General features: G+C 70.7%; 51 protein-coding genes and 1 tRNA gene (2 of these 52 cut by a window edge). 34 read left to right on the top strand and 18 right to left on the bottom strand.

Annotated features, from left to right (window positions below):
• From mmsA to ABGB18_RS29570, 11 genes are all read left to right on the top strand, one after another.
• On the top strand, positions 1 to 1,255 hold the 3' portion of the coding sequence (mmsA, locus tag ABGB18_RS29520) for a multiple monosaccharide ABC transporter ATP-binding protein (protein ID WP_347698887.1). 275 nt of this gene lie to the left of the window's left edge; the window shows 1,255 of its 1,530 coding nt (coding positions 276–1,530); its start codon lies off the left edge, out of view; the stop codon is at positions 1,253 to 1,255.
• Complete coding sequence (gene mmsB, locus ABGB18_RS29525) at positions 1,252 to 2,514, top strand: multiple monosaccharide ABC transporter permease (protein WP_347698888.1); 1,263 nt, start codon at positions 1,252 to 1,254, stop codon at positions 2,512 to 2,514. The genes mmsA and mmsB overlap by 4 nt, the downstream gene beginning before the upstream one ends.
• 34 nt (positions 2,515 to 2,548) lie before the next feature.
• Entirely contained in the window at positions 2,549 to 3,562 is a 1,014-nt protein-coding gene (locus ABGB18_RS29530) for a LacI family DNA-binding transcriptional regulator (RefSeq protein WP_347698889.1), read from the top strand.
• 43 nt (positions 3,563 to 3,605) lie between these two features.
• Positions 3,606 to 5,243: a ribulokinase gene (araB, locus tag ABGB18_RS29535; protein WP_347698890.1), complete on the top strand. Its 1,638-nt coding sequence runs from the start codon at positions 3,606 to 3,608 to the stop codon at positions 5,241 to 5,243.
• The gene (locus tag ABGB18_RS29540) at positions 5,240 to 5,887 is read left to right on the top strand and encodes an L-ribulose-5-phosphate 4-epimerase (RefSeq protein WP_347698891.1); all 648 of its coding nucleotides are present in this window, start codon (positions 5,240 to 5,242) and stop codon (positions 5,885 to 5,887) included. The genes araB and ABGB18_RS29540 overlap by 4 nt, the downstream gene beginning before the upstream one ends.
• A complete protein-coding gene (gene araA, locus ABGB18_RS29545) occupies positions 5,884 to 7,338 on the top strand; it encodes an L-arabinose isomerase (RefSeq protein ID WP_347698892.1) in 1,455 nt (484 codons plus the stop codon). Before ABGB18_RS29540 ends, araA begins: the two co-directional genes overlap by 4 nt.
• Positions 7,339 to 7,400: 62 nt before the next feature.
• Complete coding sequence (locus ABGB18_RS29550; protein WP_347698893.1) at positions 7,401 to 8,621, top strand: FAD-binding protein; 1,221 nt, start codon at positions 7,401 to 7,403, stop codon at positions 8,619 to 8,621.
• 90 nt (positions 8,622 to 8,711) lie between these two features.
• On the top strand, positions 8,712 to 9,503 hold the full coding sequence (locus tag ABGB18_RS29555) for an LLM class flavin-dependent oxidoreductase (RefSeq protein WP_347698894.1): 792 nt from the start codon (positions 8,712 to 8,714) through the stop codon (positions 9,501 to 9,503).
• A 538-nt stretch (positions 9,504 to 10,041) separates the two neighbouring features.
• Positions 10,042 to 10,114, top strand: a tRNA-Ala gene (locus ABGB18_RS29560).
• A 296-nt stretch (positions 10,115 to 10,410) separates the two neighbouring features.
• A complete protein-coding gene (locus ABGB18_RS29565; protein WP_347698895.1) occupies positions 10,411 to 10,650 on the top strand; it encodes a ribbon-helix-helix protein, CopG family in 240 nt (79 codons plus the stop codon).
• Positions 10,651 to 10,657: 7 nt separating this feature from the next.
• Positions 10,658 to 11,098 carry a PIN domain-containing protein gene (locus ABGB18_RS29570; RefSeq protein WP_347698896.1) on the top strand — a complete coding sequence of 147 codons (441 nt, stop codon included), beginning with the start codon at positions 10,658 to 10,660 and terminating at the stop codon, positions 11,096 to 11,098.
• Positions 11,099 to 11,461: 363 nt separating this feature from the next.
• Here the strand turns inward: ABGB18_RS29570 and ABGB18_RS29575 are convergent, their stop codons facing one another.
• Positions 11,462 to 12,058: a YfbK domain-containing protein gene (locus ABGB18_RS29575; protein ID WP_347698897.1), complete on the bottom strand. Its 597-nt coding sequence runs from the start codon at positions 12,056 to 12,058 to the stop codon at positions 11,462 to 11,464.
• A gap of 149 nt (positions 12,059 to 12,207) precedes the next feature.
• Positions 12,208 to 13,263, bottom strand: coding sequence for a 3-oxoacyl-[acyl-carrier-protein] synthase III C-terminal domain-containing protein (locus ABGB18_RS29580; protein WP_347698898.1), 1,056 nt, complete (start codon positions 13,261 to 13,263; stop codon positions 12,208 to 12,210).
• Positions 13,264 to 13,269: 6 nt separating this feature from the next.
• Here ABGB18_RS29580 and ABGB18_RS29585 point away from each other — a divergent pair, with 6 nt between their 5' ends.
• Positions 13,270 to 14,241: a helix-turn-helix domain-containing protein gene (locus ABGB18_RS29585; protein WP_347698899.1), complete on the top strand. Its 972-nt coding sequence runs from the start codon at positions 13,270 to 13,272 to the stop codon at positions 14,239 to 14,241.
• A gap of 9 nt (positions 14,242 to 14,250) precedes the next feature.
• Here the strand turns inward: ABGB18_RS29585 and ABGB18_RS29590 are convergent, their stop codons facing one another.
• Positions 14,251 to 15,339 carry a class I SAM-dependent methyltransferase gene (locus tag ABGB18_RS29590; RefSeq protein WP_347698900.1) on the bottom strand — a complete coding sequence of 363 codons (1,089 nt, stop codon included), beginning with the start codon at positions 15,337 to 15,339 and terminating at the stop codon, positions 14,251 to 14,253.
• Between the two features lie 125 nt (positions 15,340 to 15,464).
• Here ABGB18_RS29590 and ABGB18_RS29595 point away from each other — a divergent pair, with 125 nt between their 5' ends.
• Both ABGB18_RS29595 and ABGB18_RS29600 read left to right on the top strand, forming a co-directional pair.
• On the top strand, positions 15,465 to 15,722 hold the full coding sequence (locus tag ABGB18_RS29595; protein ID WP_347698901.1) for a hypothetical protein: 258 nt from the start codon (positions 15,465 to 15,467) through the stop codon (positions 15,720 to 15,722).
• Positions 15,723 to 15,810: 88 nt separating this feature from the next.
• Entirely contained in the window at positions 15,811 to 16,575 is a 765-nt protein-coding gene (locus ABGB18_RS29600; protein WP_347698902.1) for a class II aldolase/adducin family protein, read from the top strand.
• A gap of 21 nt (positions 16,576 to 16,596) precedes the next feature.
• On the opposite strand, the gene ABGB18_RS29605 is transcribed toward ABGB18_RS29600, so the two are convergent.
• Positions 16,597 to 17,544 carry a helix-turn-helix domain-containing protein gene (locus ABGB18_RS29605; protein ID WP_347698903.1) on the bottom strand — a complete coding sequence of 316 codons (948 nt, stop codon included), beginning with the start codon at positions 17,542 to 17,544 and terminating at the stop codon, positions 16,597 to 16,599.
• A gap of 70 nt (positions 17,545 to 17,614) precedes the next feature.
• On the opposite strand from ABGB18_RS29605, the gene ABGB18_RS29610 reads away from it, so the two are divergent.
• Together ABGB18_RS29610 and ABGB18_RS29615 are read left to right on the top strand one after the other, a co-directional pair.
• Positions 17,615 to 18,994: an MFS transporter gene (locus ABGB18_RS29610; RefSeq protein ID WP_347698904.1), complete on the top strand. Its 1,380-nt coding sequence runs from the start codon at positions 17,615 to 17,617 to the stop codon at positions 18,992 to 18,994.
• The gene (locus ABGB18_RS29615; RefSeq protein WP_347698905.1) at positions 18,991 to 19,662 is read left to right on the top strand and encodes a peptidyl-tRNA hydrolase; all 672 of its coding nucleotides are present in this window, start codon (positions 18,991 to 18,993) and stop codon (positions 19,660 to 19,662) included. The genes ABGB18_RS29610 and ABGB18_RS29615 overlap by 4 nt, the downstream gene beginning before the upstream one ends.
• Here the strand turns inward: ABGB18_RS29615 and ABGB18_RS29620 are convergent.
• The gene (locus tag ABGB18_RS29620) at positions 19,652 to 20,626 is read right to left on the bottom strand and encodes a DUF3616 domain-containing protein (protein WP_347698906.1); all 975 of its coding nucleotides are present in this window, start codon (positions 20,624 to 20,626) and stop codon (positions 19,652 to 19,654) included. The genes ABGB18_RS29615 and ABGB18_RS29620 overlap by 11 nt on opposite strands.
• 168 nt (positions 20,627 to 20,794) lie before the next feature.
• On the opposite strand from ABGB18_RS29620, the gene ABGB18_RS29625 reads away from it, so the two are divergent.
• From ABGB18_RS29625 to ABGB18_RS29650, 6 genes are all read left to right on the top strand, one after another.
• Positions 20,795 to 21,589 carry a hypothetical protein gene (locus ABGB18_RS29625; RefSeq protein WP_347698907.1) on the top strand — a complete coding sequence of 265 codons (795 nt, stop codon included), beginning with the start codon at positions 20,795 to 20,797 and terminating at the stop codon, positions 21,587 to 21,589.
• 35 nt (positions 21,590 to 21,624) lie between these two features.
• Complete coding sequence (ftsH, locus tag ABGB18_RS29630; protein ID WP_347698908.1) at positions 21,625 to 23,547, top strand: ATP-dependent zinc metalloprotease FtsH; 1,923 nt, start codon at positions 21,625 to 21,627, stop codon at positions 23,545 to 23,547.
• 89 nt (positions 23,548 to 23,636) lie between these two features.
• Positions 23,637 to 24,218, top strand: a complete 582-nt coding sequence (locus tag ABGB18_RS29635) for a DUF937 domain-containing protein (RefSeq protein WP_347698909.1) — start codon at positions 23,637 to 23,639, stop codon at positions 24,216 to 24,218.
• Positions 24,219 to 24,234: 16 nt separating this feature from the next.
• Entirely contained in the window at positions 24,235 to 24,816 is a 582-nt protein-coding gene (locus ABGB18_RS29640) for a nucleoside triphosphate pyrophosphatase (RefSeq protein ID WP_347698910.1), read from the top strand.
• 10 nt (positions 24,817 to 24,826) lie between these two features.
• Positions 24,827 to 25,588 (top strand): EI24 domain-containing protein, encoded by a 762-nt coding sequence (locus ABGB18_RS29645; RefSeq protein ID WP_347698911.1) that lies wholly within the window; start codon positions 24,827 to 24,829, stop codon positions 25,586 to 25,588.
• A gap of 540 nt (positions 25,589 to 26,128) precedes the next feature.
• Positions 26,129 to 27,316: a DUF4192 family protein gene (locus ABGB18_RS29650; protein WP_347698912.1), complete on the top strand. Its 1,188-nt coding sequence runs from the start codon at positions 26,129 to 26,131 to the stop codon at positions 27,314 to 27,316.
• A 752-nt stretch (positions 27,317 to 28,068) separates the two neighbouring features.
• On the opposite strand, the gene ABGB18_RS29655 is transcribed toward ABGB18_RS29650, so the two are convergent.
• Positions 28,069 to 28,413 carry a hypothetical protein gene (locus ABGB18_RS29655; RefSeq protein WP_347698913.1) on the bottom strand — a complete coding sequence of 115 codons (345 nt, stop codon included), beginning with the start codon at positions 28,411 to 28,413 and terminating at the stop codon, positions 28,069 to 28,071.
• A 133-nt stretch (positions 28,414 to 28,546) separates the two neighbouring features.
• Between ABGB18_RS29655 and ABGB18_RS29660 the strand changes: the two genes are divergently transcribed.
• Entirely contained in the window at positions 28,547 to 29,146 is a 600-nt protein-coding gene (locus tag ABGB18_RS29660) for a DUF1707 and DUF4870 domain-containing protein (protein WP_347698914.1), read from the top strand.
• A gap of 66 nt (positions 29,147 to 29,212) precedes the next feature.
• On the top strand, positions 29,213 to 29,491 hold the full coding sequence (locus ABGB18_RS29665; protein ID WP_347698915.1) for a transposase: 279 nt from the start codon (positions 29,213 to 29,215) through the stop codon (positions 29,489 to 29,491).
• A gap of 58 nt (positions 29,492 to 29,549) precedes the next feature.
• On the opposite strand, the gene ABGB18_RS29670 is transcribed toward ABGB18_RS29665, so the two are convergent.
• The 3 genes from ABGB18_RS29670 to ABGB18_RS29680 form a co-directional block, all read right to left on the bottom strand.
• The gene (locus tag ABGB18_RS29670; protein WP_347698916.1) at positions 29,550 to 30,272 is read right to left on the bottom strand and encodes a septal ring lytic transglycosylase RlpA family protein; all 723 of its coding nucleotides are present in this window, start codon (positions 30,270 to 30,272) and stop codon (positions 29,550 to 29,552) included.
• 969 nt (positions 30,273 to 31,241) lie between these two features.
• On the bottom strand, positions 31,242 to 32,765 hold the full coding sequence (locus ABGB18_RS29675; protein WP_347698917.1) for an ATP-dependent DNA ligase: 1,524 nt from the start codon (positions 32,763 to 32,765) through the stop codon (positions 31,242 to 31,244).
• A gap of 138 nt (positions 32,766 to 32,903) precedes the next feature.
• Entirely contained in the window at positions 32,904 to 33,278 is a 375-nt protein-coding gene (locus tag ABGB18_RS29680) for an FKBP-type peptidyl-prolyl cis-trans isomerase (protein WP_347698918.1), read from the bottom strand.
• A gap of 67 nt (positions 33,279 to 33,345) precedes the next feature.
• Between ABGB18_RS29680 and ABGB18_RS29685 the strand changes: the two genes are divergently transcribed.
• Complete coding sequence (locus tag ABGB18_RS29685; protein WP_347698919.1) at positions 33,346 to 34,104, top strand: SDR family oxidoreductase; 759 nt, start codon at positions 33,346 to 33,348, stop codon at positions 34,102 to 34,104.
• A gap of 9 nt (positions 34,105 to 34,113) precedes the next feature.
• On the opposite strand, the gene ABGB18_RS29690 is transcribed toward ABGB18_RS29685, so the two are convergent.
• A complete protein-coding gene (locus ABGB18_RS29690) occupies positions 34,114 to 35,553 on the bottom strand; it encodes a GuaB1 family IMP dehydrogenase-related protein (protein WP_347698920.1) in 1,440 nt (479 codons plus the stop codon).
• 97 nt (positions 35,554 to 35,650) lie between these two features.
• Here ABGB18_RS29690 and ABGB18_RS29695 point away from each other — a divergent pair, with 97 nt between their 5' ends.
• Entirely contained in the window at positions 35,651 to 36,103 is a 453-nt protein-coding gene (locus ABGB18_RS29695; protein WP_347698921.1) for an effector binding domain-containing protein, read from the top strand.
• Positions 36,104 to 36,229: 126 nt separating this feature from the next.
• Here the strand turns inward: ABGB18_RS29695 and ABGB18_RS29700 are convergent, their stop codons facing one another.
• Positions 36,230 to 37,351, bottom strand: a complete 1,122-nt coding sequence (locus ABGB18_RS29700; RefSeq protein ID WP_347698922.1) for a CaiB/BaiF CoA-transferase family protein — start codon at positions 37,349 to 37,351, stop codon at positions 36,230 to 36,232.
• Between the two features lie 121 nt (positions 37,352 to 37,472).
• On the opposite strand from ABGB18_RS29700, the gene ABGB18_RS29705 reads away from it, so the two are divergent.
• The 4 genes from ABGB18_RS29705 (at position 37,473) to ABGB18_RS29720 (ending at position 42,801) form a co-directional block, all read left to right on the top strand.
• Positions 37,473 to 39,002 carry a serine/threonine-protein kinase gene (locus tag ABGB18_RS29705; RefSeq protein ID WP_347698923.1) on the top strand — a complete coding sequence of 510 codons (1,530 nt, stop codon included), beginning with the start codon at positions 37,473 to 37,475 and terminating at the stop codon, positions 39,000 to 39,002.
• Complete coding sequence (locus tag ABGB18_RS29710) at positions 38,999 to 39,970, top strand: NAD(P)-dependent oxidoreductase (protein WP_347698924.1); 972 nt, start codon at positions 38,999 to 39,001, stop codon at positions 39,968 to 39,970. Before ABGB18_RS29705 ends, ABGB18_RS29710 begins: the two co-directional genes overlap by 4 nt.
• A gap of 215 nt (positions 39,971 to 40,185) precedes the next feature.
• Complete coding sequence (locus ABGB18_RS29715) at positions 40,186 to 41,535, top strand: FAD-binding oxidoreductase (RefSeq protein ID WP_347699035.1); 1,350 nt, start codon at positions 40,186 to 40,188, stop codon at positions 41,533 to 41,535.
• A 6-nt stretch (positions 41,536 to 41,541) separates the two neighbouring features.
• The gene (locus ABGB18_RS29720) at positions 41,542 to 42,801 is read left to right on the top strand and encodes a cyclopropane-fatty-acyl-phospholipid synthase family protein (protein WP_347698925.1); all 1,260 of its coding nucleotides are present in this window, start codon (positions 41,542 to 41,544) and stop codon (positions 42,799 to 42,801) included.
• Between the two features lie 326 nt (positions 42,802 to 43,127).
• On the opposite strand, the gene ABGB18_RS29725 is transcribed toward ABGB18_RS29720, so the two are convergent.
• From ABGB18_RS29725 to ABGB18_RS29735, 3 genes are all read right to left on the bottom strand, one after another.
• The gene (locus ABGB18_RS29725; protein ID WP_347698926.1) at positions 43,128 to 43,370 is read right to left on the bottom strand and encodes a hypothetical protein; all 243 of its coding nucleotides are present in this window, start codon (positions 43,368 to 43,370) and stop codon (positions 43,128 to 43,130) included.
• On the bottom strand, positions 43,370 to 43,819 hold the full coding sequence (locus ABGB18_RS29730) for a MarR family transcriptional regulator (RefSeq protein WP_347698927.1): 450 nt from the start codon (positions 43,817 to 43,819) through the stop codon (positions 43,370 to 43,372). The genes ABGB18_RS29725 and ABGB18_RS29730 overlap by 1 nt, the downstream gene beginning before the upstream one ends.
• Before the next feature lie 254 nt (positions 43,820 to 44,073).
• The gene (locus tag ABGB18_RS29735) at positions 44,074 to 45,609 is read right to left on the bottom strand and encodes a long-chain fatty acid--CoA ligase (RefSeq protein WP_347698928.1); all 1,536 of its coding nucleotides are present in this window, start codon (positions 45,607 to 45,609) and stop codon (positions 44,074 to 44,076) included.
• 147 nt (positions 45,610 to 45,756) lie between these two features.
• Here ABGB18_RS29735 and ABGB18_RS29740 point away from each other — a divergent pair, with 147 nt between their 5' ends.
• Both ABGB18_RS29740 and ABGB18_RS29745 read left to right on the top strand, forming a co-directional pair.
• Entirely contained in the window at positions 45,757 to 47,301 is a 1,545-nt protein-coding gene (locus tag ABGB18_RS29740) for a GMC family oxidoreductase N-terminal domain-containing protein (RefSeq protein WP_347698929.1), read from the top strand.
• A 94-nt stretch (positions 47,302 to 47,395) separates the two neighbouring features.
• Positions 47,396 to 48,271, top strand: a complete 876-nt coding sequence (locus tag ABGB18_RS29745) for an alpha/beta hydrolase (protein ID WP_347698930.1) — start codon at positions 47,396 to 47,398, stop codon at positions 48,269 to 48,271.
• Here the strand turns inward: ABGB18_RS29745 and ABGB18_RS29750 are convergent.
• Positions 48,252 to 49,400, bottom strand: a complete 1,149-nt coding sequence (locus ABGB18_RS29750; protein WP_347698931.1) for an RNA methyltransferase — start codon at positions 49,398 to 49,400, stop codon at positions 48,252 to 48,254. The two genes, ABGB18_RS29745 and ABGB18_RS29750, sit on opposite strands and share 20 nt — an antisense overlap.
• A gap of 233 nt (positions 49,401 to 49,633) precedes the next feature.
• Here ABGB18_RS29750 and ABGB18_RS29755 point away from each other — a divergent pair, with 233 nt between their 5' ends.
• Positions 49,634 to 50,875, top strand: a complete 1,242-nt coding sequence (locus ABGB18_RS29755; RefSeq protein ID WP_347698932.1) for a cytochrome P450 — start codon at positions 49,634 to 49,636, stop codon at positions 50,873 to 50,875.
• An 18-nt stretch (positions 50,876 to 50,893) separates the two neighbouring features.
• On the opposite strand, the gene ABGB18_RS29760 is transcribed toward ABGB18_RS29755, so the two are convergent.
• On the bottom strand, positions 50,894 to 52,519 hold the full coding sequence (locus tag ABGB18_RS29760; protein ID WP_347698933.1) for a hypothetical protein: 1,626 nt from the start codon (positions 52,517 to 52,519) through the stop codon (positions 50,894 to 50,896).
• Positions 52,520 to 52,954: 435 nt separating this feature from the next.
• Here ABGB18_RS29760 and leuS point away from each other — a divergent pair, with 435 nt between their 5' ends.
• Positions 52,955 to 55,435, top strand: a complete 2,481-nt coding sequence (gene leuS / locus ABGB18_RS29765) for a leucine--tRNA ligase (RefSeq protein WP_347698934.1) — start codon at positions 52,955 to 52,957, stop codon at positions 55,433 to 55,435.
• A 3-nt stretch (positions 55,436 to 55,438) separates the two neighbouring features.
• Here leuS and ABGB18_RS29770 read toward each other — a convergent pair whose 3' ends face one another.
• Both ABGB18_RS29770 and ABGB18_RS29775 read right to left on the bottom strand, forming a co-directional pair.
• Positions 55,439 to 56,407, bottom strand: a complete 969-nt coding sequence (locus ABGB18_RS29770; RefSeq protein WP_347698935.1) for a TIGR03557 family F420-dependent LLM class oxidoreductase — start codon at positions 56,405 to 56,407, stop codon at positions 55,439 to 55,441.
• A gap of 50 nt (positions 56,408 to 56,457) precedes the next feature.
• On the bottom strand, positions 56,458 to 56,737 hold the 3' portion of the coding sequence (locus ABGB18_RS29775) for a hypothetical protein (protein ID WP_347698936.1). It continues 140 nt past the right edge of the window; 280 of the gene's 420 nt are visible here — the last part of the coding sequence; its start codon lies off the right edge, out of view — the gene reads right to left on this strand; it ends in the stop codon at positions 56,458 to 56,460.

Raw genomic sequence — 56,737 nt, forward strand, 5'->3', positions numbered from 1 at the left:
CCTCAGCCCGCAACTGTCGATCGCCGAGAACATCTTCCTCGGCAACGAGCGCTCCAAGCGCGGCTGGATCGACTGGAACCGCACCAACTACGAGGCCGGCGAGCTGATGAAGCGGGTCGGCCTGCGGGAGAACCCGACCACGATGATCGCCGACATCGGCGTGGGCAAGCAGCAGCTCGTGGAGATCGCCAAAGCGCTGGCGAAGCGGGTGAAGCTGCTCATCCTCGACGAGCCGACCGCGGCGCTCAACGACGACGACTCCGCCCACCTGCTCGACCTGCTGCGCGGGCTGCGCGACGAGGGCATCACCTGCGTGATCATCTCCCACAAGCTGAACGAGGTGATCGCGATCGCCGACGCCGTCACGATCATCCGTGACGGGCGCACGATCGAGACGCTGGACATGGCCGCGGACCACGTGACCGAGGACCGCATCATCGCGGGCATGGTCGGCCGCGCGCTGGACAACCGCTTCCCGCCGCACGAGTCGAAGGTCGGCACGGAGGCGCTGCGCGTGGAGGACTGGACGGTCTACAGCCCCAGCCAGCCCGGCCGGAAGGTGGTCGACGGGGCCGGCCTCACGCTGCGGCGCGGGGAGATCGTCGGGCTCGCGGGGCTGATGGGCGCCGGGCGTACCGAGCTGGCGATGAGCCTGTTCGGGCGCACGTACGGGGTGCACATCTCCGGCAAGATCTTCAAGGACGGCAAGCCGATCGAGATCCGCAACGTGCAGGACGCGATCAGGCACGGCATCGCCTACGCCACCGAGGACCGCAAAAGGTACGGCCTCAACCTCATCGAGGACATCAAGCGCAACATCAGCGCGGCCGGCCTGCACGGGCTGTCCAAGCGCGGCTGGGTCAACGAGAACGAGGAGTACCGGGTCGCCGAAGAGTTCCACCGGAGCATGAACATCAAGGCGCCCAGCGTCAACAGCGTCGTCGGCAAGCTGAGCGGCGGCAACCAGCAGAAGGTCGTGCTCTCCAAGTGGATCCTGACCGAGCCCGACGTGCTCATCCTCGACGAGCCCACCCGGGGCATCGACGTGGGTGCCAAGTACGAGATCTACACGATCATCAATCGCCTTGCGGACCAGGGCAAGGCGGTCCTGGTGATCTCTTCCGAGCTGCCCGAGCTGCTCGGCCTGTGCGACCGCATCTACACCCTCTCCGAAGGTCGCATCACCGGCGAGGTTCCGCGGCGTGAGGCCACCCAGGAAAGCCTCATGCACCTCATGACCAAAGGACAGGAATGATGAGCAGCATCACGCCCGCCGACATGGAGGTCGGCGCCAAGGGCGACGGAGGGGCGCCACGGCAGCCGGGCCGGGTGTCGCTGGGTGGCCTGTCGCTCAACCTGCGTTCGAGCGGTATCTACATCGCCTTCGCGCTGATCGTCGTGCTGTTCTCGGTGCTGACCGACGGCGCGATGCTCCAGCCGCAGAACATCTCGAACATCATCGTCCAGAACTCCTACGTCCTGATCCTGGCGATCGGGATGATCCTCGTCATCATCGCCGGGCACATCGACCTGTCGGTCGGCTCGGTGGTGGCGGTCACCGGGGCGCTGTCCGCGGTGCTCATGGTCAACATGGGCATGCCGTGGCCGCTGGCCCTGCTGATCACGCTGGTCGCCGGGGCCCTCATCGGCGCCTGGCAGGGATACTGGATCGCCTACTTCGGCATCCCGGCGTTCATCGTGACGCTGGCCGGCATGCTGCTGTTCCGGGCGCTGACCCTGACGGTCCTCGGCAACCAGGGCATCGGACCGTTCCCGGAGCAGGTCCGCACGCTGGCCAACGGCTTCACCAACGGCTACTTCGGCAACATCGGCCTCGGGCCGCTCGGCGGCGCCGACCTGTTCAGCCTGTTGATCGGCCTGATCGCGATCGCGGGCATGGTCCTCAGCCAGTGGCGCACCCGTGAGGCCCGCCGCGGTTACGGCCAGGCGGTGGAGCCGATGGCGCTGTTCGCGCTGAAGCTGGCGGCCGGCGCGGCGCTGATCCTCTTCCTGATCGTGCAGCTCGCCCGCTTCAAGAACCTGCCGTGGGTGCTGGTGCTGCTGGCCGTGCTGGTGCTGGCGTACTCGCTGATGGCCAACCGCACGGTCTTCGGCCGGCAGATCTACGCCATCGGCGGCAACCTCCAGGCGGCCGTCATGTCCGGCGTCAAGGTCAAGTCGGTGGTTTTCTGGATCTTCGTGAACATGGGCGTGCTGTCGGCCATCGCCGGCATCATCTTCGCCGGCCGGCTCAACCAGGCGGGTCCCACGGCGGGCAACAGCTTCGAGCTGGACGCCATCGCCGCGGCGTTCATCGGTGGCGCGGCCGTACAGGGCGGGGTCGGTAAGGTGGTCGGCGCGATCACCGGCGGCCTGATCATGGCGGTCATCAACAACGGCATGTCCCTGATCGGCTCGCCCAGCGAGCGGGTGATGCTCGTCAAGGGCATCGTCCTCCTGGCCGCCGTCGCCTTCGACGTGTGGACCAAGCGCAGGGGCGGTGCCGCCCGCTGATCCGCGATGCCGTGTCCCAGCGAAAGGAGAACCCGTGACGACCCCGAAGCGCCGCCTGCCGGTCATGGCCGACGTGGCCAAGGAGGCGGGCGTGTCGCACCAGACGGTCTCCCGGGTGCTCAACGACCATCCGAACGTCCGGGCCGACACCCGCGCCCGGGTGGAGGCGGCGATCACCCGGCTGGGCTATCGGCGCAATCTCGTCGCCCGCGCCCTGGTCACCAAGCGCTCCAGGACGCTCGGTGTGGTGAGCTTCGACACCAAGCTGTACGGGCCGGCCAGCACGATCTACGGCATCGAGCAGGCGGCCAGGACCGCGGGCTACTTCGTCAGCATCGTCAGCCTGAAGTCCCTCGACACGGCCAGCGTCCGCGAGGCCATCGACTACCTGGCCGAGCAGGGCGTGGACGGCGTGGTGGTGGTCGCGCCGCAGCGCTCCGCCGCGCGTGCCCTCGTCAAGCTGCCGTCCGGGCTGCCGGCGGTCGCGGTCGAGGGCACGCACAGCGCGGACGTCTCGGCGGTGTGCATCGACCAGATGGAGGGCGCCAAACTCGCGGTCCGGCACCTGCTGCAGCTCGGCCACAAGACCGTCTGGCACGTCAGAGGCCCCTCCGACTGGCTGGAGGCCGAGGGCCGGCTGGAGGGCTGGCGCGCCGCCCTGGAGGAGGCGGGCCGGCCGGTGCCCGAGCCGCTGGTCGGCGACTGGAGCCCGCACGCCGGCTACGAGGCCGGCAAGAGCCTGGCCGCGATGGACGGCGTGACGGCCGTCTTCACGGCCAACGACCAGATGGCGCTCGGCGTGCTGCGCGCCCTCAGCGAGGAAGGGGTGCGGGTGCCCGGCCAGATCAGCGTGGTGGGCTTCGACGACATCCCGGAGTCGGAGTTCTTCTCGCCGCCGCTCACCACGGTCAGGCAGGACTTCGACGTGGTGGGCCGGCACTGCATCGAGGTGCTGCTGCGGCAGATCGACGCGGGGCCCACCGCGTACGAGCCTCTCGTCATCCGGCCCAGCTTCGTCGTGCGGTCGAGTACCGCTCCGGTCAGATAGGTGTAGATGATTGGCATGCCCTCAAAACTTCCTGGAGAGCAATGTGAACGCTAACAGTTATGTCGTCGGAGTGGACTTCGGCACGCTGTCAGGACGTGCCGTGGTCGTGCGGGTGTCCGACGGCGCCGAGCTGGGCAGTGCCGTCCACGAGTACGCGCACCGGGTCATCGAGCAACGCCTCCCCGGCTCCGACGAGCGGCTCGGCCCCGACTGGGCGCTGCAGTCGCCGCAGGACTGGATCGACGTGCTCAGGACCGCCGTGCCCGCCGCCGTGGCGGCGGCGGGCGTCGCCCCCGCCGAGATCGTCGGCATCGGCACGGACTTCACGGCCTGCACCGTGCTGCCCACCACGGCCGACGGCACGCCGCTCTGCTTCGAGACGCCCGCCGAGCCGCACGCCTGGCCCAAGCTCTGGAAGCACCACGCCGCGCAGCCGCACGCCGACCGGATCAACGAGACGGCCGCGCGCCGCGGGGAGAGCTGGCTGCCTCGCTACGGCGGCAAGATCTCCTCCGAGTGGGAGTTCGCCAAGGGACTGCAGGTCCTTGAGGAGGCCCCCGAGGTGTACGCCAGGGCCGAACGCTGGATCGAGGCCGCCGACTGGATCATCTGGCAGCTCACCGGCGTCGAGAGCCGCAACATGTGCACCGTCGGCTACAAGGGGATCTTCCAGGACGGCGGCTACCCGTCCGAGGAATTCCTGGCCGAGCTCAACCCCGGCTTCGCCGACTTCGTGGGCAAGCTGGCCACCGGTGAGGTCGGCGAGAAGGTCAACGGCACCACGGTCGCCCACCTCGGCGGCCTGGCCGGGCGCCTGGCCGCGCGGGCCGCCGAGTGGACCGGGCTGCCCGAGGGCGTGGCCGTGGCCGTCGGCAACGTGGACGCCCACGTCACCGCCGCCGCCGCGGACGCCGTCCGGCCCGGCCAGATGGTGGCCATCATGGGCACATCCACCTGCCACATCATGCCCAGCGACCGGCTCGCCGAGGTGCCCGGCATGTGCGGCGTCGTACGCGACGGCATCGTGCCGGGGTTGTGGGGCTACGAGGCCGGGCAGTCGGCGGTCGGCGACATCTTCGCCTGGTTCGTGGACAACTTCGGCCCCCTGGACCACGAGCGACTGACCGGGCTGGCCGAGAAGCAGGCGGTCGGGCAGCACGGGCTGGTCGCGCTGGACTGGTTCGGCGGCAACCGGTCGGTGCTGGTGGACCACAACCTGTCCGGCGTCATCGTCGGCCAGACGCTGGCCACCAAGCCGGAGGACGTCTACCGGGCGCTCATCGAGTCCACCGCGTTCGGGACCCGGATGATCGTGGAGACGTTCGAGCGGTCGGGCGTGCCGGTCGAGGAGTTCGTGGTGGCCGGTGGGCTGCTGAAGAACCGGTTCCTCATGCAGGTCTACGCCGACGTGCTGCGCCGCCCGCTGTCGGTGATCGGCTCCGACCAGGGGCCCGCGCTCGGCTCGGCCATCCACGCGGCCGTCGCCGCCGGTGCCTACCCGGGCATCGAGCAGGCCGCGGCGGCGATGGGCCAGCGCACCGAGGCCGCGTACGTGCCGGACGAGGCCCGGGCGGACGCCTACGACCGGCTCTACGCCGAATACCGCAAACTGCACGACTTCTTCGCGGACGGCCGGCTGCTCCACACCCTCCGCGCGATCAGGAACGAGGCAACCCAGTGAGAAAAATCGTCGCCGACCTGCACGCCGAGCTGGTCCGCTACGACCTGGTGGTCTGGACGGCGGGCAATGTGTCCGGGCGCGTGCCGGGTGAGGACCTGTTCGTCATCAAGCCGTCCGGCGTCTCCTACGACGAGCTGACGCCGGAGAACATGGTGGTGTGCGACCTCGACGGCAACCTGGTGGAGGGCGAGCACTCGCCGTCCAGCGACACCGCCGCTCACGCGTACGTCTACCGCAACATGCCCGAGGTCGGCGGCGTGGTGCACACCCACTCCACCTACGCCTCCGCCTGGGCGGCCCGCGGTGAGGCGATCCCCTGCGTGCTGACCGCGATGGCCGACGAGTTCGGCGGCGAGATCCCGATCGGGCCGTTCGCGCTGATCGGCGACGACTCGATCGGCCAGGGAATCGTGGAGACGCTCAAGGGTCACCGCTCGAAGGCGGTGCTCATGCAGAACCACGGCGTGTTCAGCATCGGCAAGGACTCGAAGGACGCGGTGAAGGCGGCCGTCATGTGCGAGGACGTGGCGCGTACCGTGCACGTGGCCCGGCAGCTCGGCCGGCCGCTGCCCATCGCACAGGACGACATCGACCGCCTGTACGACCGCTATCAGAACGTCTACGGACAGAGGAGCCCGCGTTGAAGATCTGGTTTCTGACCGGCAGCCAGGGACTGTACGGCGAGGACACGCTACGACAGGTGGCCGAGCAGTCCCAGCGCATCGCCGAGCGGCTGCCCATGCCGGTGGAGTGGCAGCCCGTGCTCACCGACGCCGCGGCGATCAGGCGCGTCATGCTGGCCGCCAACGCCGACGACGAGTGCGCCGGCGTGATCGCGTGGATGCACACCTTCTCCCCGGCCAAGATGTGGATCGCGGGGCTCGACGCGCTGCGCAAGCCGCTGCTGCACCTGCACACGCAGGCCAACGTGGAGCTGCCGTGGAGCTCCATCGACATGGACTTCATGAACCTCAACCAGGCGGCCCACGGCGACCGCGAGTTCGGCTTCGTCCAGACCCGGCTCGGCGTGCCGCGCAAGACCGTGGCCGGGCACGTCAGCGACCCGGCCGTGGGCGAGCGCGTCCTGGCCTGGGAGCGCGCCGCCCGGGGCGCGGCCGAGGTGCGCACGCTGAAGCTGGCCAGGTTCGGCGACAACATGCGCGACGTGGCGGTCACCGAGGGCGACAAGGTCGAGGCGCAGCTCCGCTTCGGCGTGTCGGTCAACACCTACGGCGTCAACGACCTGGTCGAGGTCGTGGACGCGGCCTCGGACGCCGACGTGACCGCGCTGGTCAAGGAGTACGCCGAGCAGTACACCGTCGCGCCCGAGCTGCTCGGTGAGCGGCACGAGTCGCTGCGCTACGCGGCCAGGATCGAGCTGGGCCTGCGGCACTTCCTGGAGTCCGGCGGCTTCAAGGCGTTCACCACGAACTTCGAGGACCTCGGCGGCCTGCGCCAGCTCCCCGGCCTGGCCGTGCAGCGCCTGATGGCCGACGGCTACGGTTTCGGCGGCGAGGGCGACTGGAAGACCTCGGTGCTGCTGCGCACGCTGAAGTCGATGAAGCCGGGCGGCACCTCCTTCATGGAGGACTACACCTACCACCTGACGCCCGGCGAGGAGCTCATCCTCGGCGCGCACATGCTGGAGGTCTGCCCGTCCATCGCGGCCGGCACGCCGTCGTGCGAGATCCACCCGCTGGGCATCGGCAACCGGGAGGACCCGGTCAGGCTCGTGTTCGACGCCACGCCGGGGCCGGGCATCGTGGTCGGCCTGGCCGACATGGGGGACAGGTTCCGGCTGGTGGCCAACGAGATCGACGTCGTGACGCCGCCGCAGCCGCTGCCCGCCCTGCCGGTGGCCCGCGCGGTCTGGCGGCCCCACCCGAACCTGCGTACGTCCACCGAGTCGTGGCTCACGGCGGGCGCCCCGCACCACACCGTGCTCTCCCAGGCCGTCGGCCGCGAGGAGCTGCACGACCTGGCGGAGATGCTGGGTGTGGAGCTGGTGGTCATCGACGCCGGCACCACCACCGAGCGCTTCGCCAAGGAGCTGCGCTGGAACCAAGCCTACTACCGGCTGGCCCAGGGCTTCTGACGACGGGAAACCCTGCGCCGATCTCTGGGAGCGGCGCAGGGCGCACGTTAGGATGGGGCGCCGTGACGCTGACCAACTGGGCAGGAAACACTACATTCCGGGCGCGAGACGTCCACCATCCGACTTCACTGGCCGAGCTCCAGCGGCTGGTCGCGGCCCGCGACCGGGTACGGGCGCTGGGGAGCGGGCATTCGTTCAACGACGTGGCGGACGCGTTCGGCGACCCGGCGGGTGACCTCGTCGTGCTGGACCGGATGCCGGACGCCGTGGAGATCGACCGCGTCAGGGCCCAGGTGCGGGTCCCGGCGCGCATGACCTACGCCCGGCTCGCGCCGCTGCTGCACGAGGCCGGGTTCGCGCTGGCGAACATGGCCTCGCTCCCGCACATCTCGGTGGCGGGCTCGGTCGCGACGGGCACGCACGGCTCCGGCGTCGCCCAGCCGGGCCTGTCCGCCGCAGTCTCCGCGCTCGACCTCGTCACGGCGGACGGCTCGCTGCTGTCGCTCGCGCGCGGCGACGCCGACTTCCCCGGCGCGGTGGTGGCGCTCGGCGCGCTCGGCGTCGTCACCACCCTCACGCTCGACCTGGTGCCCGCCTTCGAGCTGCGCCAGTACGTCCGCGAGGGCCTGAGCACGGACGCCCTCGCCGACTTCGAGGCGATCATGTCCGACGGCTACAGCGTCAGCCTGTTCACCGACTGGCGCGACACCCGCGTGTGGCTGAAGCGCACCGACGAGCTCACCAGCCCCGACTGGTACGGCACCACCCCCGCGCCCGCCCCCCGCCACCCGCTGCCCGCCATGCCGGCCGACAGTTGCACGGTCCAGCTCGGCGTGCCGGGGCCGTGGCACGAGCGGCTGCCGCACTTCCGCCCGGACTTCCAGCCGAGCAGCGCGGGCAACGAGCTGCAGTCGGAGCTGCTGCTGCCCCGCGAGCACGCGGTCAAGGCGCTGCGCGAGCTGTATGCCGTCGGCGAGCGCATCCGGCCGGTCCTGCACATCTCGGAGGTACGTACGGTCGCCGCCGACGACCTGTGGCTCAGCCCGTTCCACGGCCGTGACAGCGTGGCCGTCCACTTCACCTGGATCAAGGACCCCGCCGCGGTGCGGCCGGTGCTGGAGCTGGTGGAGGAGACGCTGGCGCCGTTCGACCCGCGGCCGCACTGGGGCAAGCTGTTCACCCGGTGGCCGTCCTGCCCCGACCGGTTCCGCTCGCTGGTGGGCCGGCTCGACCCGGCGGGCAAGTTCGCCAACGACTTCACGCGGATACTGCTGCGGGAGTAGCAGGCGCGCGAGCGCGTGCGTCCCCTGACGTATCCGGCCACCGGTCCGCCGGACGATGTGCCGGGCCTGCGCGTCCGCGATCGTTGGGGTATGACCGATCACCCGTTCAGGTTCGGCGCGGTCGCCGGACAAGCCCCGGACGCCGACGCCTGGGCCGGGCTGGCCCGCCGGGCCGAGAGCCGTGGCTACTCGACGTTGCTGGTGCCCGACACGACGGGCACGCTGTCTCCGTTCGTCGCCGCCGCCGTCGCCGCCACGGTGACGACGACCCTGCGCGTCGGCACGTTCGTGGTCGCCGCCCCCTACCGCACGCCCGAGGCGGTCGCCTGGGAGACCGCCACCCTGCACCGGCTCACCGGCGGCCGCTTCGAGCTGGGCCTGGGGGCCGGGCGGCCGGGTGCCGAGCAGGACGCGGCGGCGCTCGGCGTCCCGTTCGGCACGCCCGGCGAGCGGATCGAGCGGCTCTCCAGGACCATGGACGCCGTCAAGGACGTGCGGATCATGGTCGCCGCCTCCGGGACCAGGCTGCTCCGGCTGGCCGCGCGCCGGGCCGACACCGTCGCCCTCGGGGTGCCGCCGCAGTACACGGAGGACCAGGTGGCGGCCAAGCTGGACGAGCTGTACGAGCTGGCCGGCGACCGCTTCCACGAGCTGGAGCTCAGCATGAACCTGGTGGCCGCCGGCGCCGAACCGCCCGCGTGGCTGGTGGAGCGCCTCGGCCCGGTCGGCGCGGAGAGCACCGGGGTGCTCACGGGCACGGCCGGCGAGATGGCGGAGACCCTGCGGCGCCGCCGGGACCGGCTCGGCATCTCGTACGTGTCGGTGAACGCCGAGTACCTGGACGAGTTCGCGCCGGTGGTCGAACGGCTCGCCGGTACCTGACACGATCCGACAGGTACGTCCGGCAGGATGACCGCCTGTGTACAACGCAAAGGGAACCTTCGACACCTCCGGCTGGGACGCGGCCCCCGCCTTCGATGACCGCGACGGCGTCTCCCTGGGGCTCGTGACCCTGTCCAAGACCTTCCACGGTGACCTGACCGCCACCAGTGTCGTTCGCACGCTGGTGGCCACCACCCCGGTGGCGGACTCCCGCTCGTACGTGGCGCTGGAGCGGGTCGAGGGCACCCTGCACGGGCGGCCGGGCAGCTTCGTCGTCCAGCACGACGCCACGAGCGACGCGGGGGAGCAGTCGTCGCGGACTCGGCGACGGGGGGAGTTGCGCGGCCTCAGGGGTGAGATGCGGCCGGACTTCGCCTCGGCCTACCGCCGCGCCATGGCCGAGGCCTTCGCCCGGGGTGGGCGGGGCGGTGCTGTGGACGCACGCCGGGCCGATCCTGCGGACCCTCCTCGGGGGCCAGGGGTGACTCGTCCGTGTACGCCGGGGGTCGCGGAGTCGGCTACACTCGTACACGGCAAAGGGGCTATGGCGCAGTTGGTAGCGCGCCTCCATGGCATGGAGGAGGTCTGGGGTTCGAATCCCCATAGCTCCACCTGTGTTCCGTATTCGAACATGCGGAACAGATCGTCGAAGGGTGGTCGGTAGGCGACATCGCCGATCCGGCCGTCCTTGATCTTTATCTGGGTGAAGCTCGCTTTGTTGAGCTGGGTTCGGGTGGTGCCGATCCGATAGGCGTCGCCGATGCGGGTGGCGAGTTGGGCGGCTAGGACCTGCTGCCATTCGGTGGCGCTGGCGTCCAGGGTTTCGAGTCGTACGGCGAGGCGGTCGGCCTGGCTGGTCACGTGTGGGATCGTGGCCCGCGCGGAGGATGTGTACTAGGCTTGGTACATGTCGAAGATGCAGCGGACCAACGTCTATGCCGATCCCGAGGACCTGGCTCAGATCAAGGAGAACGCCCAGAAGCTTGGTGTTTCCGAGGCTGAGTTGATCCGGCGTGGTATCAAGCTGGCCGCCATGTCCACCAGGGTCTGGGACGAGCCGCTCGACTTCCCCGAGTTCGACAGCGACGGTAGCCCCCTGACCTCCGAAACCATTCACCAGGCCGTAGTCGACGGGGCCACGAGGTGAAGGTGAAGTGATCGTCGTCGCCGACACTTCCGGGCTGATCGCTTCGGTGGATCGCAAGCTGGGTTCCTCCGAACGGGAGGCCTGCCGCCATGTCTTGTCCGAGGCCAGTACGGTCGTCGTGTCCCCTCTGGTGCTGGCCGAGGTGGACCATGTCGCCTCACAGAGATTCGGCCTGAAGGAGCGCGACATCCTGATCGGCTTCCTTGTCGCCCAGGTGCGTCGAATGCGCTTCCAAATGCCCGAGCTGGATGCCGACAAGCTGGAGGCCGCCCTGGGCATCCGGTCTCGGTACGGACAGCTTCGGCTTGACCTGGCCGACTGCATGAATGCGGTGCTCGCAGCCGATTACCGTACCGATGTCATCCTCACTCTCGACCAGCGAGACTTCCGCGTCATCAAGCCCTTGACCGGCTCCCCGGCCTTCCGGATTCTTCCCTTCGATCGGTAGGTGGGATGTTCAGCCCGCCGAAGCATCGGCAGGCTGGGGCGGTTTTCGGGGCTGCCGGGCACGACCAGCTCCCAGAGCGCGTCGGGCGTGAACGAGGAGAGGTGCGCCTCGGCCCGCGCCGGATCGGCGGCCACGGTCTCCACCAGCTCGCGCAGGGGGCCGGGTAGCGCCTCGGGGGAAGGTGGCCACCTCGTCGGCCCCGGACACGATCGCCTCCCGGCGCGCGAGGCCGGCGCAGGCCAGCGCGAACGGCGCCCCCTGGGAGAAGCCGACGACCCGCATCCCGTCCAGCCCCAGCGCGGCGACGTCGGCGGGACAGGAGCCGAGGGTGCGGCCGGGGTCTGGGTCGGAGGCGCCGAGCTGTCACCCCACCGACCGGGCCCGGTCGATGAGCGTGGCCAGCTCATTCACCATCGGGTCCTCAGCGGCCGAGGCCAGCCGCGTGGCGTGCTCGCCGAGCGTGGGCAGGTCCAGGCCGAACGCCTCGCGGTCGCGCAGGTAGCCGGCGAACGCGGCCACCACCACGTCCACCTGCAGCCGGACCGGCGCCTTGTCCCACACGGATCCGGACAGGTCGCCGGCCTGCAGCGACTGGCCGGCCTCCGAGGGAGCCCCGGTGTCGGGGTCCTGCCAGCGCACGGTGGCCTGGGCGAGCTGGCCGGTGGCGCCGGGCTTGAGCCGCAGGGCGTAGAGCGCGGTGACGGAGTGGCCGGGGCCGATCTCGCCGCCGTCGCGGGCGTCGTCGCGGAACTCCTCGGCGGACAGGGCGCGGTTCTCGTAGCCGACGAGCCGGTAGGTCTCCACCACCGACGGGTTGAACACCACCTGCGCCTTGGCGTCGCGGGCGCGCACCTGGCCGTTGGCCCGCTCGCCGGCCGTGGAGCTGGGGGAGCCGCCGCACGCCGCGAGGGCCAGCAGGGCAACAAGTCCGACACCGGCGGCTAAAGGACGAAATTTCATTACCTAACCACCTCCTGGTTCCTACGACGGAACTCGATCTTCGGTGGCCGGGCCGGTGACGTAAGCGAGCGCAAACCGCGATCGGGACGTGATCGGTCCCCGGAGGGGTTCCGCAGGCACGATCGGGCCGATCGGGACCGCGTACGCGCTCACCAGTGCAGCAGCAGCAACTCGGCGGAGAACCCCGGCCCCAGCGCCAGCAGCACGGCGGGCGCGCCGGAGCGGCCACGCGTCTCCTGGAGCACGTGCAGCACGGAGACCGAGGACAGGTTGCCGAACTCGCGCAACGACCGCCAGGTCACCTCCAGGGCCCTGGGCGCCAGGCCGAGCGTCTCCACGATCTTGGCGATGACCTTCGGGCCGCCCGGGTGGCAGATCCAGGTGGCCACCTGCTCGGGGGTGAGCCCGTAGTCGGCCAGGAAGGACTTGATGTCGGCGGCCAGCACCTGCTCCACGAAGCCGGTCAGATCGGAGTCCAGCACGATGCGGAACCCGTACTCACCCACCTCCCACCCCATGAGGTGCTCGGTGCCGGGATAGAGCCTGCTGCGGGTGGCGACGACCTCGGGCCCCGGCCCGCGCCCGGTCGCCACGACGGCCCCGGCGGCGTCGCCGAACAGACCGCTGGCCACGAGGTTCGCGATCGAGGTGTCGTCGCGCTGTATGGTCAGCGAGCACAGCTCCACGCACACCAGCACCGCGACGTGGTCGGGCCAGCCGCGCAGATAGTCGTGCAGGCGCGACAGCCCGGCCGCGCCCGCCGCGCAGCCCAGGCCGAACACGGGCACCCGCTTGACGTCCGGCCGCAGCCCCATGCGCTGGGCGAGCTTGGCGTCCAAGGAGGGCGTGGCCAGGCCGGTGGTCGAGCAGAACAGCAGGTGGTCGATCTTCTCGGGGCGCACGTCGGCCTTCTTGAGCGCGCCGCGCAGGGCCTGCTCGCCGAGGTCTAGGGCGATCTCGATGAAGGCGTCGTTCGCGCGGGCGAAGGAGTCGAGCTTGGGGTAGTCGGCCAGTGGCAGCGCGAGGTTGCGGCCCTCCACGCCGGTGGCGGCGTGGAAGTGCTGGAGGAGCTCCTCGTCGCAGCGGGTCAGACGGGAGAACGCCTCGGTGATCTCCGCCTGCTCGTAGCGGTGATCGGGCAAAACGGTCTGTACCCCCGAAATATGCATATATCCCTCTTGCCGCGAAGGGGCCCCGGCTAACATGCGGTCATGCTCCTGTCACCCCCCTCCAGGCCGCACCGGGTGGCCGTGCTGGCGTTCGACGGGATGTCCCCGTTCGAGCTCGGCTGCGTCGTGGAGTTCTTCGGTCTGCCCCGGCCGGAGCTGGACCTCCCCTGGTACGAGCTCGCCGTGTGCGCGGAGACCCCCGAGCCGCTCAGGGTGGTCGGCGGGTTCACCATGCGGGCCGGGCATGGCCTCGACGTGCTGGCCGCGGCCGACACGGTGATCGTGCCCGGCGTGGCCGACGTGCGCGGGGACGTCTCGGCGGAGCTGGCCGCGGCGCTGCGGCTGGCCCGCTCGCGCGGCGCGCGGATGGTGTCGATCTGCTCGGGCGCGTTCGCGCTGGCCGCCGCCGGGCTGCTGGACGGCCGCGCCGCGACCACGCACTGGCGCTACGCCGACCTGCTCCAGCAGCGTTTCCCCGCGGTCGAGGTCAACCCCTCGGTCCTGTACGTGGACGGCGGCGACGTGCTGACCAGCGCGGGCAGCGCCGCCGGGCTGGACCTGCTGATCCACCTGGTGCGCACCGACCACGGCCCGAACGTGGCCAACGCCGTCGCCCGCCGCCTGGTCGTGGCGCCGCACCGGGAGGGCGGCCAGGCGCAGTTCATCGAGGCCGCGGTCCCGCCGGTGGCCGACGACGACCCGGTGGCCAGGGCCATGTCCTGGGCATTGGCCAACCTGGCCCGGCCGATCAGCGTGGCGGACCTGGCCGGGGTGGCGCACATGTCGGAGCGCTCGTTCATCCGGCACTTCAGGCGGCAGGCCGGGACCAGCCCGCTGCGGTGGGTGATCTCGCAGCGGGTGGCGGCCAGCCTGCCGATGCTGGAGTCGACGCGGGCGCCGGTGGAGGAGATCGGGGCGGCGGTCGGCTTCGAGAGCCCGGTGACCTTCCGGCACCATTTCACGCGGGCCATGCGTACGTCGCCGTCGGCGTACCGGCGGGCCTTCGGGGCGTGAGGTCCCGCCTCAGGCCCCCCTGAGCCGCCACAGGGAGGTCACCTCGGCGGCGCGGGCCGCGTGCAGCGGATCCTCCTCGTCGTGCGGCCGCTGGTGCCGGGGTGCGACGTCCATGCGGGCGGCCACCCGCAGCCCGGCCTCCTCGAAGGCGGCCAGCAGCTCGGCGCGGGTGCGCAGCCCGAGGTGCTCGGCCAGGTCGGACAGGATGAGCCAGCCTTCGCCCGCCGGCTCCAGATGCCCGGCCAGCCCACCCAGGAACCCGCGCAGCATCCTCCCGCCCGGATCGTAGACGGCGTGGTCGAGCGGCGTGACCGGGTTGGCCGGCAACCACGGCGGGTTGCACACGATGAGCGGCGCCCGCCCGGCCGGGAACAGGTCGGTCCGCACGATCTTCACCTGGTCGCCCAGCCCCAGGCGGGCGATGTTGTCCCCGGCACAGTCCACGGCCCGCTGGTCCAGGTCGGTGGCGACGACGTGCCGGACGCCTCTCCTGGCGAGCATGGCGGCCAGCACGCCGGTGCCCGTGCCGATGTCGAACGCCAGCCGGTCGTCCGGCAGCGGCGCGTCGGCGACCAGATCCACGTATTCGCCCCTGACCGGCGAGAACACGCCGAAGTGGGGGTGCACGCGGGCGCCCAGCGCGGGGATGTGCACGCCCTCCCTGCGCCACTCGCGGGCCCCGATCACGCCGAGCAGCTCGCGGAGCTGGCCCACGGCGGGCGGGGCCGCGGGGCCGTACACCTCGGTGCACGCCTCCCGCACGTCCGGCGCCCTGCGCAGCGGCACGACGTGGCCGGCCTCGTACGGGACGAGCAGCATGCCGAGCGTCCTGGCGCGCTGGGACCGGGCCTGGCGGTAGCGGTGGAATCCCGCGCCGGCGGGGGCGGGCTTGCAGCGGCGTCCCATGGCGGCCAGCAACTGGCGGGCGTTGTGGAAGTCGCCCCGCCACAACAACGCGGTGCCCTCGCAGGCCAGCCGGTAGGCGTCGGCGGCCTTCATCCGGTCGTCGGCGACCGTCACCCGGCTGGGCGGTCGCAGGCCCAGGGCGGTGCGCCAGGGCGCCGACCGCTCCTGCCCCAACTCGGTCCATCGGATCATCAGGCCTAGACGGTTTCACGTCCGCCTTGTGGCGGCCACCGGTTTTTCCGCGACAGTACATCCGCCGTTCTCGTCCGGGACGGGTTTCTCTCGCGATATCGAACGTAAGTTCGTATAATGAAAGGATGTATGTGAACCCTGAGGAACTGCCCGAGCTCTGGAGGCCGCCCATAGTGGAGCACGTCGCACCGGTCAGCGCCACCGAGGAGCGCTACCTGCTGGCCTGGGGCGACGACGCGGAAGGTGTGCGGTGGGGCTTCCTGCTGTGGCCGCCGCGGGCGCGTGGACGTCAGGAATGCGCGCGGTGGGTGCGCTGGGAGGACATTCGCCCGGTCGCCGGGGAGGACTACAGCACGGTCCCGCTCGCGGACCGCGTGATGTGACGGCCGGGCGGCGGGTGGACGATCACGTCCCGGTCCGGCAGGCGTTAGCCTGCCGTTGGAGCAACGTTCTGGACGCGAGGAGCGCGCCATGCCGGACAACCTGATCTTCCGCCTGCCCCCGACCTTCGACACGGTCGAGGAGGAGCGGCGCCATCGCAAGGAGCGACTGGCGGCGGCGCTGCGGATCTTCGGCAAGCTCGGCTTCGAGGAGGGCGTCGCCGGGCACATCACGGCCCGCGACCCCGAGCTGACCGACCACTTCTGGGTCAACCCGTTCGGCCTGTCGTTCAAGCACATCCGGGTCAGCGATCTCATCCTGGTCGACCATGAGGGCAAGGTCGTGGAGGGGCGCTACCCGGTGAACGAGGCCGCGTTCGCCATCCATTCCCAGGTGCACCAGGCCAGGCCCGGCGTGGTGGCCGCCGCGCACAGCCACTCCGTGCACGGCCGCGCGCTGTCGGCCCTGGGCCAGGTCATCGAGCCCATCACCCAGGACGCGTGCGCCTTCTACGAGGACTGCGGCCTCTTCGACGACTACACCGGCGTGGTGACCGACCTGGAGGAGGGCAAGCGCATCGCCGCGGCGCTGGGCGGCAACAAGGCCGTCGTGCTGCGCAACCACGGCCTGCTCACGGTCGGCGACACGGTGGACGCGGCCGCCTGGTGGTTCATCACGATGGAGCGCTCGGCCCAGGTCCAGCTCGTCGCGAAGGCGGCGGGCCAGGTGGTGCCCATCGAGCCGGACAACGCCGCGCTCACCTACCGCCAGATCGGCAACGACCTGGTCGGCTGGATCAACTACCAGCCGTTGCACGACCAGATCGTGCGGGAGCAGCCGGATCTGTTCGAATAGTGCCGATGCCGACCTGACGGATCACGTGCTGCGGAAGGTGTTGCGGTAGGTCAGCGGCGGCACCCCGACCGCCGCGTGCAGGTGCTGGCGCAGTGAGACCGCGGTGCGGAAGCCGGCCTGCCTGGCCACCTCCTCCACGCCGAGATCCGTGCTCTCCAGCAGGCGCCGGGCGTGGTGCACGCGCTGGTCGGTCAGCCACCTGGCCGGGCTCACGCCGGTCTCCTCGCGGAAGCGCCTGGTGAACGTGCGCACGCTCATCCTGGCGTGCCCGGCCAGCGCGCCGAGGTCGAGCGGCCGGTCGAGGTTGGTGAGCATCCACTCGCGGGTGGCCGCCGTGCCGCCGAGCCCGGATTCCGGCACGTGCCGGTCGATGAACTGGGCCTGGCCGCCCTCCCGCCACGGCGGCATGACGCAGCGGCGGGCGGCGCAGTTGGCCACCCCGCTGCCGTGGTCGCGCCTGATCAGGTACAGGCACAGGTCCAGCCCGGCCGCCACCCCGGCCGAGGTCAGCACGTCGCCGTCGTCCACGAACAGCACGTTCGGATCCAGCTTGACCTCCGGGAACAGCGCGGAGAAGCGGGCCGAATCGCGCCAGTGGGTGGTGGCCGGGCGGCCGTCCAGCAGGCCCGCCGCCGCCAGCACGAACGCGCCCGTGCAGATCGACATGATCCGCGGGCGCCCCTGCAGCGCCGCGCGCAGCGTGCCCGAGATCACGCCCTCCATCGCCGGGCCGCCGTGGATGCCGGGCAGCAGGACCGTGTCCGCGGTGTCGAGCACGTCGAGGTCGTGATCGGGCAGCACGCTGTAGCCCGCGTCGCAGCGCACGGTCCGGCGGTCCTCCGAGCAGGTCACGACCTCGTACAGCCGCTCGCCCGCGGAGCTCACCGCCGTCCGGAACACCTGGCCGGGCACGCCGAGGTCGAGCGGGGCGAAGTGGTCGAGCACCACGACGGCGATTCGATGGGTCATGGCCTGATCCTTGCACATATTGGCTTTCCGGCCACTCGTCAGGGTGTAAGGGGTAAATCAGTATTGGCGCATGACATTGAGCACCACCCTCGCGCGCCGCCGGCTGCACCGGGCCTGGTTCGTGGCGGCCGTCGCCTTCGTGGCGATCCTCGGCGCCGCCGGGTTCCGCGCCACCCCCGGCGTGCTGATCACCCCCCTCCACGAGGAGTTCGGCTGGTCCGCGGGCACGATCTCCCTGGCCGTGTCGATCAACCTGGTGCTCTACGGCCTGACCGCCCCCTTCGCCGCCGCCCTGATGGACCGCTTCGGCATGCGCCGCGTGGTCGCCGTCGCGCTGCTGCTGATCGCCGCGGGCAGCGGGCTGACCGTGCTGATGACGGCGAGCTGGCAGCTCCTGCTCTTCTGGGGCGTGCTGGTGGGGCTCGGGACCGGCTCGATGGCGCTGGTGTTCGCCGCGACGGTGGTGGACCGCTGGTTCGTACGGCACCGGGGCCTGGTGACCGGCGTGCTCACCGCGGCCGGCGCCACCGGGCAGCTCATCTTCCTGCCCGTGCTCGCCCAGCTCGCGGAGGGGCCGGGGTGGCGCTTCGCGTCGCTGACCGTGGCCGCCGCCGCGCTGGTCGTGGTCCCGTTCGTGTGGTGGCTGCTGCGCGACCATCCACGGGACGTGGGGACGACCGCACTCGGCGAGGGAGCGCCGCCGTCTGGAGGAGGAGCGGCGGTAGCGGAGCGACCAGAGCGACGGGGGAAGGCGGCGGCATCCGGGCGACCGAGCCCGCCTCACGAAGTGAGGCCATGGACACGTGAGGAGCCGGGGACGGTCCATACCGAACAGGGCAGGGTGAACGCGGCCGTCAGGGCGGTCACCGTGCTCGCCTCGGCGGCGCGGACGCGGCCGTTCTGGTTTCTCGCCGGCGGCTTCGCGATCTGCGGCGCCAGCACGAACGGCCTGGTCGGCACCCACTTCATCCCCGCCGCGCACGACCACGGCATGGCCGAGCCGGTCGCGGCGGGCCTGCTGGCGGTCATCGGGATCTTCGACATCGCGGGCACGGTCGCCTCCGGCTGGCTCAGCGACAAGGTCGACCCCAAGGTGCTGCTCGGCGTCTACTACGGGCTGCGCGGGCTCTCGCTGATGGTGCTGCCCGGCCTGTTCGCGGCCACGACCGAGCCCAGCATGCTGATCTTCATCATCTTCTACGGCCTGGACTGGGTGGCGACCGTCCCGCCCACGGTCGCGCTGTGCCGGCGCATCTACGGCACCGACGGCGCCGTGGTGTTCGGCTGGGTGTTCGGCTCCCACCAGGTCGGCGCCGCGATCGCCGCCGTCGGCGCCGGGCTCACCCGCGACCACCTGGGCGCCTACGACCTCGCCTGGTACGTCGCCGGCGCCCTCTGCCTCCTCGCGGCCGGCATGTCCCTGGCCATCGGGCATGCTAGAAGGCGATGAACTCAGAGTTGTACGTTCTGCCCCTCGTCGTCAGGATCGAGCGGGCGAGCCTGACCACCGCACCTCCCGAGCGCACCGACGCGATGGAGGCCGCCGCCATGGCGGTGCTCAGCCTGCTGGACGACCCGGGGGAGTGGGCCGCCGAGCTGCGCGCCTGGCAGGCCAGCGGGCACATCCGCAAGGTCGTGCGCCGGGCCAGGGGCGCCGAGTGGCGCCGCGCGGCCGCGCTGCCCGGGCGCACCGTCCAGCACCGCACGGCCGAGGTGCGCGTCTTCCCGCCCGTGCCGCTCGACGACTGGCCGAGAGACCTGGCACGGCTGCAGGTGTCGGGCACCGAACTGACCGACACCGGCCCGCCGCCGCCCGCCGAGCCGCCGGTCCTGTGGGCCAACCCCGGCCTGGCCATGTCGGCGGGCAAGGCCATGGCCCAGGCCGGGCACGCCGCCCAGCTCGCCTGGTGGGCCAGCGACGCGGCCGAGCGGGCGGCCTGGCGGGCGGGCGGGCTGGCCGTGTCCGTGCGCACGGCCGCCACCCGGGGTGACTTCGACGCCCTGGTCACCGCCGGGCTGCCGGTCGTGCGCGACGCCGGGTTCACCGAGATCGAGCCGGGCTCGTGCACGTTCGTCGCGGAGGCCCCGTGGTTGCTCGGGCGCGTCTCTAGATTTTGAAGACGTCCGCCAGCACGCCGCCCGCCGGGGTGATCCGCGCGGGCGCCGGGCTGTCGTATACCACCATCAGCCGGCCGTCGGAGAGCAACGCCAGCCCCTCCGGGTGGTCGCGGCCGACGCCGTAGGGCAGCTCCAGCACGGGCTCCAGATCGCTTCGAGGGACGACCCGCTCCCGCTTGGGCCCCGGCCGCCAGCGCACCACGCGCACGGGTCCGTCGAGGTCCATGGTCGGCCCGGCGAGCAGCAGCAGCGAGTCGCCGTCCGGGCACAGGTCACGCACGCCGAGCCCGCCCAGGTCCAGGAAGTGCTTGCGGTACGGCTCCCGCAGCCGGAGCCGCCCCCTGCCGGTGTCGTCGACCCGCAACTCCAGCAGCACCGCCCAGCCCCGCAGGACCGGACCGCGCAGCCCCAGGTAGACGTGCCCGGACAGGACGGCGATGCCCTCGACGTCGAACCCGTTGTCCTTGCCCGGCAACGCCAGGAACGGCGCCAGGTGCCGGTCGTCCTTCAGGTGCTCGGTGAGGTTGTGCCCACCGGACATGATCGCCCCCGGTTGCGGGGTCTCGGCGTCGCCCAGCGGCAGGCGCGCCAGGATGAAGCGGTTCTCCTCCCTGACGACCGTGGCGAGCCGGTCGGCGGCCTTCTCCGGGTCCTTCGGCTTGGCCCGCTTGCGCTTGAGGCTGTGTGAGCCGACCAGCCACAGGTGGCCGTCGGCCCGGCCCAGGCCCTCGATGTCGGCCTCGTCCTCCGGGCCCGCCGGGAGGTGGACGTAGTCGGTGAGGGGGAACGTGCGCTGGGCGCCGTAGTGGTCGCCCGTCCACGTCAGGTGCTCGAATGTCGCGGTCTCGTCGCCGGCCACCCACAGGCCGGTCGCGCTCTGCCGGACCGCCGAGAGGTTGGTGTGAGTCTGGGACGCTCGCGAGGCATGGTCGAATCGCAGCTCAACCTGTTCCACGAAGACCATGATTGCACTTCGGTCGCTTCGTGGGCGCAATGCCGCGATATGTCGTACGCTCCCGTCGTGCTCGATGGGGATGAAGTGATCAAGGGTTCCGAAGTGATGCGAACCGCCACCAGACCTGGGACCCCCATAACTTCTCCCCCCAAACGCTCCCGCATCGGAGATCTCCGCATGCGGGTGGTGTACCGGGGGCTTGCCGTGATCGTCGCCGTCGTGGCCGCGGCCGTGACGGTGGTCGCGGTGCTCCCGTCCGGGCCGGACGAGGGCGCGGCGGGGCCGGTCACCGCGCCGCCGGCCGCGCCGTCCCCGTCCGGCCCCGCACCGGCGGCCGGCGCCCCCACATCCGCCGCCCCCGCATCCGGTGCCACCGCCTCGGCCATGCCCTCGGCCCCGGCGGGCACGTCGTCTCCCGGCGCCTCGCTCGCGCCCGGCTACACGGCCATGGAGGCCCTGCACGCCGACCCGCGCGTGCCCAGGCTGACCCGTTCGGTCAAGCGCATGTCGTTGAGCTCCCCCAGCAAGCGAGTGATCAAGGACCGGAGGACGGGACTGGTGGTGCCCGCGCTCGGCAAGCCGTGGAAGGCGCAGGGGGCGGCGCCGTTCACCACCAAGCAGGTGCTGCCCCGGCAGCGCGGTACCGCCATGCGCGGGGTGCTCGTCACCTGCCCGCTGCCGATCATGGAGCAGGAGTCCCCGCGTGACATGGCGCTGCTGGCCGCCCGCTGGACCCTCAACCACCACCCCAAGGGCTCCAAGATCACTTGGCTCGCCTCCCAGCAGGTCAAGCACGGGTGGATGCTCGTCTATCGGGTGCAATACGGAAAAAGGACATCCCGGGCAGCCGTCGTCGTCATGGACGGGGGAATGAGCAAGCCGGGACTGGCGTTCGTGACAGTGCCGGACTCGCAGCGCAAGCAGTGGCGTGACATAGGCCGCGTGGTCTCAGGGGTGCGTGTTCTAGGCTAGAAGATCATGTATGCGGCGATGTGGGGAGTGACGCCGTGGAACGCTCTGGATCACCACAGACCTCCAGCAAGGGCAAGGGCAAGCCGCCCTGGCGCTCGGAGGGGCTGCCCGGGACACCGGGCGGCCGACCCAAGATCAATTGGTGGCGCTTCGTCGTCACCTTGCTCGTGGTGTACGCGGGCTTCTTCGTGGTGTCGTCGTTCGTCGACAGCGGATCCGTCGAGACGATCTCGTACACCGAGTTCACCAAGCAGGTGAACGCCAAGAACGTCAAGGAGATCTACGCCCAGGGCCTGTCCGTCGAGGGCGACCTGCGCTCCGCGGCCAGCAACCCCGAGAGCCGCGAGTCTTACACCCGGTTCCAGACGGAGATCCCGGCCTTCGCCAACACCGACCAGCTCGACCAGCAGTTGGCCACCGGCCAGGTGGAGATCACCTCGCAGCCGATCACCCGCGGCTTCTTCTCCAACCTGCTGCTGTCGCTGCTGCCGGTGCTGCTGCTGGCCGGACTGTGGATCTGGATCATGCGCCGCGGCGCCAGCATGATGGGCGGCGGCCTGGGCGGGCTCGGCAAGTCCAAGGCGGCCAAGCCGGTCGAGGCCGGGAAGGTGCGGGTGACGTTCGAGGACGTCGCGGGCATCGACGAGGTCGAGAACGAGCTGGTCGAGATCGTCGACTACCTCAAGGACCCCGGCAAATACCGCAGGCTCGGCGCGAAGCTGCCCAAGGGCGTGCTGCTCGCCGGCCCTCCCGGCACCGGCAAGACGCTGCTGGCCAGGGCGGTCGCGGGCGAGGCCAAGGTGCCCTACTTCTCGGCCAGCGCCTCCGAGTTCATCGAGATGATCGTCGGTGTGGGTGCCTCGCGGGTGCGTGACCTGTTCGAGGAGGCGCGGAAGGTGGCGCCGTCGATCGTGTTCATCGACGAGATCGACGCCATCGGCCGGGCGCGCGGTGGCGCGGGCGGCATCGGCGGGCACGACGAGCGCGAGCAGACGCTCAACCAGATCCTCACGGAGATGGACGGCTTCTCGGGCGCCGAGGGTGTGATCGTCATCGGGGCCACCAACCGGCCCGAGATCCTCGACCCGGCGCTGCTGCGTCCCGGGCGCTTCGACCGTACGGTGCAGGTGGGCCTGCCGGACGCGGCCGGCCGCAGCGCGATCCTGGCCGTGCACACGCGCGGCGTGCCGCTCGACCCCGAGGTCAGCCTGGACAAGCTCGCCAAGACCACCCCCGGCATGACCGGCGCCGACCTGGCCAACCTGGTCAACGAGGCCGCCCTGCTCGCCGCCAAGCGCGGCAAGGAGAAGGTCGCGATGGCCGACCTCACCGACGCGCTGGAGAAGCTGCAGCTCGGCGCGGCCCGCAGCATCGTGATGCCGGAGGAGGAGCGCACCAGGACGGCCTTCCACGAGGCCGGGCACGCGCTGCTCGGCATGCTCCAGCCCGGCGCCGACCCGGTCAGGAAGATCTCGATCATCCCGCGCGGCCGGGCGCTCGGCGTCACGCTGTCCACCCCCGACACCGACCGGTACGCCTACGACGAGCAGTATCTGCGCGGCCGCATCACCGGCGCGCTCGGCGGCATGGCGGCCGAGCAGGTCGTCTACGGCGTCATCACCACCGGCGCCGAGAACGACCTGGAGCAGGTCACCATGATCGCCCGTGGCATGGTCGGCCGGTGGGGCATGTCGGAGAAGGTCGGCCCGCTGACCATCCTGCCCAACGACGGCCAGCCGCCGCAGGCCTCGCCCGCCATGCTCGCCACCGTGGACGAGGAGGCGCGGCGGATCGTGGACGAGTGCTACGAGCGCGCCATCCAGGTGCTCACGGACAACCGGCCGAAGCTGGACGCGATCGTGGCGGCCCTGCTGGAGCACGAGACCCTCGACGAGGCGGACGCGTACGCCGCCGCCGGTCTGGCCGGCAGCCACTCCGTGCCCGTCGCCGGTAGCTGACCCCCGCCTTTCCCGAGAATTAGGACAATCCGGGCATTGCTTCGAGTTCGGCAGGGGAACGTCTCCCGTGCAACGATGGGGGGACTGTCGTGACTCTGCATGACGAGCTTCTCGCCCAGCTCGGAGACGCCGGGCTGGAGCAGATCGCCGGGATGCTCGGCACGGACACGGACACGGCCCGCGACGTGGTCCAGGCCGTGTCGGGCACCATCGTCGGGGGGCTCGCGCGCAACGCCGAGCACCCGGACGGCGCCGACGCCCTGCGCGGGGCGCTGGACGAGCACGTGGACACCGACCCGTTCACCGGCGACGTGGCCTCGCTCACGCGCGACGGGCACGGCATCCTCAGTCACATACTCGGCGGGCAGGGCGTGGAGGCGGCCGCGGCCGGGCTGTCGCAACTGTCCGGGATCGACCGGGGGGCCATCATGCGGCTGCTGCCCCTGATCGCCCCCATGATCATGTCGTTGCTGGCCCACCGGGCCGCGAACGCCGACATGGACGCGGAGGCGGTGGCCGACGATCTGAGCCGGGAGCAGGCGGCCGTACCGGATGTGCTCGGGGGGCTGCTCGGCGGCATCTTCGGCGGGGTCGTGCCGCGGCAAGGGGGGCCGTACGAGCCCGAGGAGGAGCCGCAGAGGGCACCGGGAACGTCGAACCCCGACCGGTGACCGGTAGGCTGACTCAGTGATCATTCTGGCTTCCGCCTCCTCCGCCCGCCTGGCCCTCCTCCGCGGCGCGGGTCTCGACCCCAAGGTGATCGTCAGTGGAGTCGACGAGGAGTCCTACGAGGCCCACACCCCCGCGGCGCTCAGCCTGGTGCTGGCCAAGGCCAAGGCCGAGAAAGTGGCGAGCGAGGTCGACGAGGGGCTGGTGATCGGCTGCGACTCCATTCTGGAGCTCGACGGCCGTCCCTACGGCAAGCCCGCCACGAGGGAGGAGGCCGAGGAGCGCTGGCGCCTCATGCGCGGCCGCACCGGCCGCCTGGTGACGGGCCACTGCGTGATCGACACGACGACCGGCCGGCAGGTGGCCGAGGTGGCCACCACCGTGGTGCGCTTCGGCCAGCCGTCCGAGCAGGAGATCGCCGCCTACGCCTCCACCGGCGAGCCGCTCGACCTGGCCGGGGCGTTCAGCATCGAGGGGCGCGGCGGCTGGTTCGTGGAGGGCATCGAGGGCGACCACGGCAACGTGCTCGGCATCTCGCTCCCGCTGCTGCGCGACCTGTTCGCCGAACTGGGCTACGCGGTGACGTCGTTCTGGCGCTAGCCTGCCGGGCATGCGATCACTTCGCGACTTCACGTCCGGCGTCGGCTTCTTCCTCCAGGGCTGGGGATGGGTCGCCAAGAACGGCCGGTGGTGGGCTTTCGGGCTGATCCCGGCGCTGATCGCGTTCGCCGTCTACGTGGTGGCGCTGATCCTGCTCGGCACCAACGCGCTCGACCTGGCCGAGCTCCTGACCCCGTTCGCGGACACGTGGAGCTGGCGCGACCTCTTCCGTACGGTGCTGGCCGTCGCCCTGGTGCTCGGCGGGCTGGCCGTGGCGGTGGTGACGTTCGCCGCGATCACGCTGGTGATCGGGGAGCCGTTCTACGAGCGGTTGTCGGCGGAGGTGGACGGGCTCAAGGCGGCGGACGAGCAGCCGTGGTGGCGCACGCTGCCCCGCTCGATCAGGGACAGCCTGGTCACTCTCTTCTACGTCCTCCTGTTCACCGTCCCCCTGTTCTTCCTGGGCTTCATCCCCGTCTTCGGCCAGACGGTGGTGCCGGTGCTCGGCGCCGCCGTGTCCGGCTTCTTCCTCACGGTGGAGCTCACCACCCTGGCCCTGGAACGGCGCGGGATGACCCGCAAGCAACGATTCGCCCTGCTGCGCCGCAACAAGGCGGCGGCGCTGGGGTTCGGGGTGGCGGTGTTCCTGCTGTTCCTGGTGCCGTTCGTGGCGGTGATCGCGATGCCGGCCGCGGTGGCGGGCGCCGCCCTCCTCGTACGCACCCACCTGTCCCCGTCCCCCACCCCTGACCCACCCACCGCTCACCCCTGACCCACCTCCGGCCGCCCTTGGGCCACCCCTCGACCCGCGCCCCCCTCGACCCGGTCCGGGCTCGGGATGGCATGGACCTTGGGCTACCACGGGGTGGCGCGGCTCTCGGTGTTGCGATGGGGCAGCCACGTGCCTCGGGCCGTTACGGCGCAGCACCACCCCCGGCCTGCGACGGGCGCGGCACCACCCCGGCGTGCCACGGGCGCGCGGCGTGACCCTCGGGCTGGCGGGTTCCGGCGGGACATCGGCTCGCCGCGCCACAACTCGGCCCCGCCCGGCAACCACAGCACCGCCCCGCCCTCGACTGTCGGCCCGAACCACGGCCCGCCGACTGTCGGCCCGAACCACGGCCCGCCGACTGTCGGCCCGAACCACGGCCCGCCGGCCGCAACCGTCGGCCCCGACGACCGGCCGCAACCGTCGGCCCCGACCGCCGATCCCATCTGTTGTTATCCACAGCCTTCGGCCACTCCCTCCTCCCCATCCCCAGAACGGCTTTCTGCTCCTCGCCGCCACGCCGACCCCCGGCACCCTGTGCCCATGACGACCAACACCTCCGCCCCGACCCCCCACCCCACCCCGGACGCGACCCCCACGTCGTTTCCGAGCTCCACCCCGCACCCGTCCCTTGACCCCGCTGCGGCCCTCGGTCCGGACAACTGCCTGACCCTGACCAGCCCCACCGACATCCTGTCCGCGGTTCCCTACCTCGTCGGTTTCCATCCGGCCGAAAGCCTCATCGTGATCGGACTCGACCGCGGCCAGGCCAAGGTGGTGGCGAGGTGGAACCTGCCATTGCCCCCGGGCACCCTCACCCCCATGTCCCTCCTCTTCGAACGGGAGGGCGTGACCGAGATCGTCATCGTCGGCTACGGTCCCGGCGAGATCGTCACCCCTGCCGTGGACGAGGCCAGATACCTGGCGGCCAAGACCAGCGTCCACGTCGGCGAGGCACTGCGAGCCCATGAGGCCCGCTACTGGTCATATGTCTGCGACGTCGCGACGTGCTGCCCAGCGGAAGGCACCCCATACGACCCGACCACCAGCATGATCGCCGCTGAGGCGACCCTGCGCGGCCTGGTGGCTCTCCCGGACCGGGAGACCCTCGAACGCACGATAGCCCCCCTCGCAGGCCCGGTGAGGATGGCCATGCGCCGCGCCACAACAGAAGCGATCACAGAGTTCCGGACAGACCTCACAAAGGCCACAAGCCTGGACGCCTTCGCAGCCCACTTCATAGCCGACGGCCTGGCGAGGATCCACTCAGCCCTGAAAACCCACGCCGAAGGCGGCCGCCTGGACGACATCGAAGCGGCGAAGCTGGGCCTGGCCCTCACCGTCACCAGAGTCCGAGACGAGGCTTGGACCCTCATGCAGGACTCTCATGTCCTCCTGTGGAAGGACCTGACCCGCAGACTGCAGCCCTGCTTCACCCCACCCGCCGCATCCCTCCTGGCCATGGCCTCCTGGCGCGCGGGAAACAGCGTCCAGGCCACCATAGCCGTCGAACGAGCCCTGACCATCGACCCCGGCTACTCGATGGCCAACCTCCTCATGCACGCCCTCCAAAACCTCCTCTCACCCAACATCATCCGAGGCCGCCTCCCCACCCCCGCCGAACTCGACACCGCCATGGGCACTCCCCACGCAGCCTGGCTCCTCCCCTTGATCAACCTCCTCGACGAAGCCGACCCCCAATTTCCGCCACCCCACCCCCAGCTCCGTTAGCCCACCAAGCCTCCGCCGAGACCCCTCCACCCCACCAGCCCTCGCACACCAAGCCGCCGTGCTGCTGAGCCGATGACACTGCGCCCGATGGTGCTGCGCCCGATGGTGCTGGGGTCTGTGGCGCCGAATTCGTCGTGCCGAGTTCGTCGTGCCGGGTCTGTGGTGCGGGGTCGCTCGTGCCGAGTCGGCCGTGCGGAGGGTCGTCGTGCCGGCTCGGTCACGCGGTGCTTGTCGTGCGGAGCCCGTCATGGCCACACGCCGCCCTGACCTCATACGCCGACCTGTCGTGTCCACGCGCCGACCCTTCGTTCGCACGTGCCGGACCTGTCGTCCCCACGCGCCGAACGGGCGTGCTCACGCGTCAGGCAGTGTTGGATCGCCCGTGAAGATCGCCGGAAACCACACCACTCCAGGGGCGTCATCATGATCTGTGCTGGACAACCGCATCCGCACCTCAACGGACCCGCTTCGCGGCCACCCGCCCGGCTCGTGCTGGCATGCTCAGCTCGCGTGGCTCGCTTACCTGCTTGGTTCACTTCGCCTGCCGTGGTCTGGTCGGCTTGCGTGGCCCACTCCGCCTGCCGTGCTCTGGTCAGCCTGCGTGGCCTGCTCCACCTGCGTGCCTCTTTCGGCACGCGTGGCTCGCCCGGGTCGCTCAACCGCATTGTGGCTGGCAGGGTGACCGCCTTGCGGTGCGGGTGGCACGTAGTTTTGGCCGCTTGAGACCGGCCATTCAGAAATCGGTTATTGGATTATTGGAGGCCTTCCTCGCGGCGGCGGCGCTCGTTGTAGGCGCGCATACGCTGCGGATACCCGGTGAGTTGGACGTCGTACACCGGAAGGGCAAGATCGCGAGCGACCTTGTGGATCACAGCAGGCGAGCCCACCCTGCGTCTGGTCCACTCGCCGTCGTCGGCCACCGCCACAGCGGTCGTGTCAGTGGCGAATGTCTCTGGCTCGACGTAGAACTCGACGCCACGCCGCGAACGGGCAAAGGCGATGAGCGCTTCGATGTCGGAGTCCGTCGCCTCGCGATCGAACCTGGCAATCTTGGGGCCACGCAGCCGACGAATGCCGTAGCGGTCTCGCCATCTCATGAATCCTTTTTATACCGTCTGGAGGCCAAGCGTCGGGGATGATCTAGGGGATAAATCGGGGATTCTCCCGATGCCGCGCGCGGGCTCGGTGACGCAGTATGAGTGGTGACTACCCAATTCTCTAAGGAGAGGCATGGCAATTATGGCTGGGGTACCGAAAACCCCCGGGCCGGGACAGGTGCCGCCAGCTCATCTGCGCGTCACCAACCAGGACCGCGAGCACGTGGTCGAGCACGTCAAGGCCGCATATGCGGAAGGCCGCTTCGACAAGCTGGAGTTCGACGATCGCCTGGAGCGCGCGATGACAGCGCGCACCCACGGCGATCTCATGCCCATCATGACGGAGCTCTACGGCACCCAGGTCGTGCCCAAGTCCGCCCCGTCACGATTGTCGGTCCCGTCCCACCCCGAACGCGCACCAGAGAGCAACGAACGCCTGGGCGCCGCCGCCGCGCACTTCCTGCTGGTCGTCGGAATCCCGATCGTCGGCCCGCTGATCCTGCTCCTCATCGGAGGCAAGACCTCCCCCTACATCCGCAAGCAGGCATTGGAGGCACTCAACTTCCAGATCACGGTGGTGGGCGCTTCGATCCTCCTGCCGTTCACGGTCATCGGCATCGTGCTCTTGCCGTTCATATGGGTCGCGGCCGTCGTTCTCGCCATCGTGGGCGGCATCTCCGCGCTGACGGAGGGCGTCTTCCGCTACCCCATGACGTTTCGCCTGGTGAAATAAGCTCCACACAGCTCAGTACCCGTCGGCGCGGAGCGCGCTGGATGTGGCAGGCGGCCCCAGGGCGGGATGACTCAGCGGGTCACGCTGCATTCCTGGAGCTTCCACCAGCTGGGTCGCTTCCTCGGCTACAAGGCGGCCCGGGCCGGGGTCGCTGTCATCTACGTCGACCCGGCTTTCACCGCCCAGCAGTGCTCATCGTGTGGGCACGTGGACCACAAGAACCGGCTCTATCAAGCCTCTTTCTCGTGTACGTCATGCGGCTTCGCTGAGCACGCAGACGTCAACGCAGCCCGCAACATCGCCGCACGCGGTGAGACGGGCTGGGCAGTGAGTCACGCTGCCTGACGCGGACCGGACCGTCGAAGCCATCGACGGCGAGGAACTGCAAGCTCGGTCGTTTAGTTTACGGCCGAGAAGCTGACCGGGACAGGACCTCGTACCTGACTTTCATCACGCCCGCGCTTACGTTTCCGATGGCGGCGAAGGCGCCCCTGGAGAGGTCGAGGCAGCGGCCGCCGACGTACGGGCCGCGGTCGTTGATGCGGACCGTGACCGATTCGCCGTTGTGCTGGTTCGTGACGCGGACCCTGCTGCCCATGGGGAGGCTCTTGTGGGCGGCGGTCATGGCCGAGGGGTTGAAGCGTTCGCCGCTGGCCGTCATCTGGCCCTCGTCGTAGTACGAGGCGCCGCACGTGTCGGCCGCGAGGACGCGGTTCTGGTGCCTCCGATGCCTCTTGTGCTCCGGGGGTTTGACGGTCTTCGGAGGTTCGACGGTGGGCTTCGGGCGTGCGGTCGGTGAAGGGTGGGAGACAGCGTTCCTCTTCGGTGGTGAGGCTGTTTTCGGAGCCTTCGGCGTCGTGACCGCGCTGTGCGTGGGCTTGGGTGACGGTGTCGTCACCGGTTCCGCCGGTATCACGGGCGGTGGTGTCTGCGGGGTGAGGCGGGCGGCTGCGTTCGCGGTTGTGGCCTGGTCAAGGAGGGCCGTGGCCGGGCGGTTGGGGGAGTCGTCGCCGGTGACCGCCGCCCAAGCGGTGGTCGAGGCGGCGGCCACGACAGCCGCACCGGCTGCGACGGCGGCCCAGCGGCGGGCGGGCTTGCGGGGCGGCTTGTAGGAGTGCTGGCCCAAGGTAAACCACGGTCCTCGTTCGGGTATAGGCGAAGGAAAGGCCAGGTCAACGGGGGTGCGGGGGCTTAACGACGGCCGAATCCGCAGACGGGTGGGGATTCCCGCACGCGAGGACGAACATATGGGATAAAAGGGAGGTAAAGACAACTTAAGGGGATGTATCGTGACATATCTCACGCGTGTCGCGCGCGCAGACAGCCCGTATCGCGCAACGCCTCCGGGATGACGAACGCACAGCCCCCACGCGCCACACAGGTGTCGCGCCACCGTGCACCGTTGCGAGCAGCGCGGGCGGTGTCACGGGCGGTGTCACGGGCGGTGTCACGGGCGGTGTCACGGGCGGTGTCACGGGCGGTGTCACGGGCGGTGTCACGGGCGGTGTCACGGGCGGTGTCACGGGCGGTGTCACGGGCGGTGTCACGGCGTGCGCAACCTCGCAACGCCGCTCGCAACTCTCGCAACGGCGCTGGCAACGGCGCTGCGCCCGTATTGTTCCCCGTGCGTTGCGACCCGTGTGTTGCCGCCCGTGCGTCGTGACCCCTGTATGTTGCCCACCCGTACGTGGCCATCTGTGCATTGCCGTTCGTGCGCGTCGCCGCTCCTGTGCGCTCGCCCTCGGGTCGTCGTCGGAGCGCACTGTCACCGATGCGGTACGTCCCGCTGGGCGCCGTCCGCGTTGCGCCGGCCCCACCGCACACCTTCTCGCAGACACGGCGGGACTGCCGCCCCGCGTCCGGTGGCTCAGCCGGGCGTTGGGCGGTTCGCTGGTGGGTGGTGCGTGTGGCGGGCTCAGCCGTGGCGTGCGGTGGCCCAGCAGTGAGTACGGTGCGAGCGGGCCCAGCCTCTTGAGAGGCGGTCCAGCGCGCGTGTGGGCGCTGTGTGCGGCTGACCAGCCGGCGGCCCCGGTGGCATATGGGGGCGGGCGGCCCCAGGAGGGCACGCGGGGCGGGTGGCCTCGGAGGGTGTAGGTCAGAGCATGAGGGAGCGTACGGTCTCCACCGTGTCCGCGTCCTCCACCCGCTTGTCCGGCCGATACCGCAGAACCCGCGCGAACCGCAACGCCATCCCCCCGGGATACCGAGGCGATCGCTGAACCCCGTCGAACGCGATCTCCACCACCATCTCGGGTCGCAGCGTGACGGTCCACGAGTCGGTCGGGCCCTCGGCCAGCTCCAGGAAGCGCTCGGTCTGCCAGGCCAGCAGCTCGTCCGTGAGCCCCTTGAAGGTCTTGCCCAGCATCACGAACCCGCCCTCGGGATCGCGCGCGCCCAGGTGGAGGTTGGACAGTTTGCCCTGGCGGCGCCCATGACCCCATTCGGCCGCCAGGACCACCAGGTCGAGGGTGTGCCGCGGCTTGACCTTGACCCAGCCCGCGCCCCGCCGGCCGGCCGCGTAGGGAGCGGCCAGCGACTTGACGACCAGGCCCTCGTGACCGGCCTTCACCACGTCGACGAAGAACTGCTCCGCCTCCGCCACCTCCCCGGTGACCAGCCGCGGCGTGAGGAGCGCCCGCGGGACCGTGCGGAGCAGGGCTTCCTGGCGTTGCTCATAGGGCAGGTCGAGCAGATCGGCGCCGTCGACCCGCAGCGCGTCGAAGAAGAACACGCTCAACGGGGTCTGCTCCCGCAGCCGGGCGACGTCGGTCTTGCTGGTGGCCCGGCTCGCCGTGACCTGGAACGGGTGGGGGCGCCCGTCGGGACGCAGCGCGATCACCTCGCCGTCCAGCACCAGGTCCTCCGACGGCAGGTCGAGCAGCGCCTCCACCAGCTCGGGCACCTGCGGCGTGATGTCGTCGAGCGTGCGGGTGAAGGCGCGCACCTCGGCCCCCGACCGGTGGGCCTGCACCCGGACCCCATCGAGCTTCCACTCCAGCGCCGCGGGCGTGCCCGCCTTCTCCAGGGCGGCGACGACGTTGGGCGCGCTGCTCGCCAGCATGGGCGAGACCGCCCGGCCCACCTCCAGCCGGAACTCGTGCAGCGCCACCACCCCACCGGCCAATGCCGCGGCCCCGACGGCGGGCAGCCAGCCGCGCAGGGTGAGCGCCCGCCGCACGTCGGCCGACGGCGCGCCCGACGCCTTGGCCACCGCCTCGATCATCACGCCGTCGAGCGCGCCCTGCCGCAACTCGCCGAACAGCAGCCTGCGCATGAACTGCTGCTCCTGGCTCGTCAGCCCGGCGAACAGCTCCTCCACCAGGGCCTTGCGCGCCGCCTGCGAGCCCTGCCCGGACACCGCCTTGATCCTGCTCAGCAGCGCGCCGACGGTGGTGAGCGTGGCGGTGGCGGCCAGCTTGGGTTGCGGGAGGTCCTCCAGAGTGCGCCAGCCCACGCCCACCTGCCGCTGGGGCAGCTCGCCCGAGAGGTAGGAGATCGCGGTCTCCGCCTCGTCGGGGCCGACCCGGCCGAGCAGCTCCGCCAGCAGGCCGATCTTGCCGAGCCTGGCGGACGTGCGCGCCACTGCCTCGGACACGCGGACGACGTCGATCAGAAGCACACGCCTATGGTGCCTTATGCAGCCGACATTTCCCCACTCGTAATTCGGGGTGAAGCCGCCGGGCACCTACAGAGCCGACAAAGGAAACGCAAAGGGCGGCCACCGTCATGGCGGCCGCCCGCGCCTCCGGGCGTCGCGCTAGCTGATGCCCAGCAGGTCGACGACGAAGATGAGCGTCTCGTTCGGCTTGATACGGGCGCCCGCGCCCCGGCTGCCGTAGCCGAGATGGGGCGGGATGACCAGCTTGCGCCGGCCGCCGACCTTCATGCCCGCGACCCCCTGGTCCCAGCCGGCGATGACGCGGCCCCCGCCCAGGGGGAACTCGAACGCGTCGCCGCGGTTCCACGACGCGTCGAACTCCTCCCCGGTCGAGAACGCCACGCCCACATAGTGAACGCGTACGTTGTGGCCGGGCTTGGCCTCCGGGCCGTCGCCCACGGTCAGGTCGACGATCTCCAGGTCAGCGGGCGGGTTGCCCCCAGGGAAGTCGATCTCGGGCTTTTCGAGTGCCACGAAGTGCTCCTGTTGACGATGAGAATGGACCCGACGACTCTATGCGCTCGGGATATCGTCATCGTTCATGGCCGTCCTTTCTCCGGATGCGATCTTGCTCACCGGGCGCGTGGCCGTCGTCACCGGGGCGGCCAGAGGCATCGGGCTGGCGATCGCCGAGACGTTCGCCGCGTTCGGGGCTCACGTGGCCGTCTGCGATCGCGGCAAGGCGGAGGCCGAGCTGGCGATGACCCTCGACGTACGCGACCACGCGGCGGTCGAGGTGTTCGCCCGGGCCGTGTCCGAGCGCTGGGGCCGGGTGGACGTGCTGGTCAACAACGCGGGCGGCACCTTCCACGCCTCGTTCGCCGACACCTCGCCGCGGGGCGAGCAGACCCTGATCGAGGAGAATTTCACCCAGGTCACCGGCATGATCCGGCGCCTGCTGCCGATGATGGCGGCGGGCTCGTCGATCATCAACCTGACCTCCGGCGAGGCGCACCGGGCCGCGCCGGGGTTCGCGGTGTACGCGGCGATGAAGGCGGCCCTGGAGAGCCTGACGCGGACCCTGGCCCTGGAGCTGGCCCCGCGCGGCATCAGGGTCAACGCCATCGCCCCCGCCGCCCTGCGCACCGAGGGCGAGCCGGGCGTACGGGAGCGCGTGCCGGCTCACCCGCCGCGCCACGACCCGGCCCGCGTCCCGCCGCCGGGCCACCTCGCCGACCCGAGCGGGGCGGCGGGCGCGGCCGTGTTCCTGGCCAGTGATCTGGCGAGGTTCGTCACGGGCACGACGGTGCACGTGGACGGCGGCATCGACGCGGCCGGCGGCCGGCGGGGCGTCCCGTAGCCGCCCCGGTCACCAGCTCTGGTGCAACGGCATGCCCTCGGCGTATCCGGACGAGCTCTGGATTCCCACGACCGCCTGCTCGTGGAACTCCTCCAGGTTTCCCGCCCCCGCGTACGTGCACGACGACCTCAACCCGGCCACGATGCCGTCGATCTGGTCCTCCACGCTCGGCCGCTTGGGATCCAGGTACATCCTGGACGTCGAGATCCCCTCCTCGAACAGCGCCTTCCGCGCCCGCTCGAACGGCGAGTCGTCCGCCGTCCTGAGCCGCACGGCCCGCGAGGAGGCCATGCCGAAGTTCTCCTTGTACTTGCGCCCGTTGGCATCGGTATGGGTGTCCCCGGGCGACTCGTACGTCCCGGCGAACCAGGACCCGATCATCACGTTGGAGGCCCCCGCGGCCAGCGCCAGCGCCACGTCCCGGGGATGGCGCACGCCGCCGTCCGCCCACGCGTGCCGTCCCAGCCGCCGTGCCTCGGCGGCGCATTCCAGCACGGCCGAGAACTGCGGCCGCCCGACCCCGGTCATCATCCGCGTGGTGCACATGGCGCCCGGGCCCACCCCGACCTTGACGATGTCGGCCCCGGCGTCCACCAGGTCGCGGACCCCCTCCGCCGTCACCACGTTGCCCGCCGCGACCGGCACACCCGGGCCGAGCGCCCTGACGGCCCTCAGGGCGGAGAGCATCTTCTCCTGGTGCCCGTGCGCCGTGTCCACGACCAGGCAGTCGATCCCGGCGTCGAGCAGTTCCTTGGCCTTGGCGGCCACGTCGCCGTTCACGCCGACCGCGGCCGCGACGCGCAGCCGGCCCGCGCCGTCCACGGCGGGCCGGTAGAGGGTGGCCCGCAGGGCGCCGGTGCGGGTGAGGATGCCCACCAGCCGCCCGTCCGGGTCCACGATGGGCGCCAGCCGGTGCCGCCCCTCGTGCAGCCGCTCGAACGCGCCGCGCGGGTCCAGCCCGGCGGGCAAGGTCAGCAGCGCGCTCGACATGACCTGCGAGAGCTGCGTGTACATGTCCACGCCCTGGCAGTCGGCCTCGGTCACGACGCCGACCGGCCGGTTCTCCCAGTCCACCACGATGATCGCGCCGTGCGCCCGCTTGGGCAGCAGTTGCAGCGCCTCGCCGACCGTGTCGTGCGGGGTGAGCGTCAGGGGGGTGTCATGTACGAGGTCGCGTTTCTTGACCCAGTCGACGACGTTCGTCACGACATCGAGGGGTATGTCCTGCGGGATCACGGCAACGCCACCCCGCCGTGCCACGGTCTCGGCCATGCGCCGGCCGGCGACCGCGGTCATGTTGGCCACGATCAGAGGGATGGTGGTGCCCGTGCCGTCGTTCGTGGAAAGGTCGACTGCGAGCCGGGAGCCGACCGACGATCGCGACGGCACCATGAAAACGTCGCTGTAGGTCAGATCGTGATGAGGCTCGAGGTCATTGAGAAACTTCACGTTCATCCATCTTATGTGGTGACTGCTTCATCGAGGGGTTTCCCACTTTCCCGGTGGCTTATGATCGGCCGGGACACTTTGGGGGAGGGGAGGCCCTGTGGACGTCATTGACCGGGCAGAACTGATCGTGGTCGGTTTCGCCGTACGTACCACTCATGCCGATGAGCTGGATCCGGAGCGGGCCAAACTGCCCATGCTGTGGCAGCGGGCGGGCGCGCCGGGTGCCTTCGCGCACGTTCCGGCACGCCTCGACGAGAATCTGTACGCCGTGCTGACCGACTACGAGAGCGACCACAACGGGGCCTACACGCAGATCGTCGGAATCGGCGTACGAACTGTGCCGAGGCTGCCCGAGGGGATGGTGGCGGTGCGCGTACCGGCCGCCCAGGCGCTCCTGCTGCAGGCCCGCGGCCCGATGCCGCAGGCGCTGATCGACGCCTGGCAGCAGGCGTGGAAGCACAGCGAGTCCGGCGGCACGCCGGCGCGGGCGTTCACCACAGATCTCGAGGTGCACCACCGCGACGGCGTGGACCTCTACATAGCGGTATGAAAGGGACCGGCTGATCAGAGGTCGAGCGCGGCGGCCGCCGCATCGACGGCCGTGCGCCTGACCTCCTCCAGAAGCGGGGCGATGAGCCTGCGCCGCCGGCCGGACAACCCACCGGGCATGGCGTGGTCAGGCCAGTATTCCCTGGTCGCGCAGCTTGTCCGCGGCCTCCGCCGGAAGCCCCCACCCCGACAGGTCGGTCAGCCGGGTGGCGGGGGAGAGGTCCTGCTCCGGCACGCCGAGCAGGCGCGGCGCGGGCGCCGGCTGGGTGACCTCGCCCACCTGGACGAAGCTGCCGCGGGCGGTGTTGTGCGGGTGGGCGGGGGCCTCGGCCATCGACAGCACGGGCGAGACACACGCGTCGGACCCCTCGAAGAGCGCCTCCCACTCGGCCCGCGTCCGCTTCCTGAACTCCTCGGACAGCCGGGCCTTCAAGGCGGGCCACTGCGCCCGGTCGTGCCGGTCGGGCAGGTCGGTCAGCCCCATCAGGGTCACCATGGCCTCCCAGAACTGCGGCTCCAGCGACCCGACCGCCACGTACCGGCCGTCGGCGGTCTCGTACGTGTCGTACTGCGGCGCCCCGGTGTCCAGCAGGTTGGTCCCCCGGTCGCCCCAGTGACCGCCCTGCACGGCCTGGTAGAACATCGAGAACAGGATCGCCGCCCCGTCCACCATGGCCGCGTCGACCACCCGCCCCCGCCCGGTCCGCTCCCGCTCGAACAGGGCCAGCAGCACCCCGTAGGCGAGCATGAGCCCGCCGCCGGCGAAGTCGCCCAGGATGTTGATCGGCGGCGTCGGCTGCTCGCCGGCCCGGCCGAGCATCGACAGCACGCCGGAGATCGCGATGTAGTCGATGTCGTGCCCGGCGGTGGTGGCCAGCGGCCCGTCCTGCCCCCATCCGGTCATGCGGCCGTAGACCAGTCGCTCGTTCACCGCGTGCAGGTCGCCGGGCCCGATGCCGAGCCGCTCGGCGACGCCCGGCCGGAAGACCTCGATCACCACGTCGGCGTGCCGGACCAGCGCCTTGAACGCCGCCACGCCCTCGGGCGCCTTCAGGTCCAGCCCGATCGTGTGCTTGCCGCGGTCCATGACGTCCGTCCGCGGCCGGTCGGAGACCGCCTTGACGCGGTCGATCCGCAGCACGTCGGCGCCGTGGTCGGCGAGCATCATCCCGGCGAACGGCCCGGGGGCGAGCCCCGCGAGCTCCAGCACGCGAACGCCGCTCAGCGGACCTCTGCGAACTTCAGGCATCTCCACAGTAGAACAACATTCGGTGATCTATCGCAAGCCGCCGTCCGGACTTCCGGCGAAGCCGTGGGAGGTATGGGAAACTTGCCTGCTGTGTTCGGGTGGTCAATAGGGGTAGGACATAGTGTCGGAAAGTAACCGCCTTGTCGCGGGGCGCTACCAGTTACTCCGCGAGCTGGGTCGCGGGGGAATGGGCGTGGTCTGGGAAGGCGGCGACACGCTGCTCAACCGGCAGGTCGCCATCAAGGAGGTGCTGCTGCCCGACGGGTTGCCGCCGGCCGAGCAGGAGCGCCAGCTCATGCGTACCGCCCGCGAGGCCCGTATGGCGGCCAAGCTGAACCACCCGTCCGTCGTAGCGGTCTACGACGTGGTCGAGGAGGACGGCCGGCCCTGGATCGTCATGGAGCTGCTCCGCCATCCCTCGCTGGAGGAGGTCGTGCTGACCTCCGGCGCGCTGCCGGTGCGCCAGGCGGCGGACGTGGGGCGGCAGGTGCTGGCCGCCCTGAGGGCCGCCCACGAGGCCGGGATCCTGCACCGGGACGTCAAGCCGAGCAACATCCTGCTGTCCGAGGACGGCCGGGCCGTGCTCACCGACTTCGGCATCGCCCAGGCGGAGGGCGACCCGTCACTCACCGCGACCGGCATGGTCACGGGCTCGCCGAGCTTCCTGGCGCCGGAACGGGTCCGCGCCGCGGACGCCGGACCGGCCTCGGACCTGTGGTCGCTGGGCGCCACGTTGTACGCGTGCATGGTCGGGCGCTCCCCGTTCGAGCGGGGCGACCCCATGGCGACGCTCAACGCACTGCTCAGCGAGGAACCGGACTATCGCAGGATCCCGCCGATCATGCATCCGATCCTGCGCGGCCTGCTGCGTAAGGAGCCGGAGGACCGGGTGGACGCCGAGGAGGCCGACCGGCTGCTGGCGGCCATCATCGAGAGCAGGCCGGCGCACGCCGACCGGGACGTGCCGGAAAGGAAGCCGCGTGGTGGCCGCGGCCGCGCCCTGCTGGCGGCGGGGGCGGCGGCCGTACTGGTGATCGCGGGTGGCGCGGTGGCGTACTTCCGGCTCGCGCCGCCCGCCGAGGGCACCCCGCGGACCGGCCCGCTGCCGGCCGCCGCGACCAGCCCGCTCCCGACGCCGCCGGCGGCGACGCCGGCCGTCACGGCCACGCCGACGCCGAGCGCGACCAGGGCGGTCCCGGCCGTCCGCGCGTGGACGTCGCGGGACGGCTGGACGATCATGCGTCCGGCCGGCTGGCACGGCGCGCTGGCCGAGGCCTACACCGAGTGGACCCGCAGGGACGGCAACGCCCACCTCGGGGTCGAGGCGGTCTATTCCCGGCTCGACCCCAACCAGATCCTGCGCGACTCGGAGGAGGCCCTCAAGCAGAGCGCCCAGAACGTGCTCAACCGCGGCCGCCGGACCGTCAGGCACCAGGGCGCCAAGGCCGTGGAGTGGGAGTTCTCCTGGACCGCCGGCCCGGGCGGCGACGCCCGCTGGGTCCGGCCGGGCATCCGCTACCACGAGATACGGCGGGTGCTGGTGAGCGGCAACACCGCCTACGTCGTGTCGTGGACGGTCACCGAGGCTCATTGGATGCGTTACCGAGGACTGATGCGGCAGGTGATCGGCAGCTTTACTGTGGGTGCATGAGTCCCTGGAACCTGCTCGCCCTGCCTCCGTTGCCGGAGGGGCTGATGCGCCGCCTGCTCGACCCGCTGGGCGACCGGGTGCGGGTGAGCGTGCCCGCGGCCCGCGACCGGGCCGCGCTGCTCGCGGCGCTGCCGGAGGCGGAGATCGTGCTCGGCGACTGGACGGGCACGCTCGTGATGGACGCCGCCGCGGTGCGCGCCGCGCCCCGGCTGGCGTTCGTCCAGCAGCCCTCCGTGGGCGTGGACGGCCACGACCTGGACGCCCTGGCCGCCGCGGGGGTGCCGCTGGCCAACACGCCCGGGGTCAGCTCCGTCGCGGTCGCGGAGTGGTGCCTGGCCGCCACCATGTCGCTGCTGCGCAAGCTCGGCGAGGCGGACGCCGCCGTCCGCGCCGGTGAGTGGCCCCAGCAGCGGCTGCAGCCGCACGAGCTGGCGGGCCGGCGCGTGGGCGTCATCGGCTACGGCGCGATCGGCGCCGCCTGCGCCGGGATGTTCCGCGCGCTGGGCTGCGAGGTGTCCTACTGGACCCGCACGCCCCGCCCGGACCCCGGTTACGAGAACCTGGACACGCTCATGTCGTCGAGCGACGTCGTGATCGTGGTGATCGCGCTGTCGGAGGAGACCCGCGGTCTCGTCGACCCCCGCAGGCTGAAGGAGGGCGCCCTGCTGGTGAACGCGGCCAGGGGCGGCGTCGTGGACCAGGAGGCGCTGGTGGCGGCGCTGGGCGAGGGACACCTGGGCGGGGCCGCGCTGGACGTCTTCGACGTCGAGCCGCTGCCCGCCGGAGACCCGCTGCGCGGCCTCCCCAACGTCCTGCTGTCCCCGCACGTCGCGGGCGTCACGTCGGAGTCCACGGGCCGCCTGCTCGCGATCACGATGGACAACCTGGCCGCCGCCGTCGAGGGCCGCGAGGTGAGGGGCGTGCTGAACGGCGTCTCACCGATGATCACCAGGAAGTTTACTGATTAGGCTCCCGGATAGCCGTTTCACCTGGCACGATGAACAGTTTTCGTGTCTTTAACGACCCCGGTCTGTTCCGGGTCCACTGTGAGAGATACCGTCTTACGGACGATCTCTACCAGCTCAAGGGGGTGCTTCGTGAACGAGCGTAGCGAGCGAGCAAATCGCACGCGGCACGACCTCGCCGTCACGGCCCCGACCAAGGAGGAGATGTGACGACGACGATGTCGGCACACCGACGGGCAGTAGAGCAGATCAGGCAGTCGTACGCCGAGATCCCGGGCGGGGCCGCGCCCCGGCTGGCCAAGTCCACGTCCAACCTGTTCAGGTTCCGCGACGGTGACGCGACCGCCAAACTCTCGGCCCGCGATCTCGACGAGGTCATCAGCGTCGACCCGGAGACCCTGACGGCCGAGGTCCAGGGCATGACCACGTACGAGCACCTGGTGGACGCCACGCTGCCGCACGGGCTCATGCCGTACGTGGTGCCGCAGCTCAAGACCATCACGCTGGGCGGGGCGGTGACGGGGCTCGGCATCGAGTCCAGCAGCTTCAGGGATGGCCTGCCGCACGAGTCGGTCGAGGAGTTGGAGATCCTCACCGGTGACGGGCGCGTCATCGTGGCCCGCGACGACAACGAGCACCGCGACCTGTTCCGCTCGTTCCCCAACTCCTACGGCACCCTCGGCTACGCGCTCCGCATCCGGATCAAGTTGCGCAAGGTGCAGCCGTACGTGCATCTCACGCACCTGAAGTTCACCGACGCGGCCAAGTGCATGCTGGCCATTGCGGAGATCTGCGACAGCATGGTCCACGACGGCGAGACCGTCGACTTCGTGGACGGCGTCTTCTTCCAGCCGGGCGAGATGTACATCACGCTCGGCCGTTTCGCCGAACGCGCCCCGTACGTGTCCGACTACACCGGGATGCGCATCTACTACCAGTCGATCCGGCAGCGCAACCGCGACTGGCTCACGGTCCGCGACTACCTGTGGCGCTGGGACACCGACTGGTTCTGGTGCTCGCGCGCCTTCGGGGTGCAGCAGCCCGTGGTCCGCTCGCTGATGCCGCGCCGCTGGATGCGCTCCGACGTCTACCGCCGCCTGGTGGCGCTCGACCGGAAGCACGGCGTGACCGCGCGCGTCGACCGCTGGCGCGGCCAGCCCGTGCAGGAGTCGGTCATCCAGGACGTGGAGACGCCGATCGAACGCGGGTCGGAGTTCCTGGAGTTCTTCCACGACAAGGTGGGCATGACGCCGGTGTGGATGTGCCCGCTGCGGGCCGCGTCCCGCTGGCCGCTCTATCCTCTGGAGCCCGGCAGGCTCTATGTCAACTTCGGTTTCTGGGGTATGGTGCCGCTGCCGCGGGGGCAGTTCGACGGCTACTACAACCGGCTCATCGAGAACGCGGTGCACGCTCTCGACGGCCACAAGTCGCTCTACTCGACCTCCTTCTACGCCCGTGAGCAGTTCTGGCGGCTGTACAACGGCGATGCCTACTGGCCGGTCAAGCGGGAATACGACCCGAACGGGCGCCTGCTGGACCTGTACGAAAAGTGTGTGCGGGGAAGGTGAGAGCAGATGGCTCTGGCAACCATCTTTGAAAAGATTGTCGGCTCGGACGCGAACATCGCGTTCATGGCCTATGACGGCAGCAAAGCCGGACCGGACGGGGCCGACCTCATGATCGAGGTCAAGTCGCCGATCGCGGTCGCCTACCTGGCCCAGGCTCCGGGGGAGTTGGGGTTGGCCAGAGCGTACATCTCCGGCCACATCGACGTGCATGGCGACATGTACACGTTGCTGGACCGGATGTGGAACATCACCACAAACGATCTCACCACCTCCGAGAAGATCGCGGCCGTGCGCTCGCTGGGGGTGAAGCCGCTGCTGATGCGCGTGCCGCCGCCCCCGCAGGAGATGCGGCAGAGCACCCTGGCCAAGATGGGCTCCCGGCACGCCAAGCAGCGTGACGCCGAGGCCATCCACCACCACTACGACGTCTCCAACCGCTTCTACGAGTGGGTGCTGGGGCCGTCGATGGCGTATACCTGCGCGGTCTACCCCACGCGGGACGCCACGCTGGAGGAGGCGCAGTACACCAAGTTCGACCTGGTGGCCCGCAAGCTCGACCTGCGGCCCGGGATGCGCCTGCTGGACGTGGGCTGCGGCTGGGGCGGCATGGTGATGCACGCCGCCAAGCACTACGGCGTCAAGGCGCTCGGCGTGACCCTGAGCAAGCAGCAGGCCGAATGGGCCCAGCAGGCCATCGTCGACGCGGGCCTGCAGGACCTGGCGGAGGTCCGCTTCGCGGACTACCGGGACGTCCAGGAGACGGATTTCGACGTGGTCAGCTCGATCGGCCTGACCGAGCACATCGGCAAGGCCAACGTCCCGTCCTACTTCGAGTTCCTGTACGGCAAGCTGAAGCCAGGCGGCCGCCTGCTCAACCACTGCATCACCCGGCCGACCGGCAAGGAGAAGACGTTCAACAAGGGCGGCTTCATCAACCGGTACGTCTTCCCGGACGGCGAGCTCGAGTCGGTGGGCTGGCTGGTCAGGCAGATGGAGGACATCGGCTTCGAGATCCGCCACGAGGAGAACCTCCGGGAGCACTACGCGCGGACCCTGCGCCACTGGTGCGACAACCTCGACGCCAACTGGGACGACGCGGTCCAGGAGGTGGGCATGGGCACGGCGCGGGTGTGGGCCCTCTACATGGCGGGCTGCATCGTGGGCTTCGAACGCAACAAGGTCCAGCTCCACCAGATCCTGGGCGTGAAACTCGACGACAACGGCCGGTCCGGCGTGCCCCTGCGCCCGGCCGTCGACTGGCCCTGATCGTCACGGGCCGGGAGTGGGCCGGGACGAGGCTCCCGTCCACTCCCGGACCGCCCCCCTACTTCTTGTCCTTCGCCCCGGCGGTGGCCGCGTGCTTGCCGCGACCGGTGCGACGCTCTTCCTGACGGGCCGCTTCCTGGGTCTCAGGTGACAGATCCTTGGGACTACGGGGCTTCTCGTGCCTGCCCACGTGCGCTCCTTTGCCTCTTCGGACAGCTTAGAGTGACGGTATTGCTACAGGCGGCGATTAGGCAACTCATTAACGACCTGGCGCGGCACACCTGTCAAGGCCGGGCCAGGTCGCGCAGCGTGCCGCTGAGCCCCTGTCAGCTCACTTCGGCATCCGGCGTACGCCCGTGCGGCGCGCGGAACCACGCCACGAACTCCGCCACGTCGTCCAGCGCCCACCGCAACCGGTAGAGGGCCAGGGCGTCCTGGTCGGGCGTGCGGCCGGTGGCCTCGGCCAGCCCGGTGCGCTCGATCTTGCCCGTCTGGTTGTCGGCCGTCCCGTTCGTCACGATGCCCACGGTCCACCCGGCCGCCCGCAGCCGGTCGAAGAGCGCCAGCATCAGGCCTTCCTGGTGGCGGTGACGAGCTCGTCGGTGGCGGCGCGGTAGGCCGTGGTGGCCCGGCCGAAATAGTCGAACAGCGTGGCCAGCTCCGCCTCCGCGTAGCCCTGGAACACCTCCGCCAGCCGCCCTCTCGTCCCGGCCAGCACCTCGTCGAGCTCCTCCCGCTCCCCGGCGGCCTCGACGATCACCTTGCGGCGGTCGGCGGGGTCCGGCGCGCGCCGGACATATCCGCCCCTTTCCAGGCGGTCGATGAGCCGTGTGGTGGCGCCGGTGGTCAGCCCGGTCCGCGCGGCCAGCTCGCCGGAGGTGAGCGGCCCGGTGAGGTCGAGCAGGTTGAGCGCGTAGTAGTCGGTGGTGTTGAGCCCGGCGGCCTCGGCGGTGGCCAGGCTGTTGAGCACCATCGCGCTCAGGTAGCGCCGGAAGATCGCGCTCGGATCGGTTGACACTCCCAGTTCCTCCTCCCGAACCTGGCATCTGCGTGAAAGCAGATAGCCACTCCGCGCAGGCATCGCACGGGGGCAAACTATCAGAGGGGGGCGCCATGACCACCGCGCTGCTGGAGGCGATCTCGTTCAAGTTCGCGCCGGCCGGCGCGCCCCGCCGATGACGGTCTCATCCTGTGGGGCTCCTGCACGGCGCACCCCCGCCGGCAAGGAAAAGGCGCGGGGAATACCCGCGCCTTGGGGGAGTGCCGGCCCGGTTACCGGAGCTCGCGCTTGAGGATCTTGCCCGTCGCCGTCATCGGCAGGGAGTCACGGAACTCGACGACCCTCGGGTACTTGTAGGCCGCCATGTTCTCCTTGGACCAGGCGATCAGCTCCTCCTCCGTGACCGTGGAGCCGGGCGTCCTGATGACGTACGCCTTGATCTCCTCGCCGTGCGACTCGTGCGCCACCCCCACCACGGCCGCCAGCGACACGGCCTCGTGGGTCATGAGGACCTCTTCGAGCTCGCGCGGATAGACGTTGAACCCGCCCCGGATGATCATGTCCTTGGCCCGGTCGACGATGGAGTAGTAGCCGTCGTCGTCGCGGGTGGCGATGTCGCCCGTGCGGAACCAGCCGTCCCGTATGACGTCCGCCGTCGCCTCGGGGCGGCCGTAGTAGCCCTTCATGATGTTGTGGCCGCGGATCGCGATCTCGCCGGGCCCCTCGCCCTCGACGGTCTTCCAGTCGCCGTCGATCAGCTTCATCTCCACGCCCCAGATCGGGGTGCCGACCGTGCCCGGCTTGGTGGGGCGGCCGGGCTGGTTGAAGCTGGCCACCGGCGCGGTCTCCGAGAGTCCGTACCCCTCCAGGATGCCGATCCCGAACGTCGTCTCGAAGTCCTTGAGCACCTCCACCGGCGACGACGCCCCGCCCGCGACGGCCACCCGCAGGGAGCGGGGCACCTCGGCGCCCTCCGCGTGGATCGTGCCGAGCAGGGCCCAGTACATCGTGGGCACCCCGGCGAAGAACGTCACCTCCTCCGCGTGGATGAGCGAGAGCGCCTGGGCCGGGTCGAAGCGCGGCATCAGGACGACGCTCGCGCCGCGCAGGAAACCGGTGTTCATGACGACGGTCTGGCCGAAGGAGTGGAACAGCGGCAGCACCGCCAGGTAGGTGTCACCCCCGTCGGCGCTGGGGAACATCCGGTCGCTGATCATGGCGTTCATCAGCATGTTCTGGTGGCTGAGCTCGGCCCCCTTGGGCTGGCCGGTGGTGCCCGAGGTGTAGAGGATCACCGCGGTGTCGTCGGGCGCGGTCTGCACGGTCTCGAACTGGCCGGACATCCCGCCCAGCGCGGCCCAGATCGACTCGCCGTACTCCGACTCTGTGGCCAGCGGGGTGGCCGGGAGCACGAAGAAGTGCTCGCAGCCCGGCGCCGCCTCGTACCCTGCCTTGCCGCGCTCGCCCAGCGGCAGCTCCGGCGTGCCCTCGAAGCAGAACAGCGCCTTGGCGTCGCTGTCGTCGAGGTGGTAGGCGATCTCGCGCGTCTGCAGCAGCACATTGAGTGGCACCACGCTCGCCCCGGCCTTGAGGATGCCGAAGTAGACGAACGGGAAGTACGGCAGGTTGGGGCACGCCAGCGCCACCTTGTCTCCCTTGCCGATGCCGCGAGCCACCAGCAGGTTGGCCACCTGGTTGGCTACAGTGTCGATCATGGAGTACGGCAACCGCATGGCGCCGAAGACGATGGCAGTGCCGTCGGGGGTGTTCCTGGCGCTGTCCTCCAGGACGATCGACAGATTGAGCATGACGCCTTCCTCCTCTGTGCCGACTTGGGCGCCATCTTCGCAGGATCGCCATACCGACTGGTAGGTAAGCAAGGTTACAAGTGGATATGGACGCCTCTGCCTGCCTGGAGTAAGCAAGTACCAAGTTATTCACCCCATGGAGGGGTCATGGAGTATGACTACGTGATCGTCGGGGCGGGCTCCGCGGGGTGCGTGCTGGCCGGCAGGCTGTCGGCCGATCCAGCCGTCTCGGTGGCGCTGGTGGAGGCGGGCGGGCCGGACGACAAGCTGGAGATCCGCATGCCCGCGGGTTTCGCCAAGCTCTTCAAGACCGACTACGACTGGAACTTCACCACCGCCAAGCAGAGCGAGATGTCCGGCCGCGAGCTCTACTGGCCCCGGGGGCGCGTGCTGGGCGGCTCGTCCTCGCTCAACGCCCAGATGTGGGTGCGCGGCTGCCAGCGCGACTACGACCAATGGGACATCCCCGGCTGGACATACGAGGACGTACTGCCCTACTTCACCAGGGCGGAGAAGCGGGTCGGCAGCAACCACGGCGGCGTCTACGGCACCTCGGGCCCGCTGTACATCTCCGAGCTGCGCAGCCCCAACGTCACCACCGCCGCCTTCCTCAAGGCGTGCGAGGAGCTCGGTTTCGAGCGGCTCGCCGAGCTGAACGGCCGCTCCAACGAGGGCTACTGCCCCACCCCCGTCACTCAGAACCGCGGCCGCCGATGGAGCTCGGCCGACGCCTACCTGCGCCCGGCCAGGTCACGGCCCAACCTCGAAGTGATCACCGGGGCGACCGTGAACCGGGTGACGTTCGAGGGCAGGCGCGCCACCGGGATCGAGTACGGCAGCGGCACCCAGGTCAAGGCCCGGCGCGAGGTCATCCTGGCCGCCGGGGCGATCGGGTCTCCCCACCTGCTCATGCGCTCGGGCGTGGGCGCGCCCGACGAGCTGCGCGACGCCGGGGTGGCGATCGTGCACGAGCTGCCCGAGGTCGGCAAGAACCTGCAGGACCACCTCTCGTCGGGAGTGTTCGTCGAGTGCAGGCAGCCGGTCACGCTGACCAAGGCCGAGTCGATCGGCAACCTGCTGCGCTACATCGTCCTGCGCTCCGGCATGCTCACCACCAACGTGGGAGAGGCGGTGGCGTTCATCAGGACCTCGGCGGAGGAGCCCGCCCCGGACGTGGAGCTGGCCTTCGCGCCGGGGCCGTTCATCGACCACGGGCTCACCCCGCCGACCGGCCACGGGCTCACCGTCGGGGTCGTGCTGCTGCAGCCGGAGAGCCGCGGCCGGGTCGGGCTCAGCGGCAGGGACGCGGTCGTCGACCCCGGCTACCTGACCGCGGAGGCCGACGTCAAGCGGCTGGTCGCCGGGCTGAAGACGGCCAAGCAGGTGTTCGCGACCGCGGCCATGAAGCCGTTCGCGGGCGGGCCGATGGCGCCGTACTGGGCGCCGGAGAGCGACGAGGAGCTCGCCCAGTGGGTACGCGAGCGCGGCGAGACCCTCTACCACCCCGTCGGCACGTGCCGGATGGGCGTCGACGACGCCTCGGTCGTGGATCCGTCACTGCGGGTCCGCGGGGTCGAGGGGCTGAGGGTGGCGGACGTGTCGATCATGCCGACGCTCAACCGCGGCCACACCCACGCTCCGGCCATCATGATCGGTGAGAAGGGGGCCGACCTGATCAGGCGGGGCGCCTGACGAGACCCGCGGATGTGTCCTTGCGGTCCTTGGCCCGAGGGCTCTTCGTGTTGCCATGTTCCCTGGCGGGGGCGAAATGCTAGGTTTCGCAGTCATGGAGATCAGGACTGTCCACGCCAACGGGGTGGAGTTCGCGTATCTGACGGTGGGCGAGGGGCCGCTGGCCCTGTGCCTGCACGGCTTCCCCGACACCGCGCACACCTGGCGGCACCTGATGCCCGCACTGGCCGAGCGCGGCTACCGCGCGGTCGCGCCGTTCATGCGCGGTTACGCGCCCACCGAGATCCCCGCCGACGGCGCGTACGAGGCCGCCGCGCTCGTCGCCGACGTCCGCGCCCTGCACGAGGAGCTCGGCGGCGGATCCGACGCCGTCCTCATCGGCCACGACTGGGGCGCCTTCCCCGTCTACCACCTGGCCGGCCGCTTCCGCCGCGCCGTCGCGCTCGCGGTGCCGCCGCCGGGCACGCTCGCCACCTCCTTCCTGGAGTACGAGCAGCTCAAGCGCTCGTTCTACGTCTTCCTCTTCCAGACGGCCATGGCCGAGCCGGCCGCCGCCCAGCCCGGCTTCCTGGAGAGCCTCTGGCGCGACTGGTCGCCCGGTTACGACGCGGGCGAGGACCTTTCGTTCGTACGGCGCAGCCTCGGCGCGCCCGCCAACCTGAGCGCGGCCATCGGCTACTACCGGGCGATGCTCGGCACCACCCCGCCCTCGGACCGCTACCCGGCCGTCGAGCCCGGCGTCACCGGCCCGGTCCTGTACCTGCACGGCACCCAGGATGGCGCCCTGGGTGCCGACATGGTCAAGGACGCGCGGAGCCACCTGCCGGCCGGCTCCCGGGCCGAGCAGGTGGCGGGCGCCGGTCACTTCCTCCACCTGGAGCGGCCCGGGCAGGTCAACAACCTCATCCTCGGCTGGCTCGGCCCGGCCTCGCCGGAGTCGACCCAGCTCGTCAGGCGGCCCGGCTCCTGAGGACCGCGATCAGCGGGTGCCGGCCCGACAGGCTGACCGGGACCGCCTCCTCCACCGTGAACCCGGCCGGGATCCCGTCGTGGACCAGTGCCACGGCCAGCCCGTCGGCGCTCAGCACACGCCGTACCTCCCGCCACAGCAGGCCGCCGTCCCGGGCGAGCGCTCCCCGGGGCGCGACCTGGCGGCCCCAGGGCGGGTTCACGAGCACGCGGTCCGCCCCACCGGCGGGCACGGGGATCCGGCCCGCGTCCGCCACCGCCCACCGGAAGGGCGGGCCCGCCCCGAAGGGCGTCGCGGCGGCATTGGCGGTGGCCGCTTCGAGGGCGGCCGGGTCATGGTCGAAGCCCAGCAGCCGCAGGTCGTCCCGGGCGGGCGCGTACGACCGGGCCAGCGCGTGGGCCTCGATCAGCGTGGTGCCCGCCCCGCAGCACGGATCGAGCACCGTCCCGGCCCCGCCGAGCCGGGCCAGCCACGCCATCGCGGCCGCCACCGGCGGATGCAGCGTGCCGCGCACCGACGCCAGCTTGTACGGCCGGCGGTGCAGCGGCCGGGCCGCCGGTCGCAACGCGATGACCGCCTGGTCGTCCTCGATCGTGACCCGCCACGCCATGGCCCCCGGCGGCGGCCGCAGCCCGTCCCTCCTGGAGTGGTAGGCCAGCCGCAACGGCCGCGCCAGCTCGGCCCCGACCGCGTCCTCGACCTCGAACCTCGTGTAGTTGCGCCGCCCGACGAACGACGCCGACACCTCCAGCCCGCCCCCGGCCGCCGGTGTCGTCCGGCCGCCGGACCGGACGACACCGCTCGCGTCCAGCTCCCGGGCGGCCCCGGCCAGGCGGCGCAGGGCCGAGCGGTCGTGCCCGATCCCGTCCACCACGGCGGCGGCGACCAGCAGGTCGTCCGCCATGCGCAGGCGCGGCAGGTCGTCCGCCAGGCGCAGGCCCGGCGGGCCGGCCCCGGGCGCGGCCTCGAACCACACCTCGCGATGGCGCACCCGGCGCACCACGCCGAGCCTCGAACGTCGGATTTCCCCGGCCACCAGGGCCTCGATGCCGCGTACCGTCCTGGCCACGGCGAAAGCATGCACGGCGGGCCGCGTCCAGCGGCTCGCCGTAGGTTGCGGAGTCCGCACCTACATGTCCTTCTTCCCATGTAGCGACCCGGGACGGCGGTCGTTCGCCCGTCCCGCATCACCGGCGGTGGGTCATCCACGACCCGCCGGTGGGTCGCTACCGTCGGAAGAAGAAGCTCATGGCGGCCATCATAGGGCGAATCCGGGTACAGCGGTCACGGTTTTTCGCGCGGTGACGTACGGTGTACGTAACAACCATTGACGTAGGTGGCCCCGCTTCGAATGATGGCTTCATGAGCGTTCTTGACTTCGACCTGTCCGACCGTGACTTCTGGGCCAGGCCCATGGAAGTGCGCGAGGAGGCGTTCGGCCGGTTGCGGTCGCGTGCGACACCGGGGTTCTTCGAGGAGATGGACGTCGGCTTCGCGCCCAAGGGGCCGGGTTATTACGCGCTCGTCAAGCACGACGACATCCTTGAGGCCAGCCGCAACCCCGAGGTGTTCTGCTCCGGCGACGGGGGTGCCACGAACATCCCCGACATGCCCGCCGAATTCGCCGAATATTTCGGCTCGATGATCAATATGGACGACCCGCGCCACGCCAGGCTGCGCAGGATCGTCTCCCGCGCGTTCACGCCCAAGATGATCAAACAGTTCGAGGCCGACGTGGACGCCGCGGCCGGCGGCATCGTGTCCGACCTGATGGCCAGGGGCCCCGGCTGCGACTTCGTGACCGAGGTCGCGGCGCGGCTGCCCCTGAAGATCATCTGCGACATGATGGGCATCCCGGAGAAGGACTACCAGTTCGTCTTCGACCGCTCCAACGTCATCCTCGGCGGCTTCGACCCCGAATACGCCGGCGACAACCCCGAAGAGATCGTCGGGCACCTGCTCAACGCCGGCATGGAGCTGCAGCAACTGGTTCAGGACCTCGCCGCCCACCGCGCCGAGCACCCCACGAACGACCTGACCTCCTCCCTGGTCAACGCCAACATCGACGGCGAGCAACTGACGTTGCAGGAGCTGGGCTCGTTCTTCATCCTGCTGGTCGTGGCGGGCAACGAGACCACGCGCAACGCCATCTCGTACGGCCTGCGCCTGCTCACCAAGAACCCCGGCCAGCGCGCCCTCTGGCTGAAGGACATCCCCGGCAACGCGGCGGGGGCGGTGGAGGAGATCGTCCGCCTCGCGTCCCCGGTGAACTTCATGCGCCGCAAGGTCACCAGGGACTTCGAGATGAACGGGCACCTCTACCGCAAGGGCGAGAAGGCGGTGCTGTTCTACTGGGCGGCCAACCGGGACGAGGCCGTGTTCGAGAACCCGCGGCGCTTCGACATCACCCGCCACCCCAACCCGCACGTCGGTTTCGGCGGCCCCGGCCCGCATTTCTGCCTGGGCGCCCACCTGGCCCGGCGAGAGATCACGGTGATGTTCCGCGAGCTGCTGCGCCGCGTGCCGCACATCGAGGGAGGCAAGCCCGACCGCCTGCACTCCGCCTTCATCAACGGCATCAAGCACATGGAGTGCACCTTCTGACCAGCGCGGGCGGCCGCCTCAGGACTGGGCGGTCAGCCTGATCTGGTTCATCACCGTGCGGATGTCCGGCATGAGCTGCTTGCTCTCCGCCGGGATCGACATGTAGACGATGGCGGGGACGCTGCCGCCGGTGTTCACGGCCATCGTGACGATCGTGGCCTTCTCGGTGCCCGAGGTCAGCGCGTACGCGATCAGCCGGCCCGTCGAGTCGCCCACCTTGATCGGCTGCTGGGCGATCTTCTTCACCGTGTTGTCCTCGGGGAAGAACTTCTTGCGGGCGGCGAGCACCACCTGCCTGATGACCGGCTCCAGGTCGTCCTGCTTGTAGTACGAGGCCAGCCGCGGCGACAGCGGGCCCGACATGAGCTGGGCGGCCTTGTCCTCCGTGATCAGGACGTACTGGCGGGTGTCGAAGCCGTACGTGCCCTTGACCGTGGGGCGCTCGTCGAGCCGCCACGTGCCGCCCAGGCGCGGGACCGAGATGCCGGCCTGGGCGTCGGCGACCCTGCCGATGACCGGGGCGGCCTTGCCCGGGTATTTCGGCAGACCCCCGATCGAGGTCGAGGTCTTGGCGGGGCTCGACGGGGGCGGGCCGGTGGTGGCTTCTTCGGACGCGACGCTGGAACTCGTGGTGTCCTCACCGGCCAGCGGCCCGGCCAGGAACGCCCACAGCAGCGCGGCCACCAGGGCGACCGCCACGGAGCCGCCGAGCGCGTAGATCCAGATGGGCTTGCCCTGGCCCTCGTCCAGCGCGTCCTGGTCACCCATGGCCTGGTAGTTGTCGCCGAAGACGGTGTTCCAGAGCTCCTGCTGGCGCTCGGGCGGCGGGGTGCGGGAGCCGCTGATCTGGCCGGCGGTGACGAACGGGCGGTCGGGGTCGGAGGGGTCGCGATTCAGGTTGGAACCGGGGCGGGGGCCTCGGCCCTCGGACGGGGGCTGCGGGCCGGGGTTGGGGCCTTGGGTCTCGGTCGGGGGGGTGCCGGTGCGCGCGGAATCCATGGGGGTTGAGGGTACGGCGTGATCGTTGAGCACGTTCCCTGAACGGTGGTTGTAGGCGACGGTGCGTTCTGCGGGAGGGTGGGCCTGGGGCGGCGGCTGGGACCACGCGGGGACCGGGTCCGGGACCGGCGGCTGCTCGGGGCGGCCGGACCGCTGCGCGCCGCTCCGCTGCGACGACGCCTCGGGCCAGGAGAGAGGAACGTCCTGCGGGCCCGCCGTCTCGGGCCAGGAGGTCGGCACCTCCTGATGAGGCGCCTCCTGGCGGGGCGGCTCCTGACCGGCCTCCGGGCGCGAGAGCTCCGGCCAGGACGGCGCCGTGCTGTTCTGTGCCGGCGCCCCCGGCCAGGCGGGCGCCGTGCTGTTGTGCGGCGCTGCTTCCGGCCAGGAGGTGGGACCGGCGGCGTCGCGGGCCGCCGAGTCGGGCCTGGGGCGGCGGGACGGCCCGGGCCAGGAGTCGTCGTCACGCGGCGGCTCGGGCCAGGACGGCCCTTGAGCGGCGGCGGGTCCGGGACTTTCCGGCCAGGACATCGGGACGTCGGTCGCGGAGGAGCCGGGCCGGGAGTCGGACCGTCGCGCGCCACCCTGCTGGGGCGGGGCCTCCGGCCAGGACGGTGGCGGGTGTGGTCCGGAGTTCTCCGCTGCCATGGCTGCCGGTCCTCCCGAGGTTGTATCCGAATATCCCGTTATATCCGGATTTGACGTACCAGGCATGATCTCATGGGATTTTCCAGGAGACCTTGGTGGTTCCGCAGCGAAACGAGCGAAGCCATGAGGATCGGTCGGCGGATCCTGCATCGGCAGGTCGGCCTCCGGTCGATCGGGCTCTGCTGGGTATACCACGGCGACAAGCGTATTCTTGTGGGACGAATAGGGTCACAACGGATACATCACCATCAGGTCTCGCTGGCCTGAAGAGTCCATTGTGCCCGTCCACCTCGATCGAGTATCTGCATTCAGCCGAAGACGTGCGCTACGCTTGACATGTGCGTTCCGCGACCCTGCTTCTTAGCGGGCCGCGACGGCCCTGAGGATGTCGCCGTCGCGGCTCCACCCCTCGTTGTGTGCGCGAGGGGTTTTCTTATGGGTCCGAGTCAAGCCAGAAGGACAGCAGCCGTGAGTGAGTACGATCCGCAGGCACTGCAGGCCAAGTGGCAGCAGCGCTGGGAGGAGCAGGAAACCTATCGCGCGAGCGAGGATCCCGCCGACCCGCGTGAGCGGCGCTACATGCTCGACATGTTCCCCTACCCGTCGGGTGACCTGCACATGGGCCACGGCGAGGTGTTCGCCCTCGGCGACGTGGTCGCGCGCTACTGGATGCAGCGGGGTTACAACGTCCTGCACCCGATCGGCTGGGACTCCTTCGGCCTGCCCGCGGAGAACGCCGCGATCAGGCGCGACGCCCACCCGGCCGAGTGGACGTATGCCAACATCGAGACGCAGGCCAACTCGTTCCGGCGCTACGGCATCTCCTTCGACTGGTCGCGCCGCCTGCACACGAGCGACCCCGACTACTACCGGTGGAACCAGTGGCTGTTCATCCGGTTCTTCGAGCGCGGCCTGGCCTACCGCAAGGGCGGCCTGGTCAACTGGTGCCCCAACGACCAGACGGTGCTGGCCAACGAGCAGGTCGTCGCGGGCAAGTGCGAGCGCTGCGGCGCCGACGTCATCCGCCGCGAGCTGACGCAGTGGTACTTCAAGATCACTGACTACGCGCAGCGCCTGCTGGACGACATGCAGCAGCTCGACGGCTGGCCGGAGCGGCTGCTGACCATGCAGCGCAACTGGATCGGCCGCTCCGAGGGCGCCGACGTGCTGTTCGAGATCGAGGGGCGCGAGGAGCCGGTCCACGTCTACACCACGCGGCCCGACACCCTGTTCGGCGCCACGTTCTTCGTCGTCGCCGTGGACGCCGCGCTGGCCGACGAGATCGTCACCGACGACCGGCGGGAGGCCTTCGAGACCTACCGCGCCGAGGTCGCCAAGCTGAGCGACATCGAGCGGCTGTCCACCGATAAGGAGAAGACCGGCGTCTTCCTGGGCCGCTACGCGATCAACCCGGTCAACGGCGAGCGCATCCCGGTCTGGGCGGCCGACTACGTGCTGTCCGACTACGGCCACGGCGCCATCATGGCCGTGCCCGCGCACGACCAGCGCGACCTGGACTTCGCGCTGAAGTTCGGGCTGCCGGTGAAGGTCGTGGTGCACACCGGGCTGGCCGATCCGGGCGAGAGCGGCGAGGCCACGCCCGGTGAGGGCAGGCTGGTCAACTCCGGGCCGCTGGACGGCCTGAGCAAGACCGAGGCCATCGCCAAGATCATCGATGTGCTGGAGGTCGAGGGCCGGGGCTCGGGCGCCGTCAACTTCCGGCTGCGCGACTGGCTGCTGTCCAGGCAGCGCTACTGGGGCACGCCGATCCCGATCATCCACTGCCCCGACTGCGGCGAGGTGCCCGTCCCCGACGAGCAGCTGCCGGTCACGCTGCCCGACCTGCGCGGCGAGGCGCTGGCGCCCAAGGGCGTCGCCCCGCTGGCCAGTGCCACGGAGTGGGTCAACGTCGAGTGCCCCAAGTGCTCGGGTCCCGCCAGGCGCGACACCGACACGATGGACACGTTCGTCGACTCGTCGTGGTATTTCCTGCGTTACTGCTCGCCCGGCTACACCGACGGCCCGTTCGACGTCGAGCAGGTGCGCAAGTGGGGCCCGATCGACCAATATGTCGGCGGCATCGAGCACGCGGTGCTACACCTGCTGTATTCGCGCTTCTTCACCAAGGTCCTGCACGACATGGGCATGCTCGACTTCACCGAGCCGTTCCTGCGCATGCTCAACCAGGGACAGGTGATCAACGGCGGTAAGGCCATGTCGAAGTCCCTGGGCAACGGCGTGGACCTGGGCCGGCAGATCGACGACTTCGGGGTCGACGCCGTACGCCTGACCATGGTGTTCGCCGGGCCGCCCGAGGACGACATCGACTGGGCCGACGTCTCACCCGCCGCCTCGCAGAAGTTCCTGGCCCGCGCGCTGCGCGTGATGTCGGAGGTGACCAGCGCGCCCGGCGTGCCGTTCGAGCAGGGCGAGGTGGGGCTGCGCAAGGTCACCCACCACACCATCGACGAGGTCACCAAGCTGGTCGAGTCCCAGCGCTTCAACGTGGCGGTGGCCCGCATGATGGAGCTGACCTCGGCCGCGCGCCGGGCCATCGACTCCGGTCCCGGCGCCGGCGACCCCGCGGTGCGCGAGGCCGCCGAGGCGCTGGCGGTCATGTTGTCGCTGGTGACTCCCTACACCGCCGAGGAGGGCTGGGAGCGGCTGGGCCGCACCGGGTCCGTCGCGTTCGCCGGGTGGCCGGTCGCCGAGGCCGAGCTGCTGGTGCAGGAGTCGGTGACCTGCGTGGTGCAGGTGGCGGGCAAGGTGCGCGACCGGCTGGAGGTCTCGCCCGACATCTCCGAGGACGACCTGCGGGAGCTGGCCCTGGGGTCGGAGAAGGTCGCGGCCTACCTGGCGGGCACGCCCCGCAAGGTGATCGTCCGGGCCCCGAAGCTGGTCAACATCGTCCCCTGACCACTACAGGTCGCGCAGGGCCGGCAGCAGCTCCTTCTCCGCCCAGGCGAAGAACGGCTGCTGCTGGTCGTGGCCGATCTGGACGAGCGCGACGTGGGTGTACCCGGCGTCGGCGAACTTCCGCACGCCCGCCACGACCGCGTCCACGTCGTTGCCGCACGGCACGCTCGTGGCCACGTCGTCGGGGCGTACCGTGCTGGCGGCGGCCGCGAAGTTCACCGGCGAGGGCAGCTCGGCCATGACCTTCCAGCCGCCGACCGCCGCCCAGCGCCACAGCTTGTGGGCCCGCTCCTTGGCGGCCGCGGCATCGGTGTCGTACGAGATCGCGAGCTGCCCGTAGACCGGCTTGCCGTGCCCGCCGGCGGCGGCGAACTGCCTGACCACGTCCGGCATCGGGTCGTTGACGACCAGCGCGTCACCGTACTCGGCGGCGAGCTCCGCCGACTGGCCGCCTGAGGCGGCGATGCCGATCGGGACCGGCTCGTCCGGCAGGTCGTAGAGCTTGGCCGAGTCCACGTCGTAGAACCGGCCCTGGTGAGTGATGTACTCGCCGGTGAACAGCTCCCTGATGATCTGCACGGCCTCGGCGAACATCCGGTGCCTGGTGTCGACCGGGGGCCAGCCCTCGCCGATGACGTGCTCGTTCAGGTTCTCCCCCGCGCCCAGGCCCAGGGTGAACCTGCCCTGGCTCAGCACGCCCATCGTGGCCGCCTTCTGTGCCACCACGGCCGGGTGGTAGCGCATGATGGGGCACGTCACGTACGTCATGAGCGGGATCCGCTCGGTGACCTGAGCGGCGGCGCCCAGCACCGACCAGCAGTAAGGGGAGTGCCCCATCTCCTCGACCCAGGGGAAATAGTGGTCGGAGATGACGGCGTAGTCGAAACCGACGCGCTCGGCGGTGGCGGCGTAGTCGACGAGCGCGCGGGGCGGGGTCTGCTCGGACATCAGGGTGTAGCCGATTTGTACCATGTGTCCCCGGCTACCCAGGCGGACGCAGCCTACCGTCCCGGGAGCGGAGATCATCGATGGGCGAGCTCTTCGGCCACCAGTCCCAGGCCGATGCCCAGCAGCCAGACGTCCTTGGCCATGGACAGGCCCTGGTCGGTGGGGCGCAGGCTGCCCTCGCGGCGCAGCCCGGGCGTCCGGAGGTAGAGGCCGACCAGGCCGGCCGAGAATCCCGCCAGCCCGGCCCCGGCCAGCAGGGACGGCACGACCGGCGTCAGCAGCGCCATGCCGAGCGCCACCTCGCACCTCGACAGCACCCTGGTGAAGGTCTCCGGGGCCAGGCGGCGCAGGAAC

This window comes from Nonomuraea sp. B12E4 (genome assembly GCF_039871825.1).
In the GTDB taxonomy this organism is placed as follows: Bacteria; Actinomycetota; Actinomycetes; order Streptosporangiales; family Streptosporangiaceae; genus Nonomuraea.

Coding starts and splice junctions, on each gene's coding strand:
- mmsB (WP_347698888.1), top strand. CDS start 1,252: ATGATGAGCAGCATCACGCCCGCCGACATGGAGGTCGGCGCCAAGGGC.
- ABGB18_RS29555 (WP_347698894.1), top strand. CDS start 8,712: ATGACCGATCACCCGTTCAGGTTCGGCGCGGTCGCCGGACAAGCCCCG.
- ABGB18_RS29565 (WP_347698895.1), top strand. CDS start 10,411: ATGTCGAAGATGCAGCGGACCAACGTCTATGCCGATCCCGAGGACCTG.
- ABGB18_RS29575 (WP_347698897.1), bottom strand. CDS start 12,058: ATGAAATTTCGTCCTTTAGCCGCCGGTGTCGGACTTGTTGCCCTGCTG.
- ABGB18_RS29580 (WP_347698898.1), bottom strand. CDS start 13,263: ATGTTAGCCGGGGCCCCTTCGCGGCAAGAGGGATATATGCATATTTCG.
- ABGB18_RS29585 (WP_347698899.1), top strand. CDS start 13,270: ATGCTCCTGTCACCCCCCTCCAGGCCGCACCGGGTGGCCGTGCTGGCG.
- ABGB18_RS29590 (WP_347698900.1), bottom strand. CDS start 15,339: ATGATCCGATGGACCGAGTTGGGGCAGGAGCGGTCGGCGCCCTGGCGC.
- ABGB18_RS29595 (WP_347698901.1), top strand. CDS start 15,465: ATGTATGTGAACCCTGAGGAACTGCCCGAGCTCTGGAGGCCGCCCATA.
- ABGB18_RS29600 (WP_347698902.1), top strand. CDS start 15,811: ATGCCGGACAACCTGATCTTCCGCCTGCCCCCGACCTTCGACACGGTC.
- ABGB18_RS29605 (WP_347698903.1), bottom strand. CDS start 17,544: ATGACCCATCGAATCGCCGTCGTGGTGCTCGACCACTTCGCCCCGCTC.
- ABGB18_RS29610 (WP_347698904.1), top strand. CDS start 17,615: ATGACATTGAGCACCACCCTCGCGCGCCGCCGGCTGCACCGGGCCTGG.
- ABGB18_RS29615 (WP_347698905.1), top strand. CDS start 18,991: ATGAACTCAGAGTTGTACGTTCTGCCCCTCGTCGTCAGGATCGAGCGG.
- ABGB18_RS29620 (WP_347698906.1), bottom strand. CDS start 20,626: ATGGTCTTCGTGGAACAGGTTGAGCTGCGATTCGACCATGCCTCGCGA.
- ABGB18_RS29625 (WP_347698907.1), top strand. CDS start 20,795: ATGCGGGTGGTGTACCGGGGGCTTGCCGTGATCGTCGCCGTCGTGGCC.
- ABGB18_RS29645 (WP_347698911.1), top strand. CDS start 24,827: ATGCGATCACTTCGCGACTTCACGTCCGGCGTCGGCTTCTTCCTCCAG.
- ABGB18_RS29650 (WP_347698912.1), top strand. CDS start 26,129: ATGACGACCAACACCTCCGCCCCGACCCCCCACCCCACCCCGGACGCG.
- ABGB18_RS29655 (WP_347698913.1), bottom strand. CDS start 28,413: ATGAGATGGCGAGACCGCTACGGCATTCGTCGGCTGCGTGGCCCCAAG.
- ABGB18_RS29660 (WP_347698914.1), top strand. CDS start 28,547: ATGGCAATTATGGCTGGGGTACCGAAAACCCCCGGGCCGGGACAGGTG.
- ABGB18_RS29665 (WP_347698915.1), top strand. CDS start 29,213: ATGACTCAGCGGGTCACGCTGCATTCCTGGAGCTTCCACCAGCTGGGT.
- ABGB18_RS29685 (WP_347698919.1), top strand. CDS start 33,346: ATGGCCGTCCTTTCTCCGGATGCGATCTTGCTCACCGGGCGCGTGGCC.
- ABGB18_RS29700 (WP_347698922.1), bottom strand. CDS start 37,351: ATGCCTGAAGTTCGCAGAGGTCCGCTGAGCGGCGTTCGCGTGCTGGAG.
- ABGB18_RS29710 (WP_347698924.1), top strand. CDS start 38,999: ATGAGTCCCTGGAACCTGCTCGCCCTGCCTCCGTTGCCGGAGGGGCTG.
- ABGB18_RS29715 (WP_347699035.1), top strand. CDS start 40,186: ATGTCGGCACACCGACGGGCAGTAGAGCAGATCAGGCAGTCGTACGCC.
- ABGB18_RS29720 (WP_347698925.1), top strand. CDS start 41,542: ATGGCTCTGGCAACCATCTTTGAAAAGATTGTCGGCTCGGACGCGAAC.
- ABGB18_RS29725 (WP_347698926.1), bottom strand. CDS start 43,370: ATGCTGGCGCTCTTCGACCGGCTGCGGGCGGCCGGGTGGACCGTGGGC.
- ABGB18_RS29735 (WP_347698928.1), bottom strand. CDS start 45,609: ATGCTCAATCTGTCGATCGTCCTGGAGGACAGCGCCAGGAACACCCCC.
- ABGB18_RS29740 (WP_347698929.1), top strand. CDS start 45,757: ATGGAGTATGACTACGTGATCGTCGGGGCGGGCTCCGCGGGGTGCGTG.
- ABGB18_RS29745 (WP_347698930.1), top strand. CDS start 47,396: ATGGAGATCAGGACTGTCCACGCCAACGGGGTGGAGTTCGCGTATCTG.
- ABGB18_RS29755 (WP_347698932.1), top strand. CDS start 49,634: ATGAGCGTTCTTGACTTCGACCTGTCCGACCGTGACTTCTGGGCCAGG.
- ABGB18_RS29760 (WP_347698933.1), bottom strand. CDS start 52,519: ATGGCAGCGGAGAACTCCGGACCACACCCGCCACCGTCCTGGCCGGAG.
- leuS (WP_347698934.1), top strand. CDS start 52,955: ATGGGTCCGAGTCAAGCCAGAAGGACAGCAGCCGTGAGTGAGTACGAT.
- ABGB18_RS29770 (WP_347698935.1), bottom strand. CDS start 56,407: ATGGTACAAATCGGCTACACCCTGATGTCCGAGCAGACCCCGCCCCGC.